The organism is Streptomyces sp. Z423-1 (assembly GCF_013009255.1).
Taxonomy (GTDB): domain Bacteria; phylum Actinomycetota; class Actinomycetes; order Streptomycetales; family Streptomycetaceae; genus Streptomyces; species Streptomyces gossypiisoli.
In genome coordinates this window covers 6009302-6065056 of sequence record NZ_CP053109.1, presented here as the reverse complement: position 1 = coordinate 6065056, position 55755 = coordinate 6009302, and the positions used below count along the sequence as shown (strand labels likewise).

General features: G+C 70.0%; 52 protein-coding genes and 6 pseudogenes (2 of these 58 only partly in view). 30 read left to right on the top strand and 28 right to left on the bottom strand.

All coding sequences use genetic code 11. The features are described 5' to 3' along the window. The 5 genes in view from HJD23_RS27275 to HJD23_RS27255 are tightly spaced (at most 59 nt apart) and all read right to left on the bottom strand, a layout consistent with a single transcriptional unit that may run on beyond the window. Positions 1–226: the 5' portion of a hypothetical protein gene (locus HJD23_RS27275; RefSeq protein WP_171116532.1), read on the bottom strand. 41 nt of this gene lie to the left of the window's left edge; the window shows 226 of its 267 coding nt (coding positions 1–226); the start codon lies at positions 224–226; the stop codon falls past the left edge of the window. A gap of 3 nt (positions 227–229) precedes the next feature. Further along, positions 230–2458 (bottom strand): hypothetical protein, encoded by a 2229-nt coding sequence (locus HJD23_RS44115; RefSeq protein ID WP_346770344.1) that lies wholly within the window; start codon positions 2456–2458, stop codon positions 230–232. Next, positions 2433–2822 (bottom strand): DUF6507 family protein, encoded by a 390-nt coding sequence (locus tag HJD23_RS27265; RefSeq protein WP_171134081.1) that lies wholly within the window; start codon positions 2820–2822, stop codon positions 2433–2435. Before HJD23_RS27265 ends, HJD23_RS44115 begins: the two co-directional genes overlap by 26 nt. A gap of 44 nt (positions 2823–2866) precedes the next feature. Further along, on the bottom strand, positions 2867–3181 hold the full coding sequence (locus HJD23_RS27260; protein ID WP_171134147.1) for a pore-forming ESAT-6 family protein: 315 nt from the start codon (positions 3179–3181) through the stop codon (positions 2867–2869). A gap of 59 nt (positions 3182–3240) precedes the next feature. Continuing rightward, complete coding sequence (locus HJD23_RS27255; RefSeq protein WP_171108878.1) at positions 3241–3567, bottom strand: hypothetical protein; 327 nt, start codon at positions 3565–3567, stop codon at positions 3241–3243. 279 nt (positions 3568–3846) lie between these two features. Between HJD23_RS27255 and HJD23_RS27250 the strand changes: the two genes are divergently transcribed. From HJD23_RS27250 to HJD23_RS27210, 9 genes are all read left to right on the top strand, one after another. Next, entirely contained in the window at positions 3847–4884 is a 1038-nt protein-coding gene (locus tag HJD23_RS27250; protein ID WP_171113967.1) for a LacI family DNA-binding transcriptional regulator, read from the top strand. Beyond that, positions 4881–6425 carry a sugar ABC transporter ATP-binding protein gene (locus tag HJD23_RS27245; RefSeq protein WP_171113966.1) on the top strand — a complete coding sequence of 515 codons (1545 nt, stop codon included), beginning with the start codon at positions 4881–4883 and terminating at the stop codon, positions 6423–6425. The genes HJD23_RS27250 and HJD23_RS27245 overlap by 4 nt, the downstream gene beginning before the upstream one ends. Continuing rightward, positions 6415–8373, top strand: a complete 1959-nt coding sequence (locus HJD23_RS27240) for a substrate-binding domain-containing protein (protein ID WP_171113965.1) — start codon at positions 6415–6417, stop codon at positions 8371–8373. The genes HJD23_RS27245 and HJD23_RS27240 overlap by 11 nt, the downstream gene beginning before the upstream one ends. Positions 8374–8444: 71 nt before the next feature. Then, positions 8445–9347, top strand: coding sequence for a ribokinase (locus HJD23_RS27235; RefSeq protein WP_141314855.1), 903 nt, complete (start codon positions 8445–8447; stop codon positions 9345–9347). After that, positions 9344–9733, top strand: coding sequence for a D-ribose pyranase (gene rbsD / locus HJD23_RS27230; protein ID WP_171113964.1), 390 nt, complete (start codon positions 9344–9346; stop codon positions 9731–9733). Before HJD23_RS27235 ends, rbsD begins: the two co-directional genes overlap by 4 nt. 92 nt (positions 9734–9825) lie before the next feature. Beyond that, positions 9826–10461 carry a hypothetical protein gene (locus tag HJD23_RS27225; RefSeq protein ID WP_171113963.1) on the top strand — a complete coding sequence of 212 codons (636 nt, stop codon included), beginning with the start codon at positions 9826–9828 and terminating at the stop codon, positions 10459–10461. 109 nt (positions 10462–10570) lie between these two features. Then, positions 10571–10795 (top strand): ferredoxin, encoded by a 225-nt coding sequence (locus HJD23_RS27220; protein ID WP_171113962.1) that lies wholly within the window; start codon positions 10571–10573, stop codon positions 10793–10795. After that, entirely contained in the window at positions 10785–12176 is a 1392-nt protein-coding gene (locus HJD23_RS27215) for an FAD-dependent oxidoreductase (RefSeq protein WP_171113961.1), read from the top strand. Before HJD23_RS27220 ends, HJD23_RS27215 begins: the two co-directional genes overlap by 11 nt. 24 nt (positions 12177–12200) lie before the next feature. Further along, complete coding sequence (locus tag HJD23_RS27210) at positions 12201–13439, top strand: cytochrome P450 (protein WP_171113960.1); 1239 nt, start codon at positions 12201–12203, stop codon at positions 13437–13439. A 7-nt stretch (positions 13440–13446) separates the two neighbouring features. On the opposite strand, the gene HJD23_RS27205 is transcribed toward HJD23_RS27210, so the two are convergent. Continuing rightward, entirely contained in the window at positions 13447–14385 is a 939-nt protein-coding gene (locus tag HJD23_RS27205; RefSeq protein WP_171113959.1) for an RNA polymerase sigma-70 factor, read from the bottom strand. A 183-nt stretch (positions 14386–14568) separates the two neighbouring features. Between HJD23_RS27205 and HJD23_RS27200 the strand changes: the two genes are divergently transcribed. Further along, entirely contained in the window at positions 14569–15054 is a 486-nt protein-coding gene (locus HJD23_RS27200) for a carboxymuconolactone decarboxylase family protein (protein WP_171113958.1), read from the top strand. A gap of 64 nt (positions 15055–15118) precedes the next feature. Here HJD23_RS27200 and HJD23_RS27195 read toward each other — a convergent pair whose 3' ends face one another. The 3 genes from HJD23_RS27195 to HJD23_RS27185 are packed head-to-tail and all read right to left on the bottom strand — an operon-like array spanning position 15119 to position 18251. Further along, complete coding sequence (locus tag HJD23_RS27195; RefSeq protein WP_171118744.1) at positions 15119–15919, bottom strand: sugar phosphate isomerase/epimerase family protein; 801 nt, start codon at positions 15917–15919, stop codon at positions 15119–15121. Between the two features lie 32 nt (positions 15920–15951). Continuing rightward, positions 15952–17103, bottom strand: a complete 1152-nt coding sequence (locus HJD23_RS27190; RefSeq protein WP_171113957.1) for a dihydrodipicolinate synthase family protein — start codon at positions 17101–17103, stop codon at positions 15952–15954. Then, on the bottom strand, positions 17100–18251 hold the full coding sequence (locus tag HJD23_RS27185) for a Gfo/Idh/MocA family oxidoreductase (protein WP_171113956.1): 1152 nt from the start codon (positions 18249–18251) through the stop codon (positions 17100–17102). The genes HJD23_RS27190 and HJD23_RS27185 overlap by 4 nt, the downstream gene beginning before the upstream one ends. Before the next feature lie 268 nt (positions 18252–18519). Between HJD23_RS27185 and HJD23_RS27180 the strand changes: the two genes are divergently transcribed. Then, entirely contained in the window at positions 18520–19566 is a 1047-nt protein-coding gene (locus HJD23_RS27180) for a LacI family DNA-binding transcriptional regulator (RefSeq protein ID WP_171113955.1), read from the top strand. A 196-nt stretch (positions 19567–19762) separates the two neighbouring features. On the opposite strand, the gene HJD23_RS27175 is transcribed toward HJD23_RS27180, so the two are convergent. Together HJD23_RS27175 and HJD23_RS27170 are read right to left on the bottom strand one after the other, a co-directional pair. After that, positions 19763–20317 (bottom strand): GNAT family protein, encoded by a 555-nt coding sequence (locus HJD23_RS27175; protein ID WP_171113954.1) that lies wholly within the window; start codon positions 20315–20317, stop codon positions 19763–19765. 23 nt (positions 20318–20340) lie between these two features. Then, positions 20341–21678 carry a hypothetical protein gene (locus HJD23_RS27170; RefSeq protein WP_232108297.1) on the bottom strand — a complete coding sequence of 446 codons (1338 nt, stop codon included), beginning with the start codon at positions 21676–21678 and terminating at the stop codon, positions 20341–20343. Between the two features lie 569 nt (positions 21679–22247). Between HJD23_RS27170 and HJD23_RS27165 the strand changes: the two genes are divergently transcribed. The 7 genes and pseudogenes from HJD23_RS27165 (at position 22248) to aroA (ending at position 26818) form a co-directional block, all read left to right on the top strand. After that, positions 22248–22472 carry a hypothetical protein gene (locus HJD23_RS27165; RefSeq protein WP_171113953.1) on the top strand — a complete coding sequence of 75 codons (225 nt, stop codon included), beginning with the start codon at positions 22248–22250 and terminating at the stop codon, positions 22470–22472. Positions 22473–22507: 35 nt separating this feature from the next. Continuing rightward, positions 22508–22822, top strand: coding sequence for a DUF6415 family natural product biosynthesis protein (locus HJD23_RS27160; protein ID WP_171113952.1), 315 nt, complete (start codon positions 22508–22510; stop codon positions 22820–22822). Next, on the top strand, positions 22819–23019 hold the full coding sequence (locus tag HJD23_RS27155; protein ID WP_232108296.1) for a hypothetical protein: 201 nt from the start codon (positions 22819–22821) through the stop codon (positions 23017–23019). The genes HJD23_RS27160 and HJD23_RS27155 overlap by 4 nt, the downstream gene beginning before the upstream one ends. Positions 23020–23161: 142 nt before the next feature. After that, on the top strand, positions 23162–24094 hold the full coding sequence (locus HJD23_RS27150; RefSeq protein ID WP_171113951.1) for a radical SAM protein: 933 nt from the start codon (positions 23162–23164) through the stop codon (positions 24092–24094). A gap of 9 nt (positions 24095–24103) precedes the next feature. Then, a complete protein-coding gene (locus tag HJD23_RS27145; protein WP_171113950.1) occupies positions 24104–25237 on the top strand; it encodes a protein-L-isoaspartate(D-aspartate) O-methyltransferase in 1134 nt (377 codons plus the stop codon). A gap of 98 nt (positions 25238–25335) precedes the next feature. Further along, positions 25336–25578, top strand: a pseudogene (locus HJD23_RS44110) (EamA family transporter); the annotation flags it as partial. Positions 25579–25582: 4 nt separating this feature from the next. Further along, the gene (aroA, locus tag HJD23_RS27135; RefSeq protein ID WP_171113948.1) at positions 25583–26818 is read left to right on the top strand and encodes a 3-phosphoshikimate 1-carboxyvinyltransferase; all 1236 of its coding nucleotides are present in this window, start codon (positions 25583–25585) and stop codon (positions 26816–26818) included. Positions 26819–26827: 9 nt separating this feature from the next. On the opposite strand, the gene HJD23_RS27130 is transcribed toward aroA, so the two are convergent. The 4 genes from HJD23_RS27130 to HJD23_RS27115 form a co-directional block, all read right to left on the bottom strand. Beyond that, positions 26828–27628 (bottom strand): sugar phosphate isomerase/epimerase family protein, encoded by an 801-nt coding sequence (locus tag HJD23_RS27130; RefSeq protein ID WP_171113947.1) that lies wholly within the window; start codon positions 27626–27628, stop codon positions 26828–26830. Positions 27629–27660: 32 nt separating this feature from the next. Continuing rightward, positions 27661–28593, bottom strand: coding sequence for a bifunctional helix-turn-helix transcriptional regulator/GNAT family N-acetyltransferase (locus tag HJD23_RS27125; RefSeq protein ID WP_171113946.1), 933 nt, complete (start codon positions 28591–28593; stop codon positions 27661–27663). Positions 28594–28708: 115 nt separating this feature from the next. Further along, the gene (locus HJD23_RS27120; RefSeq protein WP_171113945.1) at positions 28709–29308 is read right to left on the bottom strand and encodes a dihydrofolate reductase family protein; all 600 of its coding nucleotides are present in this window, start codon (positions 29306–29308) and stop codon (positions 28709–28711) included. Positions 29309–29427: 119 nt separating this feature from the next. Continuing rightward, complete coding sequence (locus tag HJD23_RS27115; RefSeq protein WP_171113944.1) at positions 29428–29853, bottom strand: nuclear transport factor 2 family protein; 426 nt, start codon at positions 29851–29853, stop codon at positions 29428–29430. A 118-nt stretch (positions 29854–29971) separates the two neighbouring features. On the opposite strand from HJD23_RS27115, the pseudogene HJD23_RS27110 reads away from it, so the two are divergent. The 4 genes and pseudogenes from HJD23_RS27110 (at position 29972) to HJD23_RS27095 (ending at position 36020) form a co-directional block, all read left to right on the top strand. After that, a pseudogene (locus HJD23_RS27110) lies at positions 29972–30612 on the top strand (HAD family hydrolase). 930 nt (positions 30613–31542) lie between these two features. Continuing rightward, complete coding sequence (locus HJD23_RS27105) at positions 31543–33024, top strand: hypothetical protein (RefSeq protein ID WP_171113943.1); 1482 nt, start codon at positions 31543–31545, stop codon at positions 33022–33024. 422 nt (positions 33025–33446) lie between these two features. Then, on the top strand, positions 33447–35279 hold the full coding sequence (locus HJD23_RS27100; RefSeq protein WP_171113942.1) for a glycoside hydrolase family 3 protein: 1833 nt from the start codon (positions 33447–33449) through the stop codon (positions 35277–35279). A gap of 132 nt (positions 35280–35411) precedes the next feature. Next, on the top strand, positions 35412–36020 hold the full coding sequence (locus HJD23_RS27095) for a hypothetical protein (protein ID WP_171113941.1): 609 nt from the start codon (positions 35412–35414) through the stop codon (positions 36018–36020). Positions 36021–36045: 25 nt separating this feature from the next. Here HJD23_RS27095 and HJD23_RS27090 read toward each other — a convergent pair whose 3' ends face one another. From HJD23_RS27090 to HJD23_RS27070, 5 genes and pseudogenes are all read right to left on the bottom strand, one after another. Next, entirely contained in the window at positions 36046–37464 is a 1419-nt protein-coding gene (locus tag HJD23_RS27090; protein ID WP_171113940.1) for a S28 family serine protease, read from the bottom strand. A 96-nt stretch (positions 37465–37560) separates the two neighbouring features. Further along, positions 37561–37950, bottom strand: a complete 390-nt coding sequence (locus tag HJD23_RS27085; protein WP_171113939.1) for a hypothetical protein — start codon at positions 37948–37950, stop codon at positions 37561–37563. Between the two features lie 74 nt (positions 37951–38024). Then, positions 38025–41738 (bottom strand): ABC transporter ATP-binding protein, encoded by a 3714-nt coding sequence (locus tag HJD23_RS27080; protein WP_171113938.1) that lies wholly within the window; start codon positions 41736–41738, stop codon positions 38025–38027. Between the two features lie 90 nt (positions 41739–41828). Next, positions 41829–42853: pseudogene (locus tag HJD23_RS27075) on the bottom strand (esterase-like activity of phytase family protein). Between the two features lie 53 nt (positions 42854–42906). Then, the gene (locus tag HJD23_RS27070; RefSeq protein WP_197973745.1) at positions 42907–43788 is read right to left on the bottom strand and encodes a serine hydrolase; all 882 of its coding nucleotides are present in this window, start codon (positions 43786–43788) and stop codon (positions 42907–42909) included. Positions 43789–44244: 456 nt separating this feature from the next. On the opposite strand from HJD23_RS27070, the gene HJD23_RS27065 reads away from it, so the two are divergent. Continuing rightward, positions 44245–44526, top strand: a complete 282-nt coding sequence (locus HJD23_RS27065; protein WP_171110809.1) for a hypothetical protein — start codon at positions 44245–44247, stop codon at positions 44524–44526. 22 nt (positions 44527–44548) lie between these two features. Here HJD23_RS27065 and HJD23_RS27060 read toward each other — a convergent pair whose 3' ends face one another. Continuing rightward, complete coding sequence (locus tag HJD23_RS27060; protein ID WP_171110807.1) at positions 44549–44884, bottom strand: hypothetical protein; 336 nt, start codon at positions 44882–44884, stop codon at positions 44549–44551. Between the two features lie 327 nt (positions 44885–45211). On the opposite strand from HJD23_RS27060, the gene HJD23_RS27055 reads away from it, so the two are divergent. Beyond that, on the top strand, positions 45212–46009 hold the full coding sequence (locus HJD23_RS27055) for a helix-turn-helix transcriptional regulator (protein WP_171110805.1): 798 nt from the start codon (positions 45212–45214) through the stop codon (positions 46007–46009). Next, positions 46002–46232 (top strand): DUF397 domain-containing protein, encoded by a 231-nt coding sequence (locus HJD23_RS27050; protein ID WP_171110803.1) that lies wholly within the window; start codon positions 46002–46004, stop codon positions 46230–46232. Before HJD23_RS27055 ends, HJD23_RS27050 begins: the two co-directional genes overlap by 8 nt. Here the strand turns inward: HJD23_RS27050 and HJD23_RS27045 are convergent. Together HJD23_RS27045 and HJD23_RS27040 are read right to left on the bottom strand one after the other, a co-directional pair. Continuing rightward, positions 46222–46554 carry a hypothetical protein gene (locus HJD23_RS27045; RefSeq protein ID WP_171110801.1) on the bottom strand — a complete coding sequence of 111 codons (333 nt, stop codon included), beginning with the start codon at positions 46552–46554 and terminating at the stop codon, positions 46222–46224. The genes HJD23_RS27050 and HJD23_RS27045 overlap by 11 nt on opposite strands. A 262-nt stretch (positions 46555–46816) precedes the next feature. Continuing rightward, positions 46817–47569 (bottom strand): DUF899 domain-containing protein, encoded by a 753-nt coding sequence (locus tag HJD23_RS27040; RefSeq protein ID WP_171110799.1) that lies wholly within the window; start codon positions 47567–47569, stop codon positions 46817–46819. Positions 47570–47822: 253 nt separating this feature from the next. Between HJD23_RS27040 and HJD23_RS27035 the strand changes: the two genes are divergently transcribed. Then, the gene (locus tag HJD23_RS27035) at positions 47823–48629 is read left to right on the top strand and encodes an endonuclease (protein ID WP_171110796.1); all 807 of its coding nucleotides are present in this window, start codon (positions 47823–47825) and stop codon (positions 48627–48629) included. Positions 48630–48777: 148 nt separating this feature from the next. Beyond that, positions 48778–49137, top strand: coding sequence for a peptidase inhibitor family I36 protein (locus tag HJD23_RS27030; RefSeq protein WP_171110794.1), 360 nt, complete (start codon positions 48778–48780; stop codon positions 49135–49137). 7 nt (positions 49138–49144) lie between these two features. On the opposite strand, the pseudogene HJD23_RS27025 reads toward HJD23_RS27030, so the two are convergent. After that, positions 49145–49321, bottom strand: a pseudogene (locus tag HJD23_RS27025) (thiamine pyrophosphate-dependent enzyme); the annotation flags it as partial. 31 nt (positions 49322–49352) lie between these two features. Between HJD23_RS27025 and HJD23_RS27020 the strand changes: the two are divergent. Next, positions 49353–49814 carry a hypothetical protein gene (locus HJD23_RS27020; RefSeq protein WP_171110792.1) on the top strand — a complete coding sequence of 154 codons (462 nt, stop codon included), beginning with the start codon at positions 49353–49355 and terminating at the stop codon, positions 49812–49814. A gap of 6 nt (positions 49815–49820) precedes the next feature. Here the strand turns inward: HJD23_RS27020 and HJD23_RS27015 are convergent, their stop codons facing one another. Further along, the gene (locus HJD23_RS27015) at positions 49821–50369 is read right to left on the bottom strand and encodes a hypothetical protein (protein WP_171110790.1); all 549 of its coding nucleotides are present in this window, start codon (positions 50367–50369) and stop codon (positions 49821–49823) included. Further along, entirely contained in the window at positions 50369–51241 is an 873-nt protein-coding gene (locus HJD23_RS27010) for a hypothetical protein (protein ID WP_232108295.1), read from the bottom strand. Before HJD23_RS27010 ends, HJD23_RS27015 begins: the two co-directional genes overlap by 1 nt. A 73-nt stretch (positions 51242–51314) precedes the next feature. On the opposite strand from HJD23_RS27010, the pseudogene HJD23_RS27005 reads away from it, so the two are divergent. Beyond that, positions 51315–51440 (top strand): annotated as a pseudogene (locus tag HJD23_RS27005) (endonuclease); the annotation flags it as partial. A gap of 871 nt (positions 51441–52311) precedes the next feature. Here the strand turns inward: HJD23_RS27005 and HJD23_RS27000 are convergent. Continuing rightward, positions 52312–53558, bottom strand: a pseudogene (locus HJD23_RS27000) (IS256 family transposase). A gap of 925 nt (positions 53559–54483) precedes the next feature. Here HJD23_RS27000 and HJD23_RS26995 point away from each other — a divergent pair. Continuing rightward, positions 54484–55023 (top strand): GNAT family N-acetyltransferase, encoded by a 540-nt coding sequence (locus HJD23_RS26995; RefSeq protein WP_171113968.1) that lies wholly within the window; start codon positions 54484–54486, stop codon positions 55021–55023. 166 nt (positions 55024–55189) lie between these two features. On the opposite strand, the gene HJD23_RS26990 is transcribed toward HJD23_RS26995, so the two are convergent. Then, a protein-coding gene (locus tag HJD23_RS26990) for a M48 family metallopeptidase (protein ID WP_171113969.1) crosses the window boundary here: on the bottom strand, positions 55190–55755 show its 3' portion. The gene runs 478 nt beyond the window's last position; only the last 566 of its 1044 coding nucleotides appear in the window; the start codon falls outside the window, past its right edge; it ends in the stop codon at positions 55190–55192.

The window sequence follows — 55755 nt, the reverse complement described above, 5'->3', positions numbered from 1 at the left end:
CGCCCTTGATCAGCCATTCCTCGTCGCGCCGAGTATTCATCATGTCGATCATACGCTGGGCGATTCGCTTGGCCTTGGACTTGCTGAGGCCCATGGACTGTGCGTGCTCCAGGGCTTGAGCCCTGGTTGCGTTGGGTGGAACCGTCAGATCAACGGGCTTTCCAGCGATCTCATTCGCGTTCTGCTGGATGATGCTCTGCACGCGTTCCGGCGAATAGACCTCCACACCTTAAACCCGCCCATTCGCAATGTCGTGCTCCAGCCTCTCCAGGTCGACGCGAATCCTGTTCGAGCCGAACGCCTTCGCATTCGCGCCCTCGGCGCTCAGCGAGGTGAAGGGGCTGTCAGACTTGGCGGGGTCACGTCCCACGACATGATCGACGACACTCGCCTGTCCGTCAGGGTTGGCAGGTACCAAATCCCCATTCTCATTGAGGTGCGATTTACGCTGCCCTCTGCTGTTGTGATCGGACTGGAAATTGTCATCCTGGCGGACGAGCCCGGGCTTTCTGTCGCCTGGACCAGGATCACCGTCACGGGGTGGCGGGGCAGCGTCGCCGTCGTCGCCACCGGATCCGTGGACGTCGGCACCTCCGCTGTTGTCACCACCGTGTGAGGCCCCCGAGGCCTCATCGCTATGGCTACCGCCGGTGCCGAGGTCGTTGGTGGCGCCGCCGGGCAGGTTGTCCCCCGCGCCGGCGCCGGGTACCTGGTTGCCGGTGGTTCCGGCGGGGGTGTGGGTGTCCACGCTGTTGGTCGGCATGTTGTCGCCGACCCCGCCCCCGGGGAGGTTGTCCGCGGTGCCGCCGGGGAGGTGGTTGCCCAGACCGGTGCCAGGCAGGTCGGTGCCCGCGTGGACGGCTGGGGTGACGGGGACGTCCTCGCCGACGCGGCCGATGTCGCCCAGGTCGTCGAGGCCGTCGCCCAGGCGGATGTGCTGGGCGGCGTTGTCGGCGGTGTGGGCTGCCGCGCCGGCCATGGCCGGTTCGCGGAGTGGGGAGTCCACGCGGGGGACGTCCGCTCCGGCGGGCGGGGTGCCGGTGTCGGGCTGGTCGACGAGGTCGCCGGGGCCGTCGTCGGACTTCTGGATGACGTTGCCGCCCTCGTCGAGGATGTTGCCGTCGGGGTCGTAGTAGCGGGCCGGGGCGCCGTCCTCGGTGGGCAGCTTCACCGTGCCCTCGGGCAGGGCCGGGGCGTCGTCGGGCAGCTTGACCGCGCCCTCGGGCAGCTCCACCGCACCCGCGGGAACCGGGGTGCCTTCCGGGAGCCTGACCGCGCCGTTGCCCAGGTCGACCGCGCCCGCCGGGAGCGGGGTGCCCTCGGGCAGCCTGACCGCACCGCCCTCGGGGATCCTGATCCCGCCCGCCGGGACCGCGGCACCCTCCGGGAGGTTCACCGTGCCATCGGGGAGGCGCACCGCGCCCTCGGGCAGGGTGATCGCGTTCTCCGGAAGCGCCGGGATGTCGATGTTGCCGACGCCCTTGAGGCTGGTGGCGATGTCGCCGATCTTCGACAGGCTCGCGCCCGCGCCCTTGGCGATGTACGTCATCGGGTCGATGGCCCTCGCCGTCGTGCCCAAAACCCGCGCCACCGCACCGGCCTTGCCCGCACCCGCCACGCCGGCGCCCGCACCACCCGTGAAGACGGTCGTGAGCACGTTGAAGGTGACCGCACCCGCCGCCCGGGCGGGGTTCTTGCCCCACTCATCCCACGCCACCAGCGCCTTGCCCGTCTCCTTCATCGCGGTGCGCGAATCACGGATCCAGGACGGCAACTTGTCGTCCGGCAACGCCCAGAACAGGGTGCCCACACCCGGGATCGAGGAAAGCGCCAGACCGGTCGCCAGCTGCGCCAGGCCCTTCCAGGCCTGCCCCATCGCCTCCCAGCCGCCGAAGCCGACCAGCGTGCCCAGACCCTTGATCGTGCCCCAGATACCGTCGACGATCAGGCCGTCCCACACGAACGACTTCACCCAGTGGCCGACCTCGTACCAGTGATGCTTCTCCTCCACCGGGTCACCCCAGGGAAGCTTCGCATTCTTCATGTCCTCCGCGGAGAACCCGTACTGATCCGCACGCTCCGAACCATCACCGGCCACCATCTGCGTCCCGCCCCACAACGCGGTGATCTTGTTGTGACACGTCCGCTCCGCCGCCCAAAACGCAGCCACCGTCGCGGTGATGTCATCACGCAGCTGGTTGTGCTCGCCGACCTTGTCCTCGTCGTACTCCCACTCGTCATCGTCCCTCACCGAGTCGACGAACGTCTGCGCCTTGGTCTTCAGCTCCTTCAGCCTGTCCCTCAGCGGCCGGATCTCGGTGGCATAAGCCGACAGCGCACCGGAGACGGTCTCCAGATCGTCCGCGAACGCGTCCGCCTTGTCCTTGACCGGCTTGGTCGTGGCGAACAGCTGCTCGGCTTCCGGCGCCTGGTCACGCCTCGCCCACCCCCGGCATATCCAGCTTCGGCGCCTTCAACGTATTGCGCTGCGCCTCCGCCGCCATCTCCATGTCACCGTTCAGATACGCCGTCGTCGCATCCACCACACCCTGCAACGACTTACCCGCACGCGCCGCCACGAACTGCAGATCCTTCGACGCACGCTCCGCGTACTGCGACAAGGCCAGAGCCACCAGACCGCCCTGCGCCTTCTCCCCGCCCTCACCGCCACCCTCGGCGGAAATGGTGCCCGCACTCGAAGCCGCCGACGTCAGATGCTCACCGAACGACTTGCCGTACTTCTCGAAGCCCGACGCCGTCTCACCCGTCGTCTTCAGCACACCCGAAATACCCTGCGGCTTCAGATCCCACCCGGGCACCACAAACCCCCGTACCGTCTACAGATCCAGCAACCCGACCGGCCCGCTCAGCCGATGTTGTCCACCGCCGCCTTCGCCCGCGACAACGTCGACTGCGCCGTCGCATCGTTCTTCTCCAGCGTCGTCTTCAGCAACTGAATGATGTTCCGCACCTCCTGCGAAGCACGGTTCCACCGCTGCTCCTTGCCGTGGTACTCATCCGCCACACCATCCGCCGTGAAGTCCGCCATCGCCGCCTTCACCTGACGATCCCGCTGACCGATGACCTCCTCCAACCGGCCGATCACCGCCTGAATGTTCGCCTGAGCATCCGTCGACGCACCCGTGTCATACGACCGACGATCCGCACCAGCACCCGCCATCACACACCACTCCCCGAGAAAGAAGACCGAACGAACCGAGCCGAACCGAACCCACAGCCTCAGCGGAACCGCGCCGCATCGAAGTTCGCAGCCCCCATCTGCTGCCGCGCATTGTCACCCTGCTCCTGATCACCCGAGCTGAACGCCGACTCCATACCCGACTGACCACCCAGAATCGCCGACAACGACCCGTTCAGCTCCGCCGTGATCTCATCCGCCCGCGCCTTGAACTGGTCGAACATCGCCCGACCCGTACCGTTGAACTTCCCCTCCAACGGCTGCGCCGCCTGCACCAACTGCCGGATCAGCGTCCCGAGATCATCACTCGACCCCCGCGAATCACGCATCAGCGACGACAGCGTCTGCGCACCCATGTCGAACTTCATACCGAACCCGCCTCCCCCATACGCGAATTGACTCCACCGAACGTTTCTGCGCTCACCATGTTCTCCACCACCGATCGCACCTGCAACCGTCTTCCGTCACAGCCCAGCTACAGGGCCACGCCTTGACGCCGTCGGCCGCCCCCTGAACCGGGCACTCGCCTCAAAGGTCACGATCCGGTCTCAGCCCCCACCCCACCTCTTGCCACCCCGGCATGTAATCGATTCCAATCCTCTCTACGCCCACTCGTGTAATCGATTCCACAAGGAGGTGGACCGGCGATGGCGAGCATCAAGGACGTCGCCGCCGAGGCCGGCGTCTCCGTCGCCACGGTCTCGCGTGTGCTGAACGACCACCCGTCGGTCAGCGCGGACGCACGCACGCGCGTGCTGGCCGCCGTCGAGACGCTGGGCTACCGCCCGAACGCCGTCGCCCGTTCCCTGCGCACCGACCAGACCCACACCCTCGGCCTGGTCATCAGCGACGTGCTGAATCCGTACTTCACCGAGCTGGCCCGCTCAGTGGAGGAGGAAGCCCGTGCGCTCGGGTACAGCGTGATCATCGGTAACGCCGACGAGCGGCCCGACCTCCAGGACCACCATGTACGGAACCTGCTGGACCGGCGTATCGACGGCCTCCTCGTCTCCCCCACCGACGGCGGCTCGCCGCTGATGCTGGACGCCGTGCGCGCGGGGACGCCGATGGTGTTCGTGGACCGGTGGATCCCGGGTGTGGACGTGCCCGTGGTGCGGGCCGACGGGCGGGCCGCCGTACGGGATCTCGTGGCGCATCTGCACGGGCTCGGGCACCGGCGGCTCGCGATCATCGCGGGACCGGCGGCCACCACGACCGGACGGGAACGCGTGGAGGCCTTCAGGGAGGCGCTCGGCGCGTACGGCCTCGACCTCCCCGCCGCCTACGTGGGCCAGGGCGACTTCCAGGCCGACAGCGGGCGCCGGGTCACCGAGGGCTTCCTCGATCTGCCCGAGCCGCCCGAGGTCGTCTTCGCGGCCGACAACCTGATGGCGCTCGGCGCGCTGGACGCCGTACGCGCGCGTGGGCTGCGCGTGCCCGACGACATCGCGCTCGCCGCCTTCGACGACATCCGGTGGTTCGTGCACACCGACCCGCCGGTCACCGCGATCGCCCAGCCCACCGGCGAGCTGGGGCGCGCCGCCGTGCGCGCGCTGGTCGCCCGGATCGAGGGGCGGCCGGGTGAGTCCGTGACCCTGCCTGCCCGTCTCGTCGTACGACGCTCGTGCGGCGAGGCCCCCTCAGCCGTACCGCCTCTGTCCCCTGTACGAAGGAGTACGTCGTGAGCGACCCGGACGAGTTGCTGCGTATCGAGGGCATCCGCAAGACCTTTCCCGGCGTGGTCGCGCTGGACGGCGTCGACTTCGATCTGCGCCGGGGTGAGGTGCATGTGCTGCTCGGAGAGAACGGGGCCGGCAAGAGCACGCTCATCAAGATGCTCTCCGGTGCCTACACGCCCGACGCCGGGCGGATCCTGGTGGGTGGTGAGGAGGTGCGCATCCACGGTGCGCAGGACTCCGAGCGGCTCGGGATCGCCACCATCTACCAGGAGTTCAATCTCGTTCCCGACCTGTCCGTCGCCGAGAACATCTTTCTCGGGCGGCAGCCCCGTCGGTTCGGGATGATCGACCGGAAGCGGATGGAGGCCGACGCCGAGGAGCTGCTCGCGCGCGTGGGCGTGAACGTGTCCCCACGCGCGCGTGTGCGTGAACTCGGTATCGCCCGGCTGCAGATGGTCGAGATCGCCAAGGCGCTCAGTCTCGACGCGCGCGTGCTCATCATGGACGAGCCGACCGCCGTACTCACCACCGAAGAGGTCGAGAAGCTGTTCGCCATCGTGCGGCAGCTGCGGGCGGACGGTGTCGGGGTCGTGTTCATCACGCATCACCTGGAGGAGATCGCCGCCCTCGGGGATCGCGTGACCGTCATCCGCGACGGGAAGAGCGTCGGGCAGGTGCCCGCCTCCACCGGTGAGGACGAGCTCGTACGGCTCATGGTGGGGCGGTCGATCGAGCAGCAGTACCCGCGGGAACGGGCTGAAGGGGCCGATGCCGGGGGCGCGTTGCTGGCCGTCGAGGGGCTCACTCGGGACGGGGTCTTCCATGACGTGAGTTTCGAGGTGCGGGCCGGTGAGGTCGTCGGGATCGCAGGGCTTGTCGGGGCGGGGCGTACGGAGGTCGTACGGGCCGTGTTCGGGGCCGATCCGTACGACAAGGGGGCCGTGAAGGTCGCGGGGGCGGCCGTGAGGCGTCATGACGTCAATGCCGCCATGGCCGCCGGGATCGGGCTCGTGCCCGAGGACCGCAAAGGGCAGGGGCTCGTGCTCGACGCATCCGTCGAGGAGAACCTCGGGCTGGTCACCCTGCGCAAGACCACCCGCGCCGGGCTGGTCGACCTCAGGGGGCAGCGGGAGGCCGCCACGCGGATCGCGGGGCAGCTCGGGGTGCGGATGGCCGGGCTCGGGCAGCAGGTGCGGACCCTGTCCGGCGGCAACCAGCAGAAGGTCGTCATCGGCAAGTGGCTGCTCGCCGACACCAAGGTGCTGATCCTCGACGAGCCGACGCGCGGGATCGATGTCGGCGCGAAGGTCGAGATCTACCGGCTCATCAACGAACTGACGGCCGCCGGCGCCGCCGTACTGATGATTTCCAGCGATCTGCCCGAGGTGCTCGGTATGAGCGACCGGGTGCTGGTGATGGCGCAGGGGCGGATCGCCGGTGAACTCCCCGCCGACGAGGCGACCCAGGACGCCGTGATGGCGCTCGCCGTCAGTAACCCCACTACCAGCACCCCCACTACCGAAACGGAGGCCTCCCGTGGCCACTGACACGCTCAAGAACTCCGCGGGCGCGGGTGGCGCCTCCGGCCCCGGCGGGCTGCGCCGACTGCTGCTCGACAACGGGGCGCTCACCGCGCTCATCGTCCTCGTCGTCGCGCTGTCGGCGCTGTCGGGGGACTTCCTGACCGCCGACAACCTGCTCAACATCGGCGTCCAGGCCGCCGTCACCGCGATCCTCGCCTTCGGTGTCACGTTCGTGATCGTGTCGGCGGGCATCGATCTGTCGGTGGGTTCGGTGGCGGCGTTGTCGGCCACCGTGCTGGCGTGGAGCGCCACCAATGAAGGCGTGCCTGTTGTGGTGGCGGTCGTCCTCGCCGTTGCCACGGGTGTGGCGTGCGGTCTGGTGAACGGTTTTCTGATCTCGTACGGCAAGCTGCCGCCGTTCATCGCGACGCTCGCCATGCTGTCCGTGGCGCGTGGGCTGTCGCTGGTCGTCTCGCAGGGTTCGCCGATCGCCTTTCCGGAGTCGGTCTCGCATCTCGGTGACACGCTCGGCGGGTGGCTGCCGGTGCCCGTGCTGGTGATGGTCGTCATGGGGCTGATCACGGCGTTCGTGCTGGGGCGGACGTACATCGGGCGGTCGATGTACGCGATCGGCGGCAACGAGGAGGCGGCCCGGCTGTCGGGGCTGCGGGTGAAGCGGCAGAAGCTCGTCATCTACGCGCTGTCCGGGCTGTTCGCCGCCGCCGCGGGCATCGTGCTCGCCTCCCGGCTGTCCTCGGCGCAGCCGCAGGCCGCGCAGGGCTACGAGCTGGACGCCATCGCGGCCGTCGTCATCGGCGGAGCCTCGCTCGCGGGCGGTACCGGCAAGGCGTCCGGGACGCTGATCGGTGCGCTGATCCTGGCGGTGCTGCGCAACGGCCTCAACCTGCTTTCCGTCTCCGCCTTCTGGCAGCAGGTCGTCATCGGTGTGGTGATCGCGCTGGCCGTGCTGCTCGACACCGTGCGGCGCAAGGCGGGGGCGACGCCGGTGGGTGCCGGTGGTGGGGGCGGTGCCAAGGGCAGGCAGGCGGTGACGTACCTTCTCGCCGCCGTGGTCGCGGCGGCGGTCGTGGGGGCGACGTCGCTGCTGCACAGTGGCTCGTCGGCTGCGGCGCAGCAGAAGGTCGGGCTGTCGCTGTCCACGCTGAACAACCCGTTCTTCGTGCAGATCCGGGCGGGCGCGGAGGCCGAGGCGAAGAAACTCGGTGTCGACCTGACCGTGACCGACGCGCAGAACGACGCCTCGCAGCAGGCCAACCAGTTGCAGAACTTCACCAGCGAGGGTCTGTCGTCGATCATCGTCAACCCGGTGGACTCCGACGCGGCGGGTCCGGCGGTGCGGGCGGCCAACCAGGCCGGTATTCCCGTCGTCGGCGTCGACCGGGGCGTCAACAAGGCGAAGACGGCCGCGCTGGTCGCCTCCGACAACGTCGAGGGCGGCGAGCTGGGGGCCAAGGCGCTCGCCGAGAAGCTGGGCGGCCGGGGCACGATCGTGATCCTGCAGGGCCAGGCCGGTACGTCCGCCAGCCGGGAGCGGGGGGCGGGCTTCGCCGAGGGGCTGAAGGCCTACCCGGGTATCAAGGTGGTCGCCAAGCAGCCCGCCGACTTCGACCGGACCAAGGGTCTCGACGTCATGACGAACCTCCTCCAGGCGCACCCCGACATCGACGGTGTCTTCGCGGAGAACGACGAGATGGCACTCGGCGCGATCAAGGCGCTGGGGTCGAAGGCCGGTACGTCGGTGCAGGTGGTCGGTTTCGACGGCACGCCGGACGGGCTGAAGGCGGTCCAGGACGGGACACTGTACGCGTCGGTGGCCCAGCAGCCCAGGGAACTCGGCCGGATCGCCGTGGACAACGCCCTGCGGGCCGCGGAGGGCGAGAAGGTGAGTGCGACGGTGAAGGTGCCGGTGAAGGTGGTCACGAAGGAGAACGTGGCCGGCTTCGGCGGCTGACCTCCGAGGGCACCGATCACTTACCAGGTAACCGATCACTTACCAGGTACGGGTATCAGGGGAGACCATTCATGTACGACTACGACCTCCTGGTCATCGGGTCGGCCAACGCCGATCTTGTGATCGGGGTCGAGCGGCGGCCGGGGGCCGGGGAGACGGTGCTCGGGTCCGATCTGGCCGTTCATCCGGGCGGCAAGGGCGCCAACCAGGCGGTCGCGGCCGCCCGGCTGGGGGCCCGTACGGCGTTGCTGGCCCGGGTCGGGGACGACGCGTACGGCCGGCTGTTGCTCGACTCGCAGCGGGCCGCCGGGGTGGACACCGTGGGCGTGCTGGTCGGCGGTGCGCCGACCGGCGTCGCGTTGATCACCGTGGACCCGTCCGGCGACAACAGCATCGTGGTGTCGCCGGGGGCGAACGGGAAGCTCACGCCCGAGGACGTGCGGGCGGCGGGGAGCCTTTTCCACGCATCCCGGGTCGTCTCGACGCAGCTGGAGATTCCGCTGGAGACGGTTGTGGAAGCGGTACGGAATCTGGCACCCGGCAGCCGGTTCGTACTGAACCCGTCGCCGCCGCGGCCGTTGCCGCCCGAGGTGCTGGCGGCGTGCGATCCGCTGATCGTGAACGAGCACGAGGCGAAGGTGGTCCTCGGTGACGCGCTGGTCGGCGACGACCCCGCCGACTGGGCGCGGATCCTGCTGGCGCGCGGGCCGCGTTCGGTGGTTGTGACGCTGGGTGCGGAGGGCGCGCTGGTGGCGTCCGCGGACGGCGTGGCCCGGGTGCCCTCCGTGAAGGTGGAGGCCATCGACACCACCGGCGCGGGCGACGCCTTCACGGCCGCCCTGGCCTGGCGGCTGGGGCAGGGCGACGCGCTCCCGGAGGCGGCGGCGTACGCGGCGCGGGTCGGGGCTGCGGCGGTGACGAAAGCGGGCGCGCAGGAGTCGTACCCGACGCCGGAAGAGGTCGACGCCCTGTGAAGAGGGCCGGGATCCTCAACCGTCATCTCGCCGGGGCGCTGGCCGAGTTGGGGCACGGGGACGGGGTGCTGGTGTGTGACGCCGGGATGCCGATTCCGGGCGGACCGCGCGTCGTCGACCTGGCGTTCCGGGCGGGGGTGCCGTCCTTCGCCGAGGTACTGGACGGGCTGCTGGCCGAGCTGGTCGTGGAGGGCGCGACCGCGGCGACGGAGGTACGGCGGGCCAATCCGGCGGCGGCCACGCTGCTGGACGGGCGCTTTCCCGACCTGGACCTCGTATCGCACGAGCGGCTCAAGGAGCTGTCGGGGGGCGCGCGGTTGGTCGTACGCACCGGGGAGGCGTCGCCGTACGCGAATGTGCTGCTGCGCTGCGGGGTGTTCTTCTGAGCCGCTTCCCGTCGGCACGAGTGGCCCGGTGGCGGGAGTTCCCGGATTGCTGCTGTCTGTACGAGAGAGGTGCGGACAGAAAGCGAGGGACCATGGGGAAGTACGGGCGCCTCGGGACGCCCCGGGCCACCGGGATCGCCGGGGTCGTCTTCGCGCTGTTGATGGCCGCGGCGATGATCCTGGTGCGCATCGCCCTGCCCGGCGGGGCCGGTGGGGCCGAGGTCGCCGTCGATGCCGGGCAGCGCAGCGCCGTGCGGACGGCGCTGGCGTTGCTGCCGTTCGCCGGGATCGCCTTCCTGTGGTTCATGGGCGCCCTGCGCGAGCAGGCCGGTGAGGGGGAGGACCGGTTCGTGTCCACCGTGTTCCTGGGCAGCGGATTGGTCTTCGTCGCCATGCTGTTCGGCAGTGCCGCGGCGGCGGCGACGGTGCTCGACGAGCGTCAGCAGGACGCGTCGTTCGGCCGCCACTTCGCCCACATCTTGCTGACCACGTACGGGCTGCGCATGGCGGCGGTGTTCATCTTCACCACCTCGACCATCGGCCGCCGCCTCGGCGTCTTCCCTCGCCCGCTCGTCGTCCTCGGTTACCTCGCGGGTCTGACGCTGCTCGTGGTGGGGGCGGACGTGCCCTGGACCGAGCTGGTCTTCCCGGCCTGGGCGCTGATCGTCAGCCTCGACATCCTGCTGGGACGGCGTCCCGCCGACTCACGGCCCGCCGCCGCGGGCTGAGCCGGACACGGCGTTCACTCCAACGGTCCTCTCCTCGTCGCCGCGCTCCCCCGGGACGCGGAGGATGGTCGCACGGGGGACCGGGCCGGTGGAGAGGACACATCCCTTGGTGAGGCTTGTCGTCGACCTGAATCGCTGTCAGGGGTACGCGCAGTGCGCGTTCCTCGCGCCCGACGTCTTCGCCATGCACGGCGAGGAGGCGCTGCTGTACCACCCGCGGGCCGACGAGGCCCATCGCGAGAAACTGGCCCAGGCCGCCGCCGCCTGCCCCGTCCAGGCCATCCTCGTCGACGCGGTGGACGCACCGGCCGAGGCGGTGTCCGATGAGCGGTGACGGATCGCTGGAAAGGCTCCGGCGCGAGGGCCGTATCGTCGTCGTCGGCGCCTCACTGGCGGGCCTGCGGGCCGCGGAGACCCTGCGCGAGAAGGGCTTCGCCGGGTCCCTGACGATGATCGGCGACGAACCCTACGAGCCGTACGACCGGCCCCCGTTGTCCAAGCAGGTCCTGCTGGGCGTGGCCGCCGCCGACGGCACCGCACTGCCCAGGCGCCGGGCCCTGGACGCGACATGGCGGCTCGGCGTGGCGGCCACCGGCCTGGACATGGCCGCCGGGCGGGTGCGGCTGGCCGACGGCGACGAGGTGCCGTACGACCGGCTGCTGATCGCCACCGGCGTGCGGGCACGGCCGTGGCCGCGCCCGGAGGAGGCGGAACTCGACGGCGTCTTCGTGCTGCGCACCCGCGACGACAGCACGGCGCTCGCGCGGCGGCTCGCCGAGGGCCCCAAGCGGGTCTTCGTCATCGGCGCCGGGTTCACCGGCTCGGAGATCGCCTCGGCCTGCCGTGAACGCGGCCTCGCCGTCACCGTCGCCGAGCGCGCCGCGGCGCCTCTCGTCGGCGCACTGGGCGGCGTGGTCGGCGCGGTCGCCGCCGAGCTCCAGCGCGAGCACGGCGTGGACCTGCGGTGCGGGGTCATGGTGACCGCCCTGGAGGGCGACGCCGCGGGACGGGTGCGCGCCGCGCACCTGCCCGACGGCTCCACGATCGAGACCGACGTGGTGGTCGTCTCGCTCGGCGCCACCCGCAACACCGAGTGGCTCGCCGGGTCCGGGCTCGGGGCCGGTCCGCGCGGCATCGCGTGCGACGCGGGCTGCCGGGCCTTCGACATCCGCGGCATCGTGACGGACGACATCTATGTCGCGGGCGACGTCGCCCGCTCCCCGCACCCCTTGTTCGGCTACCAGTTCCTGTCCCTGGAGCACTGGGGCAACGCCGTCAGCCAGGCCGAGATCGCGGCGCACAACATGCTCAGCGAGAGCGCCGACCGCGTCCCCCACATGTGGGTGCCGGCCTTCTGGTCCTCGCAGTTCGGCGTGAACATCAAGTCGGTCGGGGTGCCGTCGATGGGCACGGAGATCCTCGTCGCGCAGGGCTCGCTGACGGCTCGCCGGTTCGTCGGCGTCTACGGCTACCAGGGCCGCGTCATCGGCGCGGTCGCCTTCGACCATGCCCGGTGGCTGCCGTTCTACCAGGAGCTGATCGAGACCACCGCGCCGTTCCCGCCGCCGTTCCCCATGGTCGACCGGCCTCCGGACGGACAGCGGCCGATGGACGCGGACTTCCCCGACCCGTCGGTGCCCACCCACGGCCCGACGGTGACCCTCAGCGGATACTCGCCGGCCGACCGCCGGATGACGTTCACCCCCGCGCACTGACCCGCACGGCCACGAGGACCCGCCATGACGCGATCCCTGCTGCACGAGATCCTGGACTACGCCAACCGCGCCGACCCCTACCCCGTCTACGAGGAGCTGCGGAAGACGCCGGTCCACCACGTGGACGACGGGGCGTACGTCGTCAGCACCTACTACGAGATCCGCAGCCTGCTGCACGATCCCCGCATCAGCTCCGAGGCCCGCCATCTGGCGTCGACCGCGCACGACCCGCTGGCCGCGGCGGCCCAGGAGGAGGACAGCGTCCTGCCGCCGAGCTTCCTGCGGCTGGACCCGCCGGAACACGACCGGCTGCGCCGTATGACGAACCGGCCCTTCGGCCCGCCGCACTCCCCTCACCGGGTCGACGGGATGCGCGAAGAGCTGCACGGCATCGTCTCCGGCCTCATCGACGGCATCGGCGACCCGGGCCGGATCGACCTGGTGGACCAGTTCTCGTACCCGTTCCCGGTGACGGTGATCTGCCGGCTGCTCGGGGTGCCGCGCGAGGACGAGGCGCGGTTCCACTCCTGGGCGGACACCATCGCCGCGAGCCTGGACCCCGACCCGGACGCGGATCCCGCCGAGCGGGGCAAGGAGGCGCACGAGGCCCGTATGCAGCTGGGCCTGTACCTGTCCGGTCTGATCGAGCAGCGCCGCAGGAACCCCCGGGACGACATGCTCTCCGCGCTGGCGACGGCCGAGGGCCCGGACGGTGCGATGACCACGATGGAACTGCTCAGCACCGCGGCGCTGCTGCTGATCGCGGGGCACGAGACCACCGTCAACCTCGTCACCAACGGCATGCTGACCCTGCTGCGCAACCCGGACGTGCTGCGGCGGCTGCGTGCGGATCCGCGGCTCGCCGTGCCCGTCGTCGAGGAGTTGCTGCGCTTCGAGCCGCCGGTGCAACTGCTGCCGCAGCGCACCCCCCTCGCCGACATCGAGGTCCGTGGCGTCACCATCCCCAAGGGCGCGTCCCTCTGGCTGGTTCTGGCCTCCGGCAACCGCGACCCCCAGCGCTTCGAGAACCCGGACCGCTTCGACCCGGACCGCCGGGACATCCAGCACCTGGGTTTCGGCAGCGGCATCCACAGCTGCTTCGGCGCACCGCTCGCCCGGCTGGAGGCCCAGCTCGCCCTGTCGGAACTGGCCCGCAGGCTGGAGAATCCTCGCCTGCTTCAGGATCCGCCCCCGTACCGGCAGAACGCCGTGCTGCGCGGGCCACGGCATCTGCCCATCGCCTGCGACGGGATCCGTCCCTGAGCGGGGTTCAGCGGCGCAGGGCCGTCTCCCGGTGCATGTGCGACAGCTTCTCGGGGTTGCGCACAGCGTACAGCCCGGTGACGAGGCCGTCGTCGATGCGTACCGCCACGACGGTGTCGAGCTCGCCGTCGAGCTGGAAGATCAGCGCCGGGTGGCCATTGACCTGGGCCGGCCGCAGCGACAGCGTGCCCGCGACCTTGCCCAGCCCGGCGGCCAGCAGACGGGCCACCTTGTCGGCCCCCACCACGGGCCGCGGCACGGCCTGCTTGATTCCGCCGCCGTCGCCCAGGAAGACGACATCCGGCGCGAGGATGTCGAGCAGGCTCTGCAGATCGCCCGTCTCGACCGCCCGTTGGAACGCGTCCAGCGCCTCCCGGGTATCGGCCGGGGAGACGACGCCGCGCGGCCGGCGTGCCGCGACGTGTGCCCGTGCCCGGTGCGCGATCTGGCGGACCGCGGCCGGGCTCTTCTCGACGGCTTCGGCGATCTCGTCGTACCCGAGGTCGAACACCTCGCGCAGCACGAACACCGCCCGCTCGGTGGGCGTGAGCGTCTCCAGCACCAGCAGCATCGCCATCGAGACGCTGTCGGCCAGCTCGATGTCCTCGGCCACGTCCGGGGCGGTCAGCAGTGGCTCGGGCAGCCAGGAGCCGACGTAGGACTCCTTGCGGCGGCCGAGGGTACGCAGCCTGGTCAGTGCCTGGCGTGTGGTGATCCGTACCAGGTACGCCCGCTGGTCCCGTACCGTGCCGAGGTCGACGCCCGCCCATCGCAGCCAGGTCTCCTGCAGGACGTCCTCCGCGTCGGCGGCCGAGCCGAGCATCTCGTAGGCGACCGTGAACAGCAGGTTGCGGTGCGCGAAGAACGCCTCGGTGGCGGGGTCCGTGCGTCCGCCGCCGCCGAGTCGCCCTGCCGTGCCCTGGGTGCGCTCGCCGCCCTCGCTCATCACCGGCTGCTCCTGACTGCTCGTTCTCGACGGGGTCACACGCACAGGACGCCGGTCCCCGCGGCTTTGTGACATCCATGGGCATGGCACAGGTCACATCGTCGTTCCGTCACAGCGAACGGGTCGGCGGCATCTCGTGGTCGTCCGGTGCAACACCAACGAGCCACGAGTGAGGACGAGATCATGGACGCCCGATTCAACCTGTTCGAGAACGAGCTCGCCGCCAAGTTCGCCAAGCGGTTCGCCAACGCCGCCCTGGTGATCCACCAGTCGTCGCTGCCGAGGTCCACGCAGGAGCTGGTGTCGCTGCGCGCCAGCCAGATCAACGGCTGCGGCCACTGCATCGACATGCACACCAAGGAGGCCGCGGCCGCCGGTGAGAGCGCGGTCCGGCTCAACCTGGTCGCCGCCTGGCGCGAGTCCACCGTGTTCACCGAGGCCGAGCAGGCCGCGCTGGCGCTCGCCGAAGAGGGCACCCGGCTCGCCGACGCCCACACGGGCGTGTCCGACGAGACCTGGGCCCAGGTGCGCAAGCACTACGACGACGACCAGATCGCCGCGCTGGTCGCCATGGTCGCCCTGATCAACGCGGCCAACCGGCTCGCCGTGATCGTGCACCAGAAGGGCGGCTCGTACGAGCCCGGCATGTTCGCCGCCGCCCTCGACTGATCGAGGGGCGGACGGCTCCGGCCCGGCCCGGGATCACTCGATCCGGGCCGGGCCCTTCTCCCGCTCACGAGACGACGTTCCGCACGAACCTCCGCGCGGTCTCCGCCAGCACCTCCCGCCCGTTACGCGCCCACAACTCCTCGTTGAAGAGCTCCACCTCGATCGGCCCGGTGTACCCGGCCGCCTCGACGTACCCCTTCCACTCCCGCATGTCGATCGAGCCGTCCCCGATCTGGCCCCGGCCGGTCAGGACGCCCTCCGGCAACGGGGTCGTCCAGTCGGCGAGCTGGAAGGTGTGGATACGGCCGCCGGCGCCCGCGCGGGCGATCTGTTCCGGGGCCGTGTCGTCCCACCAGATGTGGTACGTGTCCACCGTGACGCCGACCTGGTGCGCGGGGAAGCGCTCGGCGAGGTCGAGGGCCTGGGCGAGGGTGGAGACCACACAGCGGTCGGCGGCGTACATCGGGTGCAGTGGCTCGATCGCGAGCCGTACGCCGTGCCGCTCCGCGTACGGGCCCAGCTCGGCCAGCGCGTCCGCGATGCGTTCCCGCGCGCCGTGCAGGTCTTTCGAGCCCGGCGGCAGGCCGCCCGAGACCAGGACCAGGGTGTCCGTGCCCAGTGTCGCCGCCTCGTCGATGGCGCGGCGGTTGTCGGCCAGGGCGCGGGCCCGCTCCTCCGGGTCGATCGCGGTGAAGAAGCCGCCGCGGCACAGCGTGGTCACCGTCAGGCCCGCGTCCCGGACCAGCTTGGCCGTCGCCTCGACACCGTACGACTGGACCGGCTCACGCCACAGGCCCACGTTCCCGATCTCCAACTGGACGCACGCCTCGACCAGTTCGGGCATGCTCAGCTGCTTCACGGTCATCTGGTTGATGCTGAAACGCTCGAGTGCGGTGCTCACTGGGCCACCCCGTACAGCGCGAGCAGGGTCTTCATCCGCTCCTCGGCCAGCTTCGGGTCGGGGAACAGGCCGAGGGTGTCGGCGAGTTCGTAGGCGCGGGCGAAGTGCGGCAGGGAGCGGGCCGACTGCAGGCCGCCGACCATGGCGAAGTGCGACTGGTGGCCGGCCAGCCAGGCCAGGAAGACCACGCCGGTCTTGTAGAAGCGGGTCGGGGCCTGGAAGAGGTGCCGGGACAATTCGACGGTGGGGTCGAGCAGCGCGCGGAACCCGTTGACGTCCCCCGTGTCCAGGACTCGTACCGCCTCCGACGCCAGCGGGCCCAGCGGGTCGAAGATGCCGAGCAGCGCGTGGCTGAAGCCCTGGTCGTCGCCCGCGATCAGCTCGGGGTAGTTGAAGTCGTCGCCGGTGTAGCAGCGGACGCCGTTCGGGAGCCGCCGGCGCAGGTCGATCTCGCGCTGGGCGTCCAGGAGGGAGATCTTGACGCCGTCGACCTTGTCGGGGTGGGCGGCGATGACGTCCAGGAAGGTGTCGGTGGCCGCGTCGAGGTCCGGCGAGCCCCAGTAGCCCTCCAGCGCCGGGTCGAACATCGGGCCGAGCCAGTGCAGGATCACCGGCTCGGACGCCTGGCGCAGCAGATGGCCGTAGACCTCCAGGTAGTCCTCTGGGCCGGTTGCGGCCGCCGCGAGAGCCCGGGACGCCATCAGGATCGCCCGCGCGCCGGACTCCTCGACGAGCGCGAGCTGCTCCTCGTAGGCCGCGCGGACCTCCGCGGGGGTGCCCGAGGTGATCTGGTCGGTCCCCACTCCGCAGGCGATGCTGCCACCGACCGCCTTCGCCTCCGCCGCCGACCTGCGGATCAGCTCTGCCGCGCCCGCCCAGTCCAGGCCCATGCCCCGCTGGGCGGTGTCCATCGCCTCGGCGACGCCGAGCCCGTGCGCCCACAGATGGCGGCGGAACGCGAGCGTGGCGTCCCAGTCGATCGCGGCGGGCGAGTCGGGGGTGACGTCGGCGAACGGGTCGGCGACGACATGGGCCGCGGAGAAGACCGTACGGCAGGAGAAGCCCGCGCCGGGGGTGACGGCGAGGGGTTCGGTGCGGGGCTCGTAGGTCCGCAGGGCCCCGTGGGCGTCAGGGAGTCGGATGGTCACAGCGCGATCTCCGGTACGTCGATGCGGCGGCCCTCGGCCGAGGACTTCAGGCCCAGTTCGGCGAGCTGGACGCCGCGGGCACCGGCGAGCAGGTCCCAGTGGTAGGGGGCGTCGGCGTAGACGTGCCGCAGGAACAGCTCCCACTGGGCCTTGAAACCGTTGTCGAACTCGGTGTTGTCCGGCACCTCCTGCCACTGGTCGCGGAAGGCGTAGGTGGCCGGGATGTCGGGGTTCCAGACCGGCTTGGGGGTGGCGCTGCGGTGCTGGACGCGGCAGTTGCGCAGGCCCGCGACCGCCGAGCCCTCGGTGCCGTCCACCTGGAACTCCACCAGCTCGTCCCGGTTGACGCGCACGGCCCAGGAGGAGTTGATCTGCGCGATGGCGCCGCCGTCGAGCTCGAAGAAGCCGTACGCGGCGTCGTCGGCGGTGGCGTCGTAGGGCTTGCCGTTCTCGTCCCAGCGCTGCGGGATGTGGGTGGTGGCGACGGCCTGGACGGACTTCACCCGGCCGAACAGCTCGTGCAGGACGTACTCCCAGTGCGGGAACATGTCGACGACGATGCCGCCGCCGTCCTCGGCGCGGTAGTTCCAGGACGGGCGCTGGGCGGGCTGCCAGTCGCCCTCGAAGACCCAGTAGCCGAACTCGCCCCGCACGGACAGGATCCGGCCGAAGAAGCCGCCGTCGATGAGCCGCTTCAGCTTCAGCAGACCGGGGAGGAAGAGCTTGTCCTGGACGACGCCGTGCTTGATGCCCTTCTCGTGGGCGAGGCGGGCCAGTTCCAGGGCGCCTTCGAGGCCCGTGGCCGTGGGCTTCTCGGTGTAGATGTGCTTGCCGGCCTCGATGGCCTTCTTGATGGCCTCCTCGCGGGCGGAGGTGACCTGGGCGTCGAAGTAGATGTCGACGGCCGGGTCGGCGAGGACCTCGTCGACGTCGGTGGAGATGTGCTCCAGGCCGTGCCGCTCGGCGAGCGCCCGCAGGGCGTACTCGCGGCGGCCGACGAGGACGGGCTCGGGCCACAGCACGGTGCCGTCGCCGAGGTCGAGGCCGCCCTGTTCACGGAGGGCCAGGATGGAGCGGACGAGGTGCTGGCGGTAGCCCATGCGCCCGGTCACGCCGTTCATGGCGATACGCACCGTCTTGCGGTTCACGTGAATGTCCCTCTCGCTGTGGCTGCTGAAGAGTGAGCAGTAAGGGGTGAGCAGTGAAAGATGAGCAGTAAGGGGTGAGCAGTGATCGGTACAGCAAGTAGTACAGCAAGCGCTTTCTATACGGTGAGAAGCTAGCCTCTGAGCGCGGTCCAGACAAGGGTGTGACCGTCTTGAGTTGTTCGAGGGGGCGAACAGCGGGGGTCGGTGGCCTTATGGTCAACGCGAGTAACGGGGAGGAACACGCGATGCGCTACCGGAGGACGACGAGATGACGGTGACCCTGGCGGACGTGGCGGCCCGCGCCCAGGTCTCGCCCGCGACGGTGTCGCGCGTGCTGAACGGGAACTACCCGGTGGCCGCATCCACCCGCGAGCGGGTGCTCAAGGCGGTCGACGAGCTGGACTACGTCCTCAACGGCCCCGCGAGCGCGCTCGCCGCGGCCACCTCCGACCTGGTCGGCATCCTGGTGAACGACATCGCCGACCCCTTCTTCGGGATCATGGCGAGCGCGATCCAGGGGGAGATCGGCGGTCCGGGCGGCAGAGCGGGCGGTGAGCGGCTGGCCGTCGTCTGCAACACGGGGGGCTCCCCCGAGCGCGAGCTGACGTACCTGACCCTGCTGCAGCGGCAGCGGGCCGCGGCGGTCGTCCTCACCGGTGGTGCCGTGGAGGACGCCGCGCATGTGGCGGCGGTGTCGGCGAAGCTGCGCAAGCTGACCGAGGCGGGGACGCGGGTGGTGCTGTGCGGGCGGCCGCCGGCGCCGGAGACACAGGCGGTGGCGCTGACGTTCGACAACCGGGGCGGCGGACGGCAGCTGACGGAGCACCTGATCGGGCTCGGCCACCGGCGGCTCGGCTACATCGCCGGACCGGAGGAGCGTACGACCACCCGGCACCGGCTGGAGGGACACCGGGCCGCGCTGGAGGCGGCGGGGATCCCGGAGGACCCGCGCTGGACGGTCCACGGCCGCTACGACCGCCGGTCCGGCTACGAGGCCACGCTGGAACTGCTGCGCCGCGATCCGTCCCTCACGGCCGTGGTCGCCGCGAACGACTCCGTGGCGCTGGGGGCGTGTGCCGCGCTGCGGGAGTCGGGGCGGCGGATCCCGCAGGACGTCTCGGTCGCCGGGTTCGACGACCTGCCGTTCAGCATCGACGCGGTGCCCGCGCTGACGACGGTGCGGCTGCCGTTGGCGGAGGCGGGGGCGCGGGCGGGGCGGATCGCGATGGGGCGGGAGGAGCCGCCGCCGGGGGGGATCGCCACGGTGCGGGGGGAGTTGATGGTGCGGGGGTCCACGGGAGGGCCGCGGGGGTAGGGGGCCCGGCGCGGGGCGGACGGGCCGTGGCTCACCAGTCGTCGCCGATGACGAAGTTGGCCGGGGTCGGGGTCGCCCACGTACACACAGACGCTGAGGTCGTCGTTCTCGAACCAGAACAGGAAGTAACCGCCTGGAGCCCTGTGCCGGGAACGACAACGGCCCCCAGCGGGGGCCGTCGAGTATGCCGAGTGGGTCACGTGCCCTGGGCGTTCCACTCCCGGTCAAGGATCCCGTGGACGATGGAGTCACGCCAAACGCCGCCTTTGCGGACGTGTTCACGGATCCGGCCTTCCTCGATCATCCCGGCACGGGCCATCGCCTTCGCGGAAGCCTCGTTGGCCGGCGACCGCGCACCCCAGATGCGGTGCAGACCGAGTTCCTCGAAGCCCAGTCCGAGCAGCAGCCGTATGGCCTCGACTCCGTAGCCGCGGCCCCAGGAGACGGGTCGCAGTGCGAAGCCCATCGTTGCTCCGCTGGGCTGGTGCGGATCCAGGGCCAGTCGGCCGAAGCCGACGAGCGCGCCTGTGCTGCGTTCGACGATGGCGAGCGCGTACTCGGCCCGCGGGTCGGCCTTCGCCGCTTCGATGGACCGGCCCACGATCTGCCGGACTTGGTCGAGGGTGCGAGGCTCGAACGACAGGTGCTCGGTCGCCGTCTCACTGCCGTAGATGGCGAACACAGCATCGGCGTCGTCCGCCCGGAGCTCGCGCAGCTCCAGGCGCCGGCTGAGGCGATGGACCGGATACATGCCCCGGACTTTACTGGCCGTGTTCAGCGCGGGAGCGCGGGCCTGCTCGGCGGATAGAGGGCGATTTCCTCTCGCAGCTCACGGGCGAGGATCGCCGTACGGACGGGCTCACGGGTGAGCGCTGCCTGGACGCGCTGCGCGGAGACGACGATGCCCCGGTTGCGCTGGCTCACCGGCAGATCGAGGACGGGACGGATGGCGTCGGCCACGCCGTCCAGGTCGTCGGCGTGGAGCCGGATCAGGGCGAGATTGCACTGCGCACCAGCCTGGTCGCCGAACGCCCAGTGCGGCGCACCACGGTCGCTGAACGCGGCGACCGCTTCCTCCGCCTGTGCTGTCGTACGGGCATTTCCGTGGCCGAGCATGACGTGCGATTCCACCGCGTAGTACAGCTGCTTCTGAGGGGGGAAGGTCAACAGGCCTCCCAGCTCATCCAGATCATCCGGTGCGACGCAGTCGCGCTGCCGCTCGGCTTGCTCGTTCGCTGTGCGCACGGTTTCCCCGTCGCCGAGGAGTGCCGCTGCCCTCGCCTCCAGGCTTGGGAGCCAGACGCTCACCGTTCCGTGCAGTTCCGGGTGTTCGACGGCACCCTTGCGCGCGTAGTACAGGGCGTCGTCCGCGTTGCCGGACCAGTAGGTGATCAGGGACTTCAGGCCGTCGGTCAGCGCGATCAGCCCGGGATGCTCCGCCTGCTGCGCGCACACTCCTGCGGCGCGCGCCTGCATCATCGCGGAGTGCGGGTCTCCCATGTCGTGGCTGGCCTTGGCCATGAACCACGACAGCAGGGTCGCCATGATGTGCAACTGCCGCAGCTGCGAGGGCTTCGACCGGCCGCCCTCGATGTGCCGGAACACCTCGTCCTGTGTGGTGGCCAGGTCATCGAAGATGCTCGACAGCGGGACCCGTGGGTACCTCTCTGCGATCCTTCGCACCTCGTCTTGCAGGAAGCCGATGGTCTCTTCACCGAGCCGGCCTCGCTCGGCTCCCATGGCGAAATCCCGCGCGCGTCGTGCCGCCATTTCAGCACCCTTTCTCATGTTGCTCAGGTCCACGCCCGGTGCGGCGCGGTCGTCCAGGCTTGACGTATCGGCAGGGCCAGGCGGGTCGTCCTGGGCGGGCCCCCAGAGCCGCTCGAAGCTCTGGCCGAACATGGCGACGAGGACGCGCCTGGCGTCGCGGTTCGGCTTGCGCTGGTTGTAGTACCAGGCTTCGAAGGTGCTGGCCGCTGGTGTGCAGGTGGCCAGGTCGGGGTCCTTGTCGGCGTCGGCCAGCTGCTGTGCGGCCTCGCGGAAGCGGGGGAGAAACGCCCTGGGGTCCTTCCACTCCTGCTGGTCAACCAGGTGACGGAACAACGTGGTCATGGCGCCCCTCCTGCACGGCTCCGCACTGCGTCACTGCGTCACGACGGTAGAACGCTCGTGCCCTCAACCTGCCCCATACCAGCAGCAGTTAGCGCAGTCGGTACAGGTCCGATGGAAACGCGGTGGAAAGCCACTGCCCATCGCACCAGCCCAATGGGAACCCGATGCGGATGTGGGGGTGGAGGTGCGGCTGGGAGCGTTGCCACGCTCGTAGGGCAATCGCGGAGAGTGCCCGGACGGGCACGCACTGGATGGGCAAGGCCGTGAACAGATCGACCCCCGGCGACCGCTCGCGACGGCCCCGGGGCGCGGCCAACGCTGTAAGGAGCGTCGACAATGCTTTGTGTACCACGAGCCCTCGCAGGACTGAGAGGTCGCGTGTTCGCGCGGCGTGCGGCTGGTAGGCGCCCGCACACCACCACGGTTCCCCCTGTCCTGCCGGACTCAACGGGTTGCCCGTCGCCGGAGATGTGGGCCGCGATCCTCGCCGGTGCGCGCCGGCGTAGGGCCGCGCGCCGGTGGGCGCTCCAGGAGGCGTTCGCGGCACAGGCCGGGGAGGCCCAGTGGCGATGACGGCGTACAGGCCCAGGCTCCACGAGACCGTCGAGGACACCGTCACCAGGAAGGTCGGCAAGGTGATGGGCTTCGAGGGCCCGTACGTGCAGCTGCGGCCCATCGGCGGTGGCCGGGAGTGGGACGCCGAGCTGGGGAACCTGAAGCCGGTCACAACCAGCGAGGGTCTCAGCGCCGCTGTCGCAGTTGCCAACGCCCGGTCGAGGGGTGAGCTGCCGTGACGGTGACCGCCGACGTTCCGCCCGACCTTACGGCCATGCGCGCTGCGGTCCAGCGGGTGCTCGCGCGCGGAGCGGATCCACTCTCCGACGAGGAACTGGAGTCCCTGAGGCTCCAGCTGCGCCGGCACATTCAGATGCTCATCCCCGAGGTCGAGCGGGCGGCCCGCCGTCTGCCCAGGGGAGACATCCCGCGCGAATGCGCTCTGACCGGTGCTGGGGAGGCACGCATGCGGCTCCGCCTGGGACCGGGGGACACCCTCACCGTCCGTGTGGCAGTCGTACAGAAACTCGCCCGCTCCGTCAGAAACCTGTGCGACCACAACGAAAAGCTGCGAGGTGAGAACGCATGAAGACGACCATGCGTCCCGCCGCGGACCCGGCGGCGCTGTCGGCCGAGTGCACCCTCGCGAAGCGGCCGGAGTACCACGGTCTGCACCGCGAGTGCCGCCAGACGCAGGACATCCCGCTGCCCCACTCGACGGGCATCCTGCTCCAGAGCCACTGCGGTTGCTCCTGCCACGCCTACAACACACGGCCCGGCGCCTGAACGCCCGCCCCGGCATGAAGGCCCCACGGCGACCGCTGGTGAGGTCGCCCCGCTAACCGCCCGTCCCGTCGGAGGTCCGGAAGCCTCTGGCGGGACGGGTCACGCTCCGGTCGGCCGTACATCGCATCCAGGAAGGACACGTATGACCATCGCTCCTGAGGCACCCGCAACACCCGCGCCCCTGACGTTCCTCGAGCTGGAGATCACCGGCCGGTGTCAGCTCACGTGCCCGTCCCACTGCTACGCCGAGGCCGGGCCGACGAAGGACCACGGCACCATGACCGCCGAGGACTGGCAGCGCGTCATCAACGAGGCCGCCCAGCTCGGCGTGGAGACCGTGCAGTTCATCGGCGGCGAACCCACCCTGCACCCGGACTTCGCCGCCTTGGTCGGCTACGCGCTGAACGCAGGGCTCGGTGTCCAGGTGTTCAGCAATCTGTACCGAGTGCGGCGCGAGCACTGGGAGCTCTTCGCTCACCCGAAGGTGAGCCTGGGAACGTCGTACTACTCCGACGACCCCGACGAGCACGACGAGATCACCGGCCGGAAGGGGTCCCACGACTCCACCCGGGCGAACATCGCCGAAGCGGTGCGCCGCGGGATCCCCGTGAAGGTCGGCGTCATCCACGTGCGCGACGGGCAACGCACGGAAGAGGCCCTCGCCGAGATGCAGGCCCTCGGCGTCAAGCGGGTGCACGTCGACCGGGTGCGCGCCGTGGGGAACGCCGCCAAGACGGCGCTGATCCCGTCCACGTCGGAGCTGTGCGGGCGGTGCGCCGACGGGAAAGCCGCAGTTCTGCCGGACGGCACCGTGACCCCTTGCGTGCTGGGGCGGTTCCTGCCCGCCGGCTCCGTGAAGCCGGCCGGACTCGCCGCCGTGGTCGCTGGGCAGCAGTGGGCGCACGTCGCGGCCTCGATCCCCCGCAACCGCGGCAACTGTGTTCCGGACTCGTGCACGCCGAAGGAGGATTCTTGCCAGCCCTCCCCCGGAGTCGTGATGGGCTGCAACCCTGACCAAGATGGTTCCGACTGCTCCCCGGCCGAGACCCCGGCCTGCGAGCCCGCGTACGACTAGGAGACGCCCATGGACTGGGGCACGCACGCGCGGCGCCTGGCGTCCGAAGTTGTCCGCCCTGAGTCGCGCTGGTACGAGCCGCTCGCCACCACCCCGCGGCACGTATTCGTGCCCCGCTGGTGGGCGCGCGGATCGCAGGCGTGGGAGCTCCGCGACGGGCCCGCCGACCCGGAGGCATGGCTGCAGGCGGCCTACGCGGACCGCACGCTCGTGACCCGTGTCGGCCCCGCGCACGCCGACCACGCCGAGGGCGGCGCCACCCTCACCAGCGGTCATCCCACGTCGTCATCAACGCTCCCCGGCCTGCTCGTGACCATGTACCGGCACGCGGTGATCGCCGACGATTCCCGCGTCCTGGTGACGACCGGCACCGGCTACGGCACCGCGCTCCTGTGCCGACGCCTCGGCGCCGAGCTGGTGACGAGCGTGGACGTCGACCCGCACCTCGTGAAGACGGCCGCTGAACGGCTCGGCTCCATCGGCCTGCACCCGCACACGGCCGTCTGCGACATCACCGGGACCCTGCCGGGAGAGTACGACCGGATCGTGGCCACCGTGTCGGTACGGCCCGTACCAGCCTCGTGGCTGACCGCACTTCGGCCCGGCGGGCGGCTCGTTACGACGCTCGCCGGTACAGGACTGATCGTCACCGCGGACAAGACCGACGACGGTGGCGCCGTCGGCCGCGTCGAGCCCGACCCCGCGGGATTCATGCGCACCCGCCACGCCGACGACTACGAGCGGCCCACGAATGAGCTGTGGGAGAAGGCCAAGCAGGCCGAGGGCGAGGACGTGAGCACCAGCCGGTACCCGTTGCTGTACGTACCGGACTCGTGGGAGGTGATGTCGATGCTTGAACTCCTCGCGCCTGGCATCGACCACCGGACAGCGGTCGACGGCGACGAACGAACCGTGTGGATGCTGCACCCTGACGGCTCCTGGGCCCGCGCCACGGCAGCCGGGTTCCTCGACTCACCGACGGTGTACCAGGGCGGCCCTCGCCGCCTCTGGGACGAGTTGGAGCGGATCCGTCACCGGCTCAACCGCGAGGGCGGATTGCCGGTGTACGGGGCGGGGGTCCGGATCGACCCGGACGGCACCCTCACCCTCTCGCGCGGAGGGTGGTCGATGACCGTGGACTGACCGCCAGGGCTCACGGGAGCCCCGCTCGTCTGCTTCCCCCGTGGTGGTTGGGGGCCTTCCCGCGTCAGCCCACGCGGACGGAGACGCGCGTGTCGAGTGCGGAAGGTCGGCTGCTGCGCCGCCACCCCGCCTCCGCGGTCGCGCCCTTCTCGTTGCTGGTCCCGGGCTTCGGCATGACGTCGGCGGCGGTGTTCCCGGGCGAGTCGATGGCGCCACTGCGCTCGTGCGCGGCCGTGCTGCTGGTGGGCGGAATGGCCCTCACCCCGGTTACACCCCGGCGACCTTTCGCCGTCCATCCCGTGGACGGCCCGGCATGCCGCACGGACGTCGGCCGATCATGAGGGCATGCCCGTAGTCGACATCCCCGGTTCCAAGTCGCTCACCGCCCGCGCCCTCTTCCTCGCGGCCGCCGCCGACGGCGTCACCACCCTCGTACGGCCCCTGCGCTCGGACGACACCGAGGGCTTCGCCGAAGGGCTCACCCGGCTCGGCTACCGGGTCGGCCGCACCCCGGACAGCTGGCAGATCGACGGCCGCCCGGACGGCCCGGCAGTGACCGAGGCCGACGTGTACTGCCGCGACGGCGCGACCACGGCCCGCTTCCTGCCCGCCCTGGCCGCCACCGGCCACGGCACCTACCGCTTCGACGCCTCCGCCCAGATGCGCCGCCGCCCCCTCCTCCCGCTCACCCGCGCCCTGCGCGAGCTGGGTGTGGATCTGCGGCACGAGGAGGCCGAGGGCCACCATCCGCTGACGGTCCGGGCGGCGGGTGTGGAGGGCGGGGAGGTCACCCTGGACGCGGGCCAGTCCTCTCAGTACCTCACCGCACTGTTGCTGCTCGGCCCGTTGACCCGACGCGGACTGCGCATCCGGGTCACCGACCTGGTCTCCGTCCCCTACGTCGAGATCACGATCGCGATGATGCGGGCGTTCGGCGCGGAGGTACGCCGCGAGGGCGACGTCTTCGTCGTCCCGCCCGGCGACTACCGGGCCACGACGTACGCGATCGAACCGGACGCCTCCACCTCCAGCTACTTCTTCGCCGCCGCCGCGCTGACCGGCGGCGAGGTGACCGTCCCCGGACTGGGGAAGGGCGCGCTCCAGGGGGACCTGGCCTTCGTGGACGTACTGCGCCGGATGGGCGCGGACGTGGAGATCGGCGCGGACCGCACCACCGTCCGGGGCACGGGCCGCCTGCACGGCCTCACGGTCAATATGCGGGACATCTCTGACACCATGCCGACCCTGGCCGCGATCGCCCCCTACGCCTCCGGACCGGTCCGCATCGAGGACGTGGCCAACACGCGCGTGAAGGAGTGCGACCGCCTGGAGGCGTGCGCCGAGAACCTGCGGCGGCTGGGGGTGGAGGTGTCCACCGGCCCCGACTGGATCGAGATCCAGCCGGGCCGGCCCATCGCCACCGACATCAAGACGTACGGCGACCACCGCATCGTGATGTCCTTCGCCGTGACCGGCCTGCGGGCGCCGGGGATGACGTACGACGACCCTGGCTGCGTACGGAAGACCTTCCCCGGCTTCCACGAGGCGTTCGCGGAGCTGCGCGACCGCCTGCCCGGCTGACCCCCGGGTTCAAGCCGAGTCGTTGAGCAGGCGGGCCAGGTGGTCGCGCCCCGCGCCCAGCAGGCCGGGAAGCGGGGCCGCGGCCTCGTACCAGCGCTTCTCGTACTCCCAGCACAGCCAGCCGTCCCAACCGTGCCGGGAGAGGAGTTCCACGGTCTCGGCGAGCGGGAGGACACCGGCCCCCAGGGGGAGCGGGGTCGTGTCGTCGGCGGAGGCGATGTCCTTGACCTGGACGTAGCCGAGGTACGGGGAGAGGGCCGCGTACGTCTCCTGGGGCTGCTCGCCGCCCAGCCAGGTGTGCATCACGTCCCACAGCGCGCCGACCTGACGGTGGCCGACCAGGCCCAGGATCCGGATGGCGTCGGCGCCGGTGCGGTGCGAGTCGTGGGTTTCGAGGAGGATGCGGACGCCCGCTTCGCCGGCGTACTCGGCGGCCGTGCCCAGGCGGCGGGCGGCGGTCGCGTCGGCCTCCTCGGGACTCTGCTCCGCCGTACCGCCGGGGAAGACCCGGACGTACGGCGCCCCCAGGTCGCGGGCCAGGTCGAGCAGGGCGCGCAGCTCGGTGAGCACGGGCTCGTCGTCACCGGGAGCCGCCACGCGCGCGTATCCGGCGACACCGAGCAGCTCGACGCCGGACTCCTTGAACTTGGCGGCGGCTTCCGCCCGTTCGGCGGCCCCGATGCCGGGGTGCACCGGCTCCTCGGGGTGCGCGCGCAGTTCCACGCCGTGGTAGCCGTGCTCGGTCGCGAGTCGGAGGACGTCCGGCAGGGGGAGGCCGGGGACACCGAGAGTGGAGAAGGCCAGCTTCATGCACCCAGCTTGCTGCACATGGGCCCTTCCCGTCACTCCGGTGTCCCTCGTAGGTCCAGGCGCCAGTCCTGGCCGACCAGGTCCTTGCCGAACGAGCGGTGCGGCTTCTCGGCGACCAGGACGAAGCCGTGCCGCTGGTAGACGCGGCGGGCGGCGGTGAGCACGTCGTTCGTCCAGAGCACCAGGTCGCGGTAGCCGACTCCGCGGGCGAAGTCCACGACGGCCGTGACGAGCCGGTCGCCGATGCCGAGCCCGCGGGCCTCCGGCTCGACGAGCAGCAGCCGCAGCCGCGCGGTGGCGGGGGCTTCGTCCCGTACGCACATCACACACCCCACCGGCCGCCCGTCCAGCTCGGCGATCCACACCCGCTCCAGGTGCGGATCGTGGTCCTCGGCGAAGTCGGCGACGATCCGCGCGACGAGGCCCTCGTAGCCGGTGTTCCAGCCGTACTCGGCGGCGTACAGCGCGGCGTTGCGCTGCACGATCCAGCCCAGGTCGCCGGGGCCGGGCTCGCGCAGCACCACGTCCTCGGGGCGCGATGCCCGGTCGGCGCCCAGGATCGCCCGTACCGTCCGCAGCGCCTCGGCGAGCCGCCCCCGCTCCTCGGGCGGCACGTGGGCCAGCAGCGCCCCGACCGTCTCGCGCGCCCGCTCGTCGAGCAGGTCGGCGGCCTCCCGGCCGCGTGCGGTGAGGGTGATCCGGCGGCGGCGCGGATCCCGCTCCGAGGGCGCCCGCTCGATCAGCCCGTCCTGCTCGAACTTGTTCAGGATCCGGCTCAGATACCCGGCGTCCAGGTGCAGTTCGGTACGCAGGTCGGCGGCGTCCGTACGGGGTGAGTGCGCGAGCTCGTACAGGACGCGGGACTCGGTGAGGGTGTACGGGGCGTACAGGTGGCGGCCGTAGTCGAGGGCGCCGATGAGGTGGGTGTAGAAGCGGTTGAAGGAGCGGATGTCCTGGACTGTCATGATCGGCCCACTCCCCGGATGCTTGACTGAGTCAGAGATACCGTCGAGTCGAGCCTAGGCCGCCGTCCGCTCCTCGTCCACGCCTCCGGCCTACGCGGCCACGCCTGCCCCCCGTCTACTGCGCGGTGGCCCTCCGGTAGACGCACACCTGAGCGCCCGTCTTCGAGGCGGTCGTCGAGACCAGCTCGAACGCGGTCTTCGTACCGTCGTCCGGGAAGATCGACTTCCCGCCGCCGAGCATCACCGGCATCACGATCAGCCGCAGCTCGTCCACCAGCCCCTCGCTCAGCAGCGTCTGGGCGAGCGTCGGGCTGCCCATGACCAGCAGGTTCCCGCCCTCCGACGCATGCAGCCCGCGCAGCTCGGCGACGGCTTCGGCAGCCGGGAGGCGGGTCGTGTTGTCCCAGGCCTTGAGGTCCTCGTCCCCGAGGGTGCCAGTGACGACGTACTTCCGGATGGAGTTCATCCGGTCGGCGAACGGATCCCCCGCCCGCTCCGGCCACGCCCCGGCCATCGTCTGCCAGGTCCGCCGCCCGAACAGCAGCGCCTCGGCCTCGTCCAGCGCCGCGTCGAAGGCCCCGCCGACGATCTCCGGGTCGAAGAAGGGGTGCGACCAGCCGCCGTGGGCGAACCCGCCGTCGGTGTCCTCCTGAGGTCCCCCGGGCGCCTGGACGACGCAGTCGAGGCTGATGAACTCGCTGATGACGATACGCATGGTGCTGCTCCTGCTTGTCCGGGTGGGCCACTGCACTTCAGCTGAACTGTCAACCGAACTGAACTCTCAACCGCACTGAAGACTGCGGCCCCGCCCGGAAATCATCGCTCGTACGTCGATCAATTCACCACGGGCGGCCGCCCCTGCGTCCACACCGGCCGCACCGCCATCCGGCTGAACCGCCAGCCGTCCGGCGTACGCCGCACCTCGGCGTCGAATCGCCCACCGACGGTGAACAGGGTCTCGTCCTCGTGCACATGGGTCATGTGGGCGTTCCAGGAGGCGTCGCCCCGATCGCCCTCGACGTCTACGTCGACGAGGATCCCGGACGCCATGTGCTGCGTCCGCACAAACCGCCCGACCGCCTCCTCCGAGAGCCGCCCGACCGCTTCCACACCGTCGGCTGTGCCGACGGGTGTCTCCATCTGTACGTCATCGGTGGCGAGGTCGCGCATCCAGCCGGGGGCGAAGTCGCGGGCGTCGAGGGCGCGGAAGAGACGGTGGATGAGGGTGTGGATGTCCAGGGACACGTTGTGATCGGTCATGGGGCGAGCGTCGTACGTCAAGCGTGCTTGAGGTCAAGAACGCGTCGGCTGGGGCCACCGAGGCGCCCCAGGGCATCCGTCCCGCTCAGCACCTGCCGTCGCGCCGTAGGCTCCCTGGGTGATTGAGACCATCGTGTTCGATGTCGGCGAGACGATCACCGAGACGACCGGTACAGGGCTTCCTGGGCGGACTGGCTGAACGTCCCCCGTCACACCCTGTCCGCGCTGGTCGGAGCAGTCGTCGCCCAGGGCCACGACAACGCAGAAGCCCTCCGGCTCGCGCGCCCGGGCATCGATGTCGCCACGGAGTACCACGCCCGGGACGCCGTCGGCCGCGGCGAGTACCTGGAGGAGAGCGACCTGTACGACGACGTGCGGCCGGCCCTCTCCGCACTCCGGAACGCCGGTGTGCGAGTCGTCATCGCCGGGAACCAGACACCGCGCGCGGCTGAGCTGCTGCGCGACCTGGACCTCCCGGCGGATCTCATCGTGACCTCTGGGGAGTGGGGGGTGGCCAAGCCGCAGCCGGAGTTCTTCCGCCGGGTGCAGGAGGTGGCGCGGGCTGCTCCGAGCGCGACCTTGTACGTCGGCGACCACCCGGCCAATGACGTCTTCCCGGCGAAGGCGGCCGGGCTGAGGGTGGCGCACCTTCGCCACGGACCGTGGGGACGCCTTTGGGCGGACGACCCGGAGGTCGTGGCCGCGGCGGACTGGCGGATCGACACCCTGACCCAGCTCATCGAGATCGTGAAGGACTGACCCGGACGACGCCGTTCGTGTACACGGGGCGTATCGACGCGCCCCCCTCGACGGATGTCTGCCCGTCTGTGGCCCCGGGCGCGAGAGTCGTGACTCAGAAGTCAGAAGCTTCTGGAAGACCTGAATCTATGCCCCTGCAACGGGAAGGAACTGGAAAGGATCTCCGACCGGATCTTTCCGGTAAGCAATCGTGCGAGGAGTTCTGCGCACCCGGGCGACGACCTGTCCGACCTCCTCGTCCCCCCGGGGCATCCTTGCGCGGAAGTGCGGCCTATACCCGGAGAACGGGGGCTCTGGAGGGATAACGGGGAGATACGAATTCCGGGGGAGCCCGACATCGCCTATGCCGCTCCGGTCCTCATCACGCACCACGTCGCCGCTCACGGCTACCGTCTCCGGCAGAGAGTGCCGGGTCGAGGCGACCGTGGCACCCGAGTTGGCGTCAAGTAATCAACTCCAGTTGTTGGCCTCCTTGAAATCCTCCAAAGACGGGATCACGTCGGCTGCGAACGCTTGCGCTGACTCGCGCGCCTCGGCAACGACGGGAAGACCGCGTTCCCGAGCCAACAGGGTCAGCAAAGCTTGTTCTTCGTCCTTTTCCCGCTGGACCAGCGGACCAGGAGCAGGCGGGGGCTCGCCGCTCCGCACGATGACGGGCTTTTCTCCGGAGAGCTTGAAATCTGGGGTCAGGTTGTCGACCGGCTCGGTGCCGGTGGCCGACGGAACCGGGGCGGTGGCCGCGGGGAGGAACTCCTCCGACTCGGCGGAGGTCTGGCCACGGAATGGCGTCCATCAGCAGGCTGCCGCAGGCCCACAGGTCGAAGTCCTTCGCGTACGGCTGGAAGTCGTCCAGCTCCTGCCCGGACGCGTACGTCAACTTCACGGTCACCTCGCTGGCCCAGCTCCGCCTTGAACTTCTTCCAGGAGTACGTGTCCGTCTCCAGCGCGGCCGCGGTCGTCGTCGGCGCCGAGGTGGAGGTGGAGGCGACCATGCCGAAGTTGAAGCTTTGCCAGCCGTTGTCGGCGGCCTCTGGCGCGGGCTCGCCCCAGATCGCCATCACCTACAACCGCAGGCCCAACACCCCGACCGGCTACACCATGTCCCCGGGGTCCTGCGACACGGCCTCCCCGTACATCAAGATCGGCAAGACCACCGAGCTGTACATGCTCGCCAAGGGCACGGACCCGGACGGCATCCTGTCCAAGATGGAGTTCGAGTTCGGCAAGGCCGGCGACTGGACCAACACGAAGACGTCGTACTACGACACGATCGTCAACGGCGAGACGGCCAAGTTCCGGCTCCCCGCCCTGACGAACGGCGTCACCTACCGGTGGCGGGCGCGCGCCTGGGACTCGACCACGTACGGCGGCTGGGCACCGAGTTCCACGACCTACTGCCATTTCACCTACGACTCGAACCTTCCCGATTCGCCGGCTCCGGTCGAATCCACTGACTTCCCCGGGGACTTCGACGACAGCAGCACCGGTGACGTGTGGTCGAAGGAACCCTTCGGCACAGGCGGCGACTTCACCTTCAAGATGTCCTCCGGGGAGACGGACATCGTGAAGTTCGTTTACTCCATCAACTCCACGACGTACGACTCCTACGTCTGCGCGAACGGCAAGCAGGGCACGACCGGCGGCCTCACGGTCTCGTGCACCACCCCGGTCACGTCGGTCACGGCCACCAGGATCAAGCCGCCCGCGGCGGGCCCGAACACGCTGTATGTGAAGGCGGTGGACTCGGCGGGCAACATCTCCCCGAGCCCCACTAAGCACTTCTTCTACGTCACTCCGCGCAAGAGCCCGGACGGTCCTGGCGACCTGAACGGCGACGGCACCGCCGACGTCGCCCATGTCACCGCGGCCGGCAACCTCTGGATCGGCGCGGTCTCCAAGGACGGCACCTGGCTGTCCAACAGCTTCGGCACCCACCGCAAGGGCACCCTGATCAAGGACGGCAACACCGCGCCGCACATCTGGAACGGCACCGACACCTACGCCCTGGTCACCCACAACGATGACTTCGCACCCGCGGACGGCATGGCGGACTGGGTGATCCGCACCCCCGACGGCCGCCTGTACATCTACCCGGGCGACGGCTACGGGTCGATCGACGTGACCCGCAGGGTGGAGGTCCGCCTCCCGGCGAACGCGCCGTCGCCGTCGACCTTCTCGGAGATCAAGTCGGCCGGTGACATCACCGGCGACGGCCAGCCCGAACTGTTCGCCGCGGGCGGCGTCGGAGGCGCGGAGCTGTGGGTCTTCAGCGGCTACAGCGGAGGCACCTTCGAGACCGCGACCCAGATGACGACGACGGCCTGGGCAGACCGGGACTTCCCCCGACGTCTGGGCCACCAACAGCGCCGGAGCCCTCCTGCTGTTCACGGGCGGCGCCACCTCGCTCGGTGAGTCCAAGACACTCCGCTCAAGCGGTTACAGCACGATCAAACAACTGGGCTGACACAAGGAACACAAGAAAGACAGGGACACAAGGAATCCGGCCCCCGGGGGAAGCCCCGGGGGCCTTTTCCGCGTCCGCGGCGACGGGAACCCGAGCCGGGTGCCGCTCGTCCAATGCGCACAGCTGCCGGATGAGTCTCCGCGATGCGGTGTCGGCCCTCGCCGCCGGCCGCGAGCGCCGACCACCCTCTCCGCCGCACCACGGCCGGCAGCCCGCCGCCATCGGCGCGCCCCCCTCCCATGCGCCGATGGCGGCCCCTCACCGGGCCGGGCTGTGCGTCCCCTTGACCGGCAGAAACTTCCCGGATATGGGTGACTCCCTGGAAGTTTCCTTCAGCGATCTTCAGCGATCTCCTCCGGAAGGAGCGCACGTGCCCCACACCAGCACGACCAGCGCAGGAAACACCGCCAACACCCCGTCGAGACGTACGGTCCTCGCCGCCACCGCGGGCGTCACCGCGGCCCTGACGATCGGACAGACCACCGCCCACGCCGACGACGACAAAAGCCTCCGGACACTCATCTCCCGGATGACCCTGGAGGAGAAGGTCGGCCAGCTCTTCGTCTCCCGGGTCTACGGCCACTCCGCCACCGCCCCCGACCAGGCCGACATCGACGCCAACCTCAAGGAACTCGGCGTGCGCACGGCCGCCGAACTGCTCGCCAAGTACCGCCTCGGCGGCATCATCTACTTCACCTGGGCGCACAACACCCGTACCCCGCACCAGATCGCGGACCTGTCGAACGGCATCCAGAAGGCCTCCCTCGACCTCCCCCGCGGACTGCCCGTGCTGATCTCCACGGACCAGGAGCACGGCATAGTCGCCCGCGTGGGCAGACCCGCGACGCTGTTCCCCGGCGCGATGGCCGTCGGCGCCGGCGGCTCGCGCGCCGACGCCCGCACCCTCGGCCGGATCGCCGGCGAGGAACTGCGTGCGATGGGCATCCGGCAGGACTACTCGCCCGTCGCCGACGTCAACGTCAACCCGGCCAACCCGGTCATCGGCGTACGGTCCTTCGGCGCCGACCCGGACGCGGTGGCCGGGCTGGTCGCGGCGGAGGTCGCCGGGTACCAGCGGGCGAAGGTCGCCGCGACCGCCAAGCACTTCCCCGGCCACGGCGACACCGAGGTCGACAGCCACTACGGCTTCCCGGTCATCGAGCACACCCGGGAGCAGTGGGGCACGCTCGACGCTCCCCCGTTCCGGGCGGCGGTCAGGGCCGGTATCGACTCGATCATGACCGCGCACATCATGGTCCCGGCGCTGGACCCGTCCGGCGACCCGGCCACCCTGTCCCGCCCGATCCTCACCGGCATCCTGCGCGAGGAGCTCGGCTACGACGGCGTCGTGGTCACCGACTCCCTCGGTATGCAGGGCGTCCGCACCAAGTACGGCGACGACCGGGTGCCGGTGCTGGCGCTCAAGGCGGGCGTGGACCAGCTGCTGAACCCGCCCAAGCTGGACGTCGCCTGGAACGCCGTCCTGAAGGCCGTACAGGACGGCGAACTCACCGAGGAACGGCTCGACGAATCGATCCTGCGGGTGCTGCGGCTCAAGGCCGGACTGGGGCTGTTCGAGGAACCCTACGTCAGCGCGCGGTGCGTCGATCGCACGGTCGGCACCAAGTCGCACCTGGCCGCCGCCGACCGGATCGCCGAGCGGACGACGACGCTGCTCGTCAACGAGGGCGGCCTGCTGCCGCTGTCCCGGCGTGAGCACCCCAAGCTGCTCGTGGTCGGCGCCGACCCGGCCTCGCCGTCCGGCACCACGGGCCCGCCGACCGGCGTCCTCGCGACCGCGCTGACCGAACTGGGCTTCACGGCAACGGCGTTGTCCACCGGCACGGCCCCGTCCCCGGCGACCGTCGACCGGGCCGTCGCCGCGGCCGGCGACGCGGACGCCGTGGTCGTCGGCACGTACAACGTCACGGCGACCAGCTCGCAGAAGACGCTGGTCGAGCGGCTGCTGGCGACCGGGATACCGGTGGTCGCGGTGGCCGTCCGCAATCCGTACGACGTGGCCCAACTGCCGGGTGTACGCGGCTACCTGGCGTCCTACTCCTGGACGGACGTCGAACTGCGGGCGGCGGCCCGGGTCATCGCCGGGACGGTGCGGCCGCGCGGGAAGCTGCCGGTGCCGGTGCAGCGGGCGGACGATCCGGCGCGGGTGCTGTATCCGCTCGGGCACGGGTTGTCGTACTAGGCATCGATCGGACGTAGGGCGCGGTACGCCGCGCTCCCGGCGCACCACCCCCAAACGGGCGCAAAGCGCGCTGCGTGTCTGGCGTGTGCCCGCCGTGGCGGGTCACGCTGGACGGGGGTGGCGGGAATGACCATGCGTGGGAGACGGTGTGCCGGGGTGGTGCTGGCGGCGCTGCTGATGGGGTGCCAGGACCCGGCGGCGGAGCACGGCCCGGGCAGCCCCGGCGGGTCACCGGCGCCGAGCAGCGCCGCCGGCTTCGGGGCGGTGTTCCTGGCGGTCGACGAGTGCAGTTCGTTCGGTACGACGAGCTTCACCGAGGTGCCCTGCTCCGGCGAGCGGGCGGCCGCGCGGGTCGTGGCGCGGCACGACGGCCGGGTGGACGACGGCCCGCTGTGCCCGGGGACCACGGACTTCGTGCTGCACATCAGCGAACAGCGCCCCTCCCGCGACGAGGACGGCGACGGCGCGATCCCCCAGGGCTACGCCTGTATGCGCAACCTCCAGCCTCCGCACCCCGGCGACCCGGGTGGCGGAGGCGGGCCGCGCACGATCGTGGGGGACTGTGTGTACGGCGCCGGGGACGGAAAGGTCCGCGAGACGGCGTGCGACGGCGGGGGCCGGGAGAAGCCGGAGTACCAGGTGACGGAAGCGGTTGCCGCCCGCTCCGACTGCCCGGCGACCACGGCCCTCTACGTCCAGCTGGGCGGCGCGCATCCGGTGGGCTGCGCCCGCCCGGTGTGACCGACGGACGGGCGCAGCACCGGTGTCACGGACGCAGGGTGCGCTCCGCGCCCCGCTTGTCGAGCCGGGAGTCGTACTTGGCCAGCGGCCTGGCGGCGGCCGGGTCGGCCTCGACGGTGGCGGACGCGACGCCCGCCCACTTCAGGATCCTGGCGGTGGCCAGCGCCTTCTGCTTCTCCGGAAGACCGGCCACGTTGGCGCCGTGGTTGGCGCCGGGGGCGGTGAAGACGTAGGAGTCCTTCGCGCCCTTGCCGAGGCGGAACGGTTCGGCGCCCCACGGATCGTTCTCGCCGTAGACGAACAGCATGTGGCGCGCGTTGTGGCGCACCCAGCTGTCGACGTCCCGCATCGCCCACGGCTGGAACTTCATCTCGATGTCACGCGGGACGAAGTAACGCGGCGGCAGGTAGCCGTACCGGATGTACTTCTTCTCGATGTGCGGGAAGACGATCGTCGGCGCGCCCAGCTGCGTACCCGCCTGGTAGTAGTACGGCGTGTACGGCGCCAAGCCCTGGTCGGTGTAGAAGGAGAACCCGGCGACCGTGTCGATGGAGTTCCAGATCTCGTCGTCGGTCGCGTTCTTCGCGTCGGCCGGGATGGTGTCGCAGTCGGACAGCAGGCTGTACTGCCAGAAGCCCCAGACGTAGTCGAGGACGGTCGCCTCGTACGCCTTGTCGAGGCTGCCGACGGTGTTGAAGGTGTAGCCGTTCTCGGCCGCGAACGCCTGGTACCGCTCCTCCAGCGGCTCCCGGCGCACCAGCGCCTCGCGCTGCACGCCGTTCAGCCGGTCGCGGCACTCCTTGGTGCCGACGTTCGCGAAGAACTCGTCGTACGCCGAGTCCTCCTTGTTCACCACGTCGTTGGGGGCGACGTACGCGACGACGCCGTCCATGTCGCGGGGGTAGAAGCGCTCGTAGTACGTGGCGGTCATGCCGCCCTTCGAACCGCCGGTGGAAATCCACTTCTTGGAGTAGATCGGCTTCAGCGCCCTGAAGATGCGGTGCTGGTCGCTGGCGGCCTGCCAGATGTCCAGCTTGGTCCAGTCGGCCGGGCTGGGCCGGGACGGCGTGAAGAAGCGGTACTCCATGGAGACCTGGTTGCCGTCGACGATCTGGGTCGGCTCGCGGCGGCTGGGGTTGGTGGAGACGTTGTAGCCACTGGTGTGGAACACCGTCGGCCGCGAGACGTCCTTGTGCAGCACGGTGATGCGCTGCTGGAACGTGCCCTTGGAGGGCCTGCGGTGGTCGACCGGCTGGGTGTAGTTGAGGACGAAGAAGCGGTAGCCGGGGTACGGCTTCTCCTCGATGAGGCTCATGCCGGGTATGGAGAGCAGCCGATCCTTGATGTCGGTGGCCTCCGGCTGGGCGGCGGTGGCCGCCCCCGCCGTGCTCAGCGTGCCTATGAGCACGGTGAGCGCGAGCAGCCATCTGAGCGCCTTGCGCATGCACCCTCCCTGTGAGAACAGATGTGCGCCGGAAGCTATCGGAGCAACACACCTGTGCACCAGGGTGGTTGACGAATCGGCAGGTCGGCTCGGCCGTCAGCACAGGATCCAGCCGGAGCTGACCGACCGCCGCCCCACGGAGCCCTTCACCCACACGCACCGCTGCCCGGCGTGCACGGTCACCGGCCCCGCGCGGTACCCGTACCTGCCCTTGTCGACGACCGGACGGCTGCCGCGTGCCTGCACGCTGACCGACATCGACCGTTTCGGGCCGGGGTTCTTCGCGAGCGTGACGGCGCAGACGTAACCGCCGCGCTTGTAGACCTGCACCACGCCGGTGGCGAAGGACAGCGTCCTGACCTTGCGTCCGGCGCAGTTGGACGCCGCCGCGTGCGCGTCCGCCGGCGCGGCGAGCGCCAGCAGTCCGGACGCGGTCAGCACGGCGACGCCGAGCGCCATCCGACGTCGTATCGCACCGGTGTCCACAGTCCCCTCCGCACCCCTCGGATCGACGTACGGATGTACGGACGCACGACGTATGTCCGACGGTTGCGCGGGGCTCAGACGCCTACGCTCTCCTCCGGCTCCGCCGCCCCGACGAACGTCCGCCACAACCGCGCATACCGCCCGCCCCGGGCCAGCAACTCCTCGTGCGTGCCGTCCTCGACGACCCTCCCGTGGTCCATCACCACGACCCGGTCCGCGCGGGCCGCGGTCGTCAGCCGGTGGGCGACCACGAGGGTGGTGCGGCGGCCGGTCAGGCGGTCCGTCGCCTGGTTGACCTGCGCCTCCGTGGCCAGGTCCAGGGCGGCCGTCGCCTCGTCGAGGAGCAGGATGTCCGGGTCGACGAGTTCGGCGCGGGCCAGCGCGATCAGCTGCCGTTGCCCGGCGGAGAGGTTGCGGCCGCGCTCGGCGACCTCGTGGAGGTAGCCGCCGTCCAGCGTCGCGATCATCTCGTGCGCGCCGACCGCGCGGGCCGCCGCCTCCACCTCGGCGTCCGTGGCGTCCGGGCGGCCGTAGGCGATGGCGTCGCGGACGGTGCCGGGGAAGAGGTACGCCTCCTGCGGCACGACGCCCAGGCGGTGCCGGTACGAGGTGAGGTCGAGGTCGCGCAGATCGGCGCCGTCGACGGTGACCCGGCCGCCGGTCGGGTCGTAGAACCGCGCCACCAGCTTCACCAGCGTCGACTTGCCCGCGCCGGTCTCGCCGACGAACGCGACGGTCTGCCCGGCGGGGACGGTGAGGTCGATGCCGCTGAGGGCCTCCTCGTCGTCGCCGTAGGAGAAGCGCACGTCGTCGAAGGCGATCTCGCCGCGCAACGAAACGACTCCCCGCGGTTCGTCCGCGGACTTCGTCGACGTCGGTTCCTGGAGCAGTTCCTGGATCCGGCCGAGCGAGACGGACGCCTGCTGGTAGCCGTCGAAGACCTGGGAGAGCTGCTGGACGGGGGCGAAGAAGAGGTCGATGTAGAGCAGGTACGCGACCAGCGCACCCGCGGTGAGCGTGGCCGCCTCCACCCGCCCGGCCCCCGCGATGAGCACGCCCGCCGCGGCGGCGGACGACAGGAACTGCACGAACGGGAAGTAGACGGAGATCAGCCACTGACCGTGGATCCGGGCCTGCCGGTAGCTGTCGCTGCGCTCCGCGAACCGCCGCCCACCGTCCCGCTCACGGCCGAACGCCTGCACGATCCGCAGCCCGGACACCGTCTCCTGAAGATCGGCGTTGACCGTCGACACCCGCTCACGGGCCAGCTCGTACGCCTTCACGCTGGCCTTGCGGAAGAAGTACGTGGCGATGATCAGCGGCGGCAGCGTGGCGAAGACGACGAGCGCGAGCTGGAGGTCGATCACCAGCAGGGCGACCATGATGCCGAAGAAGGTGACCACGGAGACGAAGGCGGTGACCAGGCCCGTCTGCAGGAACGTCGACAACGCGTCCACGTCGGTCGTCATCCGGGTCATGATCCGGCCCGTCAGCTCCCGCTCGTAGTAGTCGAGTCCGAGCCGCTGGAGCTGGGCGAAGATCTTCAGCCGCAGGGCGTACAGCACGCGTTCGCCGGTCCGGCCGGTCATCCGCATCTCGCCGATCTGCGCCACCCACTGGGCGAGGACGGCGAGCAGGGCGAGCAGCGAGGCGACCCAGACGGCACCGAGGGCGAGCTGGGTGACACCGCTGTCGATGCCGTGCCGGATCAGCACCGGCAGCAGCAGCCCCATCCCGGCGTCGACGGCGACGAGGCCGAGGCTGATCAGCAGGGGCAGGCCGAAACCTCGCAGCAGCCGCTTCAGCCCGTACGACTCCTCCGGCTGGACCGCGCGGACCTCGTCGACGGCCGGGATGTCGGTGGCCGGGGGCAGGCCGTCGACCTTGGCGAGCAGTTCCGGCGTGGCCGGGGTGCCGGCGAGGGCGGTGTCCTTGGGCTCGCGGTCACCGGTCCACAGGCGGGGCGTGACCCCCCGTTCGGCGTCGAACTCGGCGTCCAGTTCGTCGCGGACGGAGGTGTCCTCCGGGGGTGCGGAGGGCGGCGTGTGGCCCGGGGAGACGGCGCCGAGCTCGTCGGGGTCGGTGAGCAGGCGGCGGTAGAGGGCGGAGCGTTCCTGCAGCTCCTCGTGGGTGCCGAGGTCGGCGAGCCGGCCGGCGTCCAGGACGGCGATGCGGTCGGCGAGGTTGAGGGTGGAGCGGCGGTGGGCGATGAGCAGCGTGGTGCGGCCCCGCATGACGTGCTTGAGGGCCTCGTGGATCTCGTGCTCGACGCGGGCGTCCACGGCGGAGGTGGCGTCGTCGAGGACGAGCAGACGCGGGTCGGTGAGCAGGGCGCGGGCGAGGGCGATGCGCTGGCGCTGGCCGCCGGAGAGGGTGAGGCCGTGCTCGCCGACCTTGGTGTCGTAGCCGTCGGGGAGGTCGCGGACGAAACGGTCGGCCTGGGCGGCGCGGGCGGCGGCCTCGATCTGTTCGTCGGTGGCGTCGGGGTGGCCGTAGGCGATGTTGTTGCGGACCGTGTCCGAGAAGAGGAACGAGTCCTCGGGGACCAGGCCGATCGCGGCCCGCAGCGAGTCGAGGGTGAGTTCGCGGACGTCGTGGCCGCCGACGAGGACGGCGCCGTGCGTGACGTCGTAGAAACGCGGCAGGAGCAGGGAGACCGTCGACTTTCCGGACCCCGAGGAGCCGACGACGGCGAGGGTCTCGCCGGGGCGGATCTCGAAGGTGAGGCCCTTCAGCACGGGCTTGCTGTCGTCGTAACCGAAGGAGACGTCGTCGAACTCGACGGTGGCGGGCGCGTCGGCCGGGAGGTCCTTGTGCCCGTCCCGCATCGAGGGCTCGGTGTCGATCAGCTCCAGGACACGCTCGGTGCCGGCGCGGGCCTGCTGGCCGACGGTGAGGACCATGGCGAGCATGCGGACCGGGCCGACGAGCTGGGCGAGGTAGGTGGAGAAGGCGACGAACGTGCCGAGCGTGATGTGGCCGCGGACGGCCAGCCAGCCGCCGAGCGCGAGCATCGCGACCTGGCCGAGGGCGGGGACGGCCTGGAGGGCGGGGGTGTACTTGCTGTTCAGCCGGATGGTGCGCAGCCGTCCGGCGTAGAGCTTTCTGCCGACTTCCCTGAGCTTGCCGGTCTCCTGCTCCTCCTGCCCGAAACCCTTCACCACGCGTACGCCGCTGACGGCACCGTCCACGACGCCCGCGACGGCGGCGGCCTGGGCCTGGGCGTACCAGGTGGCGGGGTGGAGCTTGGTGCGGGAGCGCTTCGCGATCCACCACAGGGCGGGGGCGACCGCCAGGGCGACCAGTGTGAGCGGGATCGACAGCCACGCCATGATCACCAGGGAGATCAGGAAGAGCAGGAAGTTCCCGATGGTCATCGGGAGCATGAAGAGCAGGCTCTGGATCAGCTGGAGGTCGCTGGTGGCGCGGCCGACGACCTGGCCGGTGGACAGTTCGTCCTGCCGGCGGCCGTCGAGCCGGGTGATCGTCTCGTACATCTCCGTCCGCAGGTCGTGCTGGACGTCGAGGGCGAGGCGGCCGCCGTAGAAGCGGCGGATGTAGGTGAGGGCGTAGACGAGGAGGGCGGCGACGATGAGGAGGGTGGCCCAGGGGGCCATGGTGCGGGTCCTGTCGCCGATCACGTCGTCGATGATCACCTTGGTGATCAGGGGGACGAGGGCCAGGACGGCCATGCCGGCGAGGGAGGAGCCGAGGGCGAGTATGACGTCCTTGGGATATCGCCAGGCGTAGCCCCACAGTCGTCGTGCCCATCCCCGTTGCGGTTCCACGCCGGTGCCTTCCGGTTGTCCTGCTCTACCGGAAGGCACCAACGCGGACGGAAGCCGATTTCATCCCTCCGAAACGCTCGGAGGGCGTGATCAAAGACGCACGCGCAGGGAGTAGAAGCGGGTCGTCTGGGCCGGGTTCTGGTTGTCGTCGCTGGCCAGGAGGACCTTCAGGCGGCCCTTCGTGTGGCCCGTGATCGTCATGGCCTCGATGTTGTCGAGGAGCGGGTTGGGCTGGGGCTGCCTGGCCGTCGCTCCCAGTGACGGGCAGTTCACCAGGTCCGCGAGGAGGGTCTTCCTGATCAGGCGTACGTCGTCCTGGCCGGTCAGCGTGTCGATGCCGGCCGTGTTCGTGGCGCGGCGCGGGTCGGCCAGGTAGAGGCGGACCGTGTTGCCGACGCCCGAGGTCCAGCCGCGCCCAGGACGAGGAGGCGGCCGTCGGGGGTCGCGGTGACCTCGGGGACGCCGAGGCCGGTGTCGGCGCGGTAGGCGTACTGGGCGCCGAGGCGGAAGCCGTCCTTGCCGTGCCGCTGCCAGGTCTGGAAGCGGACGATGCCCGCGGTGTCGCCGGAGAGGGCGTACTCCATCGAGGCGAGCAGGGTGCGGCGGCCGGGGAGGAAGGTGAGGCCCTCGAAGGTGCCGTTGCCGACCGCGCGGCCGGCCGGGGCGACCTTGAGCGCGTCCGGTACGGGGAGGCGGTCGAGGATGCGGCCGTCGCGGGAGTAGCGGCGTATGGAGGGCTCGGTCTCGGAGGAGACGAGGTAGGTGCCGTCCCGGTCGACGACCAGGCCCTCGGAGTCGAGGGCGGTGCCGTTCTCGTCGGCGAGCTGCACGACGCGCTTCGGCTGAAGCGTCCAAGGGCTCAGCGCGAACAGCGAGGAACGGTCGGACAGCGCGGCGAGCATGCCGTTCCGGTTCACGGCGAGCGCGGAGAAGTTGCCGACGAAGGTGCCCTCGTACGTCGTCTTGTCGAGCGCGTCGGAGAAGCGGTCGATGGAGACTGAGGGCGAACAGGCGTGGTCCGTCGGCGAGTTGGCCTCGGCGGGTCCGGCGGCGGTCAGGCAGGTGGCTGCCGCCAAGGCCGCGGTGGCGGTGGCGAGTACGGTTCTCAGGCGCATGGGGGTCACCGTAGGGCGGGCCGGTGACGCCAGGTGGGCCGCCGCGTTAAGGGTCAGCTCGCCGCCAGGTCCCGGTGGATCACCTTGGCGACGCCCTGGATGGTCGCGATGCCGTAGTTCATCGTGCTGTTGCCGTGGGTCAGCACGGTGATCGTGTAGTCATGGCCACCGCCCTTGAAGGCGCCGACGCTGTGCACCCGCCAGCCGTGCGTGACCCGCTGCAGCCAGCCGTTCTTGACTGCCGCGGAGACGCCGGACGGCACTCCGTAGGGGGTCCCCCAGCGCTGCGAGGAGATGACCTGCCCCATCAGCTTCAGGATGTAGGCGCGGGAGTTGTCGCTGAGCACCGTGTTCCTGACGGTGATGAGCTTGAGGAGCTTCTGCTCGTCGGTGACGGTGATCTGGGTCAGGCCCCAGTAGCCGTTCGCGCCAGGCTTGGTCTGGGTCATGCCGGCGGCGGCGAGGAAGCCCTTGATCTTCGTTAGGCCGAGCTGCTTCCAGAGCGTGCTGGTCGCGGCGTTGTCCGACTTGGTGATCATGGCTTGGGTGAGGGAGACCTCGCGGGCGGTGAGGTACCGGTTGTGCTTCTTCGCGTCCCACAGCAGCGTGGCGAGGACGGTGACCTTGACGACGCTGGCCGAGTCGTAGGCGGTGGAGGGCCGCAGCGTGCAGGTCGTGTTGGTGGTGCGGTCGTAGAGGCCGACGGCGATGGTGCCCCTGCGGTTCGCGAGGGCGGCGGTGATGTCCCGCTTCAGCTTGTCGGCGAGTCCGGCCTTGGCGGACGTGCAGCTGACGGTGGGTGTGGGCGCCGCGGCGGCGGGCGAGGCGGCCGCGACGCACGCTATGAGCACACCGGCGCCCACTCCTGCCGCGCCGAGCGCTCTGGCGCGTCCGGATACAGCTCTTGACTTGCCGCTCGATATCCCGTGAGTCATGTCCTTTTGACTCACGGGTCCGAGGGAAAGGTTGTACTAGCTGGCTAGGGCGTGTTTCGAAAGTAGCGTCGTCCGCCCGGAGGGCGGGGTCCGCGGCGTCTGGTGCGGTGCATCGCAAGGCGGAGGGTCGCCCGCGTACTGGGCGTACGCGGGCGATCCCGACAACGCAGCGAGGCGCCGTGCCAGGCGTCGCGGGCCAGACGGGACTTTCGAAACACGCCCTAGTACCGCATCAAGAAAATGTGGAGGGGGCATGGCCACGGAGCAGTCGGTGCGGTGCGAAGTCCCTTACTTCCCGGCCGTCGTGGTGTCGTTCGGCCTGATGTGGCTCGTCGGGCTGGGGGTAGCGGGATTCCGGTGGCTGCGCCACGGTCCCACACACCCCGGGGAGTTCCTCATCCTCGGCGGGCTGTTGGCGCTGACCGTCTGCATCGGCCTGCTCAGGAGCGGTACGTCGTGCGCGCGGTCGAGTTCAGCAAGGCGCAGGTCCGGCTGGAGAGCCGCGCGGGCGTGCGGACGGTGAGCATCGCCGACGTGAGGGCGGTGGGGGTCGAACACACCGGCGACACTGCAAGCGGCTACGTGGAGACATCGCTACGGCTGGACTGGCGCGATGGAAGCAGATCATTCGACTGCCACCACGACCCCACGCTGGGCCCAGCGCTCTTACGGCTGCTCCCCTCCCACGTCACCGTGGAAGAGCGGTGGGAGGAACTCCAGGAACCTTCGAGCGGTTGACAGCAATTCGACCTCGTCGGCGTCAAAGCCGTGCCTGATGCGGCACGGTGTGGCCGTCGTTGTCGTCGGACTCTTCGCAGGCGGGTACGGGAAGTCGCGCACCCCGGCTCTCCGCGATGCGAAGGACATCGGTCAGCGCCTCGCTCATGCGGGCGAGCAGGAACCGGAGCTGCGCGGACGTCGCCCGGTGGTCGGCGAGCATGTCGGCCACGTGAGCGAGGAGGTCGTCGGCCATTCCGAGCTGCACGCTCTCAATGGTGTCGGCCACGCGGGAGACATGGCCGGTACCGTCGCCAACGAGATAGCAGGGTTTGCCCTCCGACCCCGTCCAGGGCAGCAGTCGTGCGTCTCCCGTCACCTGGTCCCCCCCCCCACGACCACCGTCGGCATGCCGAGCGATCCGATACCGATCCCGGGTACGGCGACCGGACGCGCCGCCTGCGAGGGTCCAGAACCGGCGTGGTACACGGTCGGGCCGTTCACAGATGAGTCCTGGCTGGGGCGGCGGCGCCGTCGCAGCGGTCCAACGAGGCGGGCGATGCGGTGACGCATGTCCTGAACTCCGTTCCCATTCCACTCGGCATATCGCGTTGTGTAGCGATCCGCTCACAGCTTGAGGTCGAACGAGCTAGCCTCGCCAGAGAGGAGCAGGTGACAGAGCATTTGTCACAAGGGAGTTGATCCAATGGGCACCATCTACGGCGACTGGCTCAAGGAGCAGCGCGAGGCGGCCGGGCTGACGCAGCAGGAGTTGGCGGACATGGCCGTCATGACGCGTTCGCACATCGCGCACATCGAGGCGGGGCGCCGGGTGCCGTCGAAGGAGGACGCACGACGGCTGGACAGGGCGCTGGGCACAGGAAACGTACTGAGCAGCTTTCTGCCGCAGGACGATGACGTGTCGATCGCCGAGTACTTCGAGGCGGTGCGCGTACTCGAACAACAGGCGGTGATGATCCGCGAGTTCGCCCCGGCGTACTTCCCGGGCATCCTCCAGACGAAAAGGTACGCACGTACGGTCATGAGCGCGGCGTTCCCTCCGGTGAGTGAAGAGGAGTGTGACAGGCGCCTCGTCACACGCCTTGAACGCGCGAAGATCCTCGAAGATCCAGTGACGCCCGCGGTGTGGGTGTTGCTGGACGAGGCGGTACTGCGGCGACCAGTGGGCAGCGGGGACGTCATGGCGGAGCAGATCATGCACATCGTTCGTCTCGCCGAGACTGGACGCATCCGCGCACATGTGATGCGGTTTGGTGTGGGCCTTCATCCACTCATGCAGAGCATGCTCACGCTGATGTGGTTCGAGGACCAGCCACCTCTGGCATACACCGAAGGCCAGGAGATGGGGAAACTGCACGACTCCCCGTCCATGGTCCGCCAGTTGCAGAGTCGCTACGATCTTGCGCTGAGCGACGCGCTGCCGCTGAAGGAGTCACTGGCCCTGCTCAGGGCCACTGCGAAGGAGTACGGACACCATGACTGACCGGACCATCCCGAACGCGGCCATGCTGAGCGGCTGGCGCAAGTCGTCCTACAGCAGCCCCAACGCCGACAGCTGCCTCGAAGTCCTCGACCACCACGCCTCCGGCATCCCCGTCCGCGACTCCAAGATCCCGCACGGCCCCGCCCTGCTCTTCCCGGCATCCGACTGGTCGGCGTTCATCACCGCGGTCAAGGGCGGGGAACTCCGCTCCTCTAGCCGCTGAAGCCGCTGCACTGGGTCACTTCGCCGCCCTGCCGGACGCTGTACTGGGCGGGCGGCACGTTCATGATCTGGAAGCCGCCGTTCTGGGCGATCTCGACCGTCCCGCCGAAGCCGGCCGACCCGAACACATAGGCCGGGCCCGGGGTGAAGCCGCCGCCGGACAGGTGCACCTTCCCGTTGTCGAGGATGCCGGAGACTGAACAGGTCGCGGCCGGGACGGCGGCCGGCGGGGACTGGGGGACCGCCGCGAGGGCGGTCGGGGCGGCGACGAGTGGGGCGGCCACGAGGGCGCTGAGGGCGAGGAGGCGTGTGTGCAGGTTCATGAGTCTTCCTTACCGGGAGGATTCGTGAAGTCGCGGGTTGCACGCCCGGGGCCCCGGCAGGCCGGGTCACCCCCCGACACCGTCCGACACCGGCGTCCCTGGCCGCCCGCCGTCTCCTCACAGGGGACCGGGGCCGAATCGAGCGAGGCCCGTCTTCCCATTGTCGCCCCGCCCCTTCCTCGGTGCGACCGGGGACCGGAGCGCCCGCCGCGCGGCCCAGGCTCCGCCGGGACCCGCTCGATCGCCACTCGTGCTCCGGGTCTCACAGCGGGGTGGCGGCTGTCTTGGCCCCGTACTCGTCATGGCGGCGCAGCCAGAACATCTGCTCACCCTCCTCGTGGCGGCCCATCGGCGTGCGGTCCAGCAGGCCGTAGTAGGCCATGGCGGGTTCGAGGCCACGCGCGGTGGTGACGTACGTCCGGTACACGGTGCCGTCGGAGAGCGCGTAGGCGCTCAGTCCGGGGCCCTCGGTGACGTATCCGCGTACGTCCGTGCCGGACAGCTCCGCCATCTGCCTCACGGTGGGCGGGATGTCGCCCTCCAGGAACGGCCTCAGCTCGTCCTCGGTGTACTGGAAGCCGAGGTCGCGGTGGAAGTCGCTGCCGCCGCTGGAGACCCAGTCGAAGCTCCAGCCCATCCGCTCCCGGTACGCCAGGAGCTTGTCGAGCGGCGCCCGTGAGGAGCAGATCAGCGTCACGTCGCGGGCCTTGAGGTGGACCACGTTGGGGTCGAGGGTGTCCGCGATCGAGGAGCAGACCGTGCATCCGGCGTCGTAGGGAGGGCCGAACATGAAGTGGTAGACGAGCAACTGCGAGCGCCCGTCGAAGAGGTCCGCGAGTGACTTCGCCCCGTCCTCGGTCTCGAAGCGGTAGTCCTTCTCGACCGGCACCCAGGGAAGCTCCCGCCGCTTCCGCGCGAGCTCGTCGTTCCGACGGGTGAGCTCCTTCTCCTCTGCGAGCAGCTCGGCTCGGGCCGCGTCGAACTCTTCCTGTGTACCGACCTTGTGCTCGGGCATCGCGCCTTTCCCTCCGGTAGGGGAGGTCATACGTCCACCGTACGCGCGCGGCGGTGGGCCTTCGAGCCGGGCGGGCGGCTCCACGACGGCCGCCTGCCTCTCAACTCGCGTAGTCCTCAACTCGCGTAGACAAAACCCGATTTGCCGTTTCCCGTCACCCAATAGACACGCGCAAGCCCTCGACACCACTACATGTCCATGCCACTCTCCCGTTTGCCGCCTCCATTCAACCCGCGTAGATGGGACACCCCACATGCTGGCGACACGCATACGCCGCCGCTGGAAGTCAGTGGCGCTGACGACGGCCGCCGTCCTGGTCGGCCTCACCACACCGACGCTGACCGCGACCCCGGCGGCAGCCACGACGACCGCGTACGACTCGACGTACTACAAGAACGCGATCGGCAAGACGGGTACGAGCCTCAAGTCCTCGCTGCACACGATCATCAGCGACCAGACGAAGCTCTCCTACTCCGCCGTCTGGAACGCCCTGAAGGTCACCGACCAGGACCCGAACAACAGCAACAACGTGATCCTGCTGTACTCGGGCATCTCCCGCAGCAAGGCCCTCAACGGCGGCGACGTCGGCGACTGGAACCGCGAGCACGTATGGGCCAAGTCCCACGGCGACTTCGGCACCTCCACCGGCCCCGGCACCGACCTGCACCACCTGCGCCCCGAGGACGTCCAGGTCAACTCCATCCGCGGCAACAAGGACTTCGACAACGGCGGCAGCAGCTTCACCAACGGCGGCGGCAGCCTCACCGACTCCGACTCCTTCGAGCCCCGCGACGCCGTCAAGGGCGACGTGGCCCGCATGATCCTCTACATGGCCGTCCGCTACGAGGGCGACGACAGCTGGCCCGACCTGGAGCCCAACAACTCCACCACCAACGGCAGCGCCCCCTACCACGGCCGCCTCACGGTCCTGAAGCAGTGGCACGAACAGGACCCGCCGAGCACCTTCGAGGAACGCCGCAACGACGTCATCTACAACTCCTACCAGCACAACCGCAACCCGTTCATCGACCACCCGGAGTGGGTCGAGGCGATCTGGTAGGTACACGCCCCCTAGGACGTGCTTCCGGTTCCCTCCATGAGGTGGTGTGCGGCCCCGGCAGCCGGGCAGGCCGCCGCACCCCCTCGGGACCATGGCAGGGCGCCCCGGCAACTCCGCCGGGGCGTACCGCAGTTACCTGAGGAGCCCCATGAAGCTTCGTTCCTGGTCCGTCGCCGCCGCCCTCGCCCTGACCACCCTCGTCCTGCCGTCGCACGGCGCGGTCGCCGCCGAAGCCGCCGCACCGCCAGCCTGTCCGGACGGGTCGGTGTGCTTCTGGAGCGACGAGGGCTTCGACGGCGACTACTGGGAGTGGACGGCACGCAGCGGCTACCGCGACATGCCGCCCCACCTGCACGACCACGTCGGCTCGTTCGTCGCGAGCACCCGCGCCTGCTTCATCAACTGGGGCCCGCTCGAGAAGCGCGACGCCTTCAACGGCGACTGGCGCTCCCGCTACCTCGGCGACTTCGGCGGCCGGATCGACGGCGTCGCCCCGGGCGGCTGCTGAGGTCGGCTCAGCACAGATGCGTGGGCGCGAACATCCGCAGCACCGCCGGGAGTACGACCACCGACGGCCCCGCTGACGCCAGCGCCTTCGCCAGGGCCTGTTCCAGTGTCCCGGAGGTCGTGCGGATCTCCGGGACGCCGAAGGACTCGGCCAGCGCCACATAGTCGGGGTGGGTCAGTTCCGTCCCGTGGGCAGCGGCTCGTTACGCTCGTCGAGTGAGTCAACAGCACGGTGACGAGCCGGTCTTCATCCGCAGGCGGGGTACTCCCCGGTTCGTGTACAACCCCAGGAACCCCGTGGGGCGCGCTCTGATCGTGCTCGCCCCCCTGGTCGCGATCGGGGTGCTGTACCACATGTTCGACAGCTCCAACTGGAGCGAGGGTGAGTTCCGCGACGCCGTCCACGAGGCCGCTCACCGCCTGGAAGCCGAGCCGCGGACCGTGCCGGGCTACTTCGGTTACGAGGATCTGATCGAAGAAGCCATCCTGGAGACGGGAGAGGGACCCGAGCACGCGCTGGTCCGGGTCGAGGCGATCGACTCGGGGACTTTTGAAGTCGGGACGCACGACGTCGACACGTCCTACTGCATGCTCGTGTCCCCGCCTGAGCCGAAACCGGACGCAACGAGGACCGCGACCCTCACGCTCACGGTGGAGGTGAGGGAGGGGTCCTGCTGATCCCGGTCAGGCTGAGCACCCGAGTTTCTGCTTCACCTTCGGCACGAAGTCCAGGGTGAACGCTTCGATGTTCTCACGGCGCTCGGCGACGTCACCGCCGGCCTTCGTGCTGATGTAGACGTACGTGATGAGATGGTCCGCCTTGGGGCCCGCGCAGTCCGTACTGACCATGGAGCTGCGGTCGCCCAGCGCGCCCAGGCCGCTGAACGGCAGGTTCTCCATTGTCGTCCGGTTCTCGAACCGGAAACTCTCCGAGTCGTCCATCGGGTCGTAGAGCTTGTCGACCTGGTCGACCTGAAGGCCGATCACCAGCCAGTCGTCGACCGAGATCTCGCACTTCGCCCAGGTCTTCCCCTTGGAATCGATCAGCAAGTCGCCCACGACCTTGAGTTCCTTGCCGTCGACCAGGAACGGCTCGATCATCTTCTCGTTCAGCGGGACCCCGCAGGCCTCGTCCGGAACGGTGTACTCGCGCCCGCCGCCGCACGCCGTGAGGGACAGCGCGAGGCAGCCCATGAGCGCCGGGGCGAGTGCGCGCCGCAGATACCGCTTCATCACTGGTCTCCCGCGATCCCTTCCGCCTTCTTGTTCCCGTCGTTGGCGGCGGCGCCGATCACGGAGTACACGCCGTGGTTCCGGGAGTAGCCCTCGTGTGCCGGGTCCTCGGCCCACTCCTTGTTCTGCTGGTACCAGATGTCCGCCAGGCCCCGCAGCTCACCGTTGCGGGACTGGTAGGTCTCCTTGTGGCTGGCCGTGGCTGTGTCGTTGATCTCGTTCTGCTTGTCCTGGAGCCATGCCGAGGTGACCAGGTCGACACCTCTCTGCACCGCGTCACCGGCCGGATGCCACGGCGTCAGGATGCCGCCGACCACGTGGTAGGCCCACGCCTTCTTCCAGGAGGCGTCGGTGAGGTCCCCGTCCTTCTTGTCGTTGGTCGCCTGGTAACGCGCCTCCTCCAGGAAGCCGACCGTGCGGCCCGCCCGGTCCAGGCTGTCTTCCGGATGCGCCTTCTCCGTGAGGATGTCCCCGACGATCGCCGCGTGCATCTGCGTCGTCAGCAGCGCGTAGTCGTCCTTGTTCCGGGAGATCTGCTTGCTGACCTCCATGAGCTGACCGGAGTCCAGGCCGTGCGATCCGAGCGGGTCGCTCATCGCCCGGTGCACGGTCTCGCCGTGCTTGCCCAGCGCGTAGGCCATGTCGTCACGCATCTCCGGCGGGAAGTCGTTGCCCGCCGCCGCGAGGAACTCCAAGGACCGCTTCATGGCGTCCCGCTGCTCCGGCGTGTGCGGCAGGAACTCACCGCTCGGCGCCTTGGGGTCGGACACGCCCGACACCGCGGCGAACATGGCCTTGCCGGCCGCGTCCTTCGCCTCGTTCGGGCCGTCATCCAGCGGCGAGTCGTCGAAGTACGGCCGGTCCTTCAGCACCCACTGCGCGTTGATAGGACGCCGTGGGCAAGACCGGCACCGCGCTGAAGGACTCGCTGCACACGATCATCAGCGGCCAGACGTCACGGTCCTGAAACAGTGGCACGAACAGGACCCGCCGAGCACCTTCGAGGAACGCCGCAACGACGTCATCTACAACTCCTACCAGCACAACCGCAACCCGTTCATCGACCACCCGAGAAGGCCACGAAAGAGAACACATAGCTGGCACAGCAGGTGCAAGTCATGCCTGCCGGAAGCGTCGCAGCGCTTCGTACGCCGCCGCCGTCTCCGCAAGTGTCGCGTTCGGACAACATGCGAAGGCGCCCGACCATGCCAGAAGGCACCAAGGCGGCCCTTGCTGTCAGGAGAAGTCCGGGCACTCCTCGGCAAAGCCCTGCGAGACGGGCTGCCATATGCCGTGGTCCTCACGCCCGCTGAGTCGATCCGCTTCCTCCGCAGTCTCGATCAGCTGGGCCGTGGTCAAGGGGACGGCCGCCGCGAAGACCCGCCCGAGGTGGTGGCAGTGCAGCATCGGGCGGAGTTCCTCCGAGTACGGCTCATCGGCGACCGCGAAGAGATCAGGCAGGGTCCAGCCCAGCGGACCTGCTACGGCAGACAGCTGCTGCCGGCGATGCGGACTCGGGTCCCAGCGCCACACCATCCCGTACAGCGTGCTGAGGGACAGTCCCATGAACGGCAGTTCGCGGACGCCGAAGCCGCGATTGCGGATCAGCGCGCCGAGCACGGCGGCAAACCTCGTCTCGGCGGGACGACGGCCCGGCCACGCCGGCTGCACGAAGGGTCGTGGAGCGGCGAAGCGGGGCAGCGAGCGGACGAAAGCCTCCAGAGCGGCGAGCTGCGAGTGGTCGCAGTAACTGACTCGGTATGCGAACTGCCTCATGACCCTGGCGTCGCGCTCCGGAGGAAGGAGTTCCGCCGGCACCGGGTGACCTGCGCCAACGAGAAGGTCGGCGGCCGGTATGTCGAGTTCGGCGGCAAGTTCGGTGAGTCGCTGCGGGGCGGTGTCAGTTCCGTTCGGGTCGTGTCCCTTGACGTGGTGTAGGCGATCAATCGTCGGTCGTGTTGGTGGTGTTGGGGAGTGCGGGGGCGCTTTCGCCGGCTTCGGTGGGGTAGATCTGGTCCATGCTGCCTTCGGGTAGGTAGCGGCGGGGGAAGGCGATCCACTCGTCGTGCATCTCGAAGAGCACGGCGGTGACCAGTCGGAGGAGAGCGTCGTCGTTGGGGAAGACCTGGACGACATCGACGCGGCGTTTGATCTCGCGGTTGATCCGCTCCAGCGGGTTCGTGGACTGAATCTTCTTCCAGTGCCGTTCCGGGAAGGCCGCGAAGGCGGTGAGGTCGTCCTTGGCGTCCAGGAGCATCTGCTTGACCTGGGGAAGGGAAACTGTGCGCCCAGCATGTCGGCGACCGTGTCGAGCTGGTTGCGGACGGCGTCCTGGTCGGGCTGGGCGAAGATGGTGCGGATCGTCGCGGCGACCATTTCCGCGGCGTCCTTGGGGATCACGCCGAAGACATTGCGCAGGAAATGAACCCGGCAGCGCTGGTAGGCCGCGCCGATCATGACCTTGCGGATCGCCTTGACCAGGCCCGAGTGGTGATCGCCCAGTACGAGTCGGACACCGCCCAGACCGCGTTCGCGCAGGTGACGCAGGAACTGGGTCCAGAACACCTCGGTCTCGCTGTCGCCGACCATCACTCCCAGCACCTCGCGGCCGCCGTCCTCGGTGATGCCGGTGGCGATCACCACGGCCCGCGAGACGATCTGGTGCGCGACCCGTGCCTTGCAGTAGGTCGCATCGAGGTAGACGTAGGGGAAGCGGGTGTGGTCCAGGGGCCGGCCGCGGAACGCGGTCAGCTGGGTGTCCAGGTCCGCGCAGATCCGTGAGACCTCGCTCTTGGAGATCCCGCTGTCCGCACCCAGCGCCTTGACCAGGTCGTCGACCGAACGGGTGGACACTCCGTGCACGTACGCCTCCATGATGACGGCGAACAGAGCCTGGTCGATGCGGCGGCGACGCTCCAGCAGGCTCGGGAAGAAGCTGCCCGAGCGCAGCTTGGGTATGGCCAGGTCCAGGTCACCGGCCTGCGTAGTCAGCGTCTTGTCGCGGTGCCCGTTGCGCAGCGCGGTGCGTGTCTCGGTGTGCTCGTTCCACTCCGCACCGATCCTCGACGTCGCCTCGGCCTCGATCAGCTCCTGCAGCATCCGCTCGGCCACGAAACGGACGAGTTCCAGTCCGTCCGCCGAACGCAGTGACTCCAGCAGCCGAAGTAAGTCATGCTGGGACAGGGCCATCATGCACCTCCTGGTTGAACTGGCCGTTTACCAGGGAGAGTTGCATGGTGGCCCGCCTGCCGGGCAGGGAGCGGAATCCCTATCGACACACGCCCCGGGGCGTACGCCCCAACGTTGATCGGCTACACCACGAAGCGGGACGCCATCTCCGTTCGCGGCGAGGCTGCTCAGGATGGTGGCCCGTTCCATGTGAGGAAGGTAGCTGTGACAGTCGAACTGCGGCCCGGGTTGTGCTGCTGCCAGGCTCGGCACCGACGTTCCGGCATGACCCCACAAGGTCATTGTGATCGTGGCACGTACCTGGCTGTCCATCCGGGTGGAGTTGGTCTTCGGGCACGGTGCGGACCTGTGGCCTGTGGCCTCGACCCGGCCGGGTCTTCGCCGCCGCGCGCTCGCATTCCTTCGCCCAGTTCGCCACGGCCATCGATCTCGCCTTCGGCCGCTGGTGCCTGGCCCACCTGCACCTGTTCACGTTGTCCGACGGCACCCGGGTCAGCCCCCTGGACTGGCACGGTGACGGAAAAGCGCATCGATCCCCTCGACGAACTCGGCGAAGCACCCCAACCGCCCGGTTCCCTACTGGGGTTGGGGCAGCCTCCCAGACCCATACGCACGCCGCTGGGACGGGAACGACGGGGAGTCGCCCATGCCGAAGCGGCCAGCCCGCGGGCTCAGCGATCTGCCCCCGATCCTGCCGTGGTGGGGCGAGCGCCGCCGAGGGTGACCTCACGCTGCGTACACAAAGTGGGCGCCAGTGGGGAATGGAATCGACCACGTTGGGGAACTGAAGCGGCCGCGAGCGGGGAAATCCAACTGGCCGCTGACAGACGTCGCTTCTTCGCATGCTCGTCGGCTTGCCCGGGCCAGCGGGTTGATCGGTCCGCGAGCCTTGATCGCTGCCGAGCCTGCTGATTGGCTGGCTGACATGACTGACCTCGGACCCGTCGCTTGGCCGCCTGCCCCGATCAAGACCGAGCGGCTCGTGCTCCGTGAGCCCGAGGCCCGGGACCGTGCGGCGTTCATCGAGCTGCACGCCTCGCCAGAGGTGCACACCTACCTCGGCGGCCCCCGGCCGCGTGACGAGCTTGAGCGCGAGATGCCCGAGGTGCCCGGGCGGTGGCCCGGGAGTTTCGTCGTTGATCTCGACGGGGCGATGATCGGCCAGATCCTGCTCAGGAGAGCAACGGGGCACCGTCGCCCGGCTGCCGCGGGGAAGGCCGATCTCGGCTACCTGTTCCTGCCGCGAGCGTGGGGATTCGGGTATGCCGCCGAGGCGTGCGCGGCGGCACTCGACTGGTTCGACGGCGTCCTTCCCGGCGAGCCGGTGGTGCTCACCACCCAGACCGCCAACGCCGCCTCGATGCGCCTCGCGGCAAAGCTGGGGTTCACCGAGGTAGAGCGGTTCCAGGCCTGGGACGCCGAGCAGTGGCTCGGCCTGCGGTCCCCGGTCACGCCGTCCGATTGAGCCCATGCCCGGCAGCGCGACGGATCCAGAGGCCCCCCCTTCCGTCCCGAGTGACCTGGCCGGTCAACTGGCAGGGGCGTGTTCGGCCTGGGCTTCCCGCTCGGTGTCATCGAGCATGGCCTGGGCAAGCGCGCCCAGGACACTGTTGGAGATCCCGCCGATGTCGTCAGCGGACTGTTCCGGTGGTGTCCCGGATGAACCGCTCCGCGACGGCCCGTTTGGCGGGTTCCAGCTCCTGCTCCACCGTCCCGGCGGCCGCGCGGTCGAGCGTCACCATGGCCGGATACTGCTCTGCCTCACTCAGCATGTCGATCCGTACCTGCACAACATCGTGGGGGAACTCCCTCCCGGAGACGTTCGCGGCGTAGGCAGCGAGCTTCCGCCACAGACCCTCAGCCGCATTCGTCCGGCCGAACGTCCGGGCCTCAACCGCCAGCCGGTGCAACTCGGCGGTCACCACACCCGACAGGCCACGGCACTCCAGTGCCTGCACGGCTGCCTCCGTGGACGCCACGCGGGCGGCGAGCCCATCTGAGCGGAACTCAGCCTCCTCGGCCACGGACGCGGCAAGGCCTTGGACCAGCCGGGCCATCTGCTTCTGCGGCCAGGTGACAAGCCAAATGCCCCAGCGTGACAGGGCGCTGTCCACCCGGAAGCGAGCAGCGGCTTGGGTCACTTCGTCCGCCCTCCGGCTCACAGGAGAGGCGGCCAGGGCCTGTTCCCGCAAGGTTC

Excerpts from the sequence above, each read along its gene's own strand:
- HJD23_RS27255 (WP_171108878.1), bottom strand. The coding sequence starts at position 3,567 with ATGAAGTTCGACATGGGTGCGCAGACGCTGTCGTCGCTGATGCGTGAT.
- HJD23_RS26995 (WP_171113968.1), top strand. The coding sequence starts at position 54,484 with ATGACTGACCTCGGACCCGTCGCTTGGCCGCCTGCCCCGATCAAGACC.
- HJD23_RS27015 (WP_171110790.1), bottom strand. The coding sequence starts at position 50,369 with ATGAAGCGGTATCTGCGGCGCGCACTCGCCCCGGCGCTCATGGGCTGC.
- HJD23_RS27160 (WP_171113952.1), top strand. The coding sequence starts at position 22,508 with ATGCGCGCTGCGGTCCAGCGGGTGCTCGCGCGCGGAGCGGATCCACTC.
- HJD23_RS27125 (WP_171113946.1), bottom strand. The coding sequence starts at position 28,593 with ATGACAGTCCAGGACATCCGCTCCTTCAACCGCTTCTACACCCACCTC.
- aroA (WP_171113948.1), top strand. The coding sequence starts at position 25,583 with ATGCCCGTAGTCGACATCCCCGGTTCCAAGTCGCTCACCGCCCGCGCC.
- HJD23_RS27115 (WP_171113944.1), bottom strand. The coding sequence starts at position 29,853 with ATGACCGATCACAACGTGTCCCTGGACATCCACACCCTCATCCACCGT.
- HJD23_RS27030 (WP_171110794.1), top strand. The coding sequence starts at position 48,778 with ATGAAGCTTCGTTCCTGGTCCGTCGCCGCCGCCCTCGCCCTGACCACC.
- HJD23_RS27120 (WP_171113945.1), bottom strand. The coding sequence starts at position 29,308 with ATGCGTATCGTCATCAGCGAGTTCATCAGCCTCGACTGCGTCGTCCAG.
- HJD23_RS27095 (WP_171113941.1), top strand. The coding sequence starts at position 35,412 with ATGCGTGGGAGACGGTGTGCCGGGGTGGTGCTGGCGGCGCTGCTGATG.
- HJD23_RS27250 (WP_171113967.1), top strand. The coding sequence starts at position 3,847 with ATGGCGAGCATCAAGGACGTCGCCGCCGAGGCCGGCGTCTCCGTCGCC.
- HJD23_RS27090 (WP_171113940.1), bottom strand. The coding sequence starts at position 37,464 with ATGCGCAAGGCGCTCAGATGGCTGCTCGCGCTCACCGTGCTCATAGGC.
- HJD23_RS27260 (WP_171134147.1), bottom strand. The coding sequence starts at position 3,181 with ATGGCGGGTGCTGGTGCGGATCGTCGGTCGTATGACACGGGTGCGTCG.
- HJD23_RS27200 (WP_171113958.1), top strand. The coding sequence starts at position 14,569 with ATGGACGCCCGATTCAACCTGTTCGAGAACGAGCTCGCCGCCAAGTTC.
- HJD23_RS27150 (WP_171113951.1), top strand. The coding sequence starts at position 23,162 with ATGACCATCGCTCCTGAGGCACCCGCAACACCCGCGCCCCTGACGTTC.
- HJD23_RS27145 (WP_171113950.1), top strand. The coding sequence starts at position 24,104 with ATGGACTGGGGCACGCACGCGCGGCGCCTGGCGTCCGAAGTTGTCCGC.
- HJD23_RS27180 (WP_171113955.1), top strand. The coding sequence starts at position 18,520 with ATGACGGTGACCCTGGCGGACGTGGCGGCCCGCGCCCAGGTCTCGCCC.
- HJD23_RS27225 (WP_171113963.1), top strand. The coding sequence starts at position 9,826 with ATGGGGAAGTACGGGCGCCTCGGGACGCCCCGGGCCACCGGGATCGCC.
- HJD23_RS27055 (WP_171110805.1), top strand. The coding sequence starts at position 45,212 with ATGGGCACCATCTACGGCGACTGGCTCAAGGAGCAGCGCGAGGCGGCC.
- HJD23_RS27170 (WP_232108297.1), bottom strand. The coding sequence starts at position 21,678 with ATGACCACGTTGTTCCGTCACCTGGTTGACCAGCAGGAGTGGAAGGAC.
- HJD23_RS27235 (WP_141314855.1), top strand. The coding sequence starts at position 8,445 with ATGTACGACTACGACCTCCTGGTCATCGGGTCGGCCAACGCCGATCTT.
- HJD23_RS27175 (WP_171113954.1), bottom strand. The coding sequence starts at position 20,317 with ATGTATCCGGTCCATCGCCTCAGCCGGCGCCTGGAGCTGCGCGAGCTC.
- HJD23_RS27130 (WP_171113947.1), bottom strand. The coding sequence starts at position 27,628 with ATGAAGCTGGCCTTCTCCACTCTCGGTGTCCCCGGCCTCCCCCTGCCG.
- HJD23_RS27205 (WP_171113959.1), bottom strand. The coding sequence starts at position 14,385 with ATGAGCGAGGGCGGCGAGCGCACCCAGGGCACGGCAGGGCGACTCGGC.
- HJD23_RS27195 (WP_171118744.1), bottom strand. The coding sequence starts at position 15,919 with ATGACCGTGAAGCAGCTGAGCATGCCCGAACTGGTCGAGGCGTGCGTC.
- HJD23_RS27165 (WP_171113953.1), top strand. The coding sequence starts at position 22,248 with ATGACGGCGTACAGGCCCAGGCTCCACGAGACCGTCGAGGACACCGTC.
- HJD23_RS27070 (WP_197973745.1), bottom strand. The coding sequence starts at position 43,788 with ATGACTCACGGGATATCGAGCGGCAAGTCAAGAGCTGTATCCGGACGC.
- HJD23_RS27035 (WP_171110796.1), top strand. The coding sequence starts at position 47,823 with ATGCTGGCGACACGCATACGCCGCCGCTGGAAGTCAGTGGCGCTGACG.
- HJD23_RS27040 (WP_171110799.1), bottom strand. The coding sequence starts at position 47,569 with ATGCCCGAGCACAAGGTCGGTACACAGGAAGAGTTCGACGCGGCCCGA.
- HJD23_RS27045 (WP_171110801.1), bottom strand. The coding sequence starts at position 46,554 with ATGAACCTGCACACACGCCTCCTCGCCCTCAGCGCCCTCGTGGCCGCC.
- HJD23_RS27215 (WP_171113961.1), top strand. The coding sequence starts at position 10,785 with ATGAGCGGTGACGGATCGCTGGAAAGGCTCCGGCGCGAGGGCCGTATC.
- HJD23_RS27155 (WP_232108296.1), top strand. The coding sequence starts at position 22,819 with ATGAAGACGACCATGCGTCCCGCCGCGGACCCGGCGGCGCTGTCGGCC.
- HJD23_RS27210 (WP_171113960.1), top strand. The coding sequence starts at position 12,201 with ATGACGCGATCCCTGCTGCACGAGATCCTGGACTACGCCAACCGCGCC.
- HJD23_RS27050 (WP_171110803.1), top strand. The coding sequence starts at position 46,002 with ATGACTGACCGGACCATCCCGAACGCGGCCATGCTGAGCGGCTGGCGC.